This is a genomic window from Variovorax sp. SPNA7 (assembly GCF_033807855.1).
GTDB classification, from domain to species: Bacteria; Pseudomonadota; Gammaproteobacteria; order Burkholderiales; family Burkholderiaceae_C; genus Variovorax; species Variovorax beijingensis.
Genome location: NZ_CP138513.1, coordinates 4,599,764 through 4,654,148, shown reverse-complemented (window position 1 = coordinate 4,654,148; position 54,385 = coordinate 4,599,764). Strand labels below are relative to the sequence as shown.

Below are 54,385 nucleotides of genomic sequence, written 5' to 3'. Positions count from 1 at the left end.
CCCGGGCGCCGCCGCCGGTGAGCAGGAGGCCGGTGGCGGGGGGTGTCTCTGGCATTGGATGGGTGTTGTTGTCCCCGGTGGGGGAAAGGCGATGCATGCGCACCCGGGGGCGAGCCATGAGACCCACTAGACTACCCGCCATTCAGGAGTTAGATCAATGGCACTCACCCCAGAGGGGCTCATGGACGCGCTCAAGGCCGTCGCAGACCCCAACACCGGCAAGAATTTCGTGGCGACCCGGTCGCTCAAGAACCTGCAGATCGCGGATGGCGACGTGTCGTTCGACCTCGAGCTCGGCTACCCGGCCAAGAGCCAGCACGCGGCCATGCGCAAGGCGCTGGTGGCGGCCGCAAAGACGGTGCCGGGCGTGAGCAACGTCTCGGTCAACATCACGACCAAGGTCATCAGCCATGCGGTGCAGCGCGGCGTGCAGCTGATGCCCAACGTGAAGAACATCATCGCGGTGGCGTCCGGCAAGGGCGGCGTGGGCAAGAGCACCACGGCGGCCAACCTGGCGTTGGCGCTGGCCGCCGAAGGCGCGGCCGTCGGGCTGCTGGACGCCGACATCTACGGCCCGAGCCAGCCGATGATGCTGGGCATCGAGGGCCGGCCCGAGAGCGAGGACGGCAAGACCATGGAGCCGCTCGAGAACCACGGCGTGCAGGTCATGTCGATCGGCTTCCTGGTCGACCAGGACGAAGCCATGATCTGGCGCGGCCCCATGGCCACCCAGGCGCTGGAGCAGCTGCTGCGCCAGACCAACTGGAAAGACCTCGACTACCTGATCGTCGACATGCCGCCCGGCACCGGCGACATCCAGCTGACCCTTTCGCAGCGGGTGCCGATGACCGGCGCGGTGATCGTCACCACGCCGCAGGACATCGCGCTGCTCGATGCCAAGAAGGGCATCAAGATGTTCGAGAAGGTCGGCGTTCCGATCCTGGGCATCGTGGAAAACATGGCGGTGCACATCTGCTCCAACTGCGGCCACGTCGAGCACATCTTCGGCTCCGAGGGCGGCAAGAAGATGGCCGAGCAGTACCAGATGGACTACCTGGGCGCGCTGCCGCTGGACATCAACATCCGGCTGCAGGCCGACAGCGGCAAGCCGACCGTGGTGGCCGACCCCGACGGCGAAGTGGCCGGCATCTACAAGGCCGTCGCACGCCAGGTGGCCGTGGGCATTGCCGAGAAGGCCAAGGACTTCTCGGCGAAGTTCCCGACCATCTCCATCAGCAAGAACACCTGATCGGCGGCGCGCCCCGTGAATCTTCTCGCGTCGATGCGCTACCTGGTTGCGCTCAGCGAGCACAAGCATTTCGGACGCGCGGCGCAGGCCTGCCACATCACGCAGCCGGCGCTCTCGAACGCGCTGCGCTCGCTCGAAAGCGAGTTCGGCGTGGTCATCGTGAAGCGCGCGCGCGTCTACGTGGGCCTTACGCACGAAGGCGAGCGGGTGCTGGCCACGGCGCAGCGCATGCTGCGCGACAACGAGGTGCTGCAGCAGGAGCTGCGCAGCGAAGAGGGCCATCCGCGCGGGCGGCTGCGCATGGCGGCTGTGCCCACCGCCATTCCGATGCTGTCGCGCTTTGCCGCGATGCTGCACGAGCTGCACCCGGGCATCGTGCCGGCGGTGCTGTCGATGAGTTCGCAAGACCTGGAAACGGGGCTCGAAAGCCTCTCCGTCGACCTGGCACTCGGCTATACCGAGCGCATGCACCTGCCGGGCATCAAGCTCACGGCATGGCCGCAGAGCGTGGAGCACTACTTCCTGCTGCGGCGCGCGGCCAAGCCCTCGGCCGACCGGCTGCGCATCGGCCAGCCGATGTCGTGGGCCGAGGCCGGCCAGCGGCCGCTGTGCCTGCTCACGCCCGACATGCACAACCGCTCCATCATCGACCAAGCGCTGCGCGACGCCGGCATTGCGCTGGAGCCGGCCATCGAAACCAACTCGGTACTTACCCTTGCATTGGCCGTGCTCGCGGGCACCGTGAGCAGCGTTTTGCCGGGGTCGATGGTCGCGGCCGTGCGCAGCTATCGCGAGCTGGAGGCCTTGCCGCTGGTCGCCCCCGAGGTCAAGACGCCGCTGGGCTTCATGACCCAGACCGGCGTGCGCCCCTCGCGTGCGCTCGATGCCGCCCTGGTGTTCCTGCAGACGCCGGCGTGGCGCGAGCAGGTGCGGCTGCACAGCGGCGCGCTCGGCGAATAGCCTCGGTGCGGCGCCGTCCGGGGGCGGCCATTTAGTTATTGAATCGATCGATGTGCCGATCGAATTTGACGCGCCCAGGGCCGCCCCACACACTCGGTCAGCCCTCAAGCATTGCTCGGGGGCATTCCCGAGACATCGAAAAAAGGCCCAGGCAGTGAACAACCACCCAGCCACGACCCGCGAGACAACAACAAAGGCAACGGCCAGCACGCACACCATCGTGCCGCTCGCCACCGCCGACGAAATGCGCGAGCGCATCCGCCGCAAGAGCAAGCTCAAGGGCCGCCAGCCCGAAGAAGCGGCACTGCTCGAAGTGCGCACGCTGATCGGCGCGCGTCCGGCCGAGGGCCACCGGCGCGACCTGCTCATCGAGCACCTGCACAAGCTCAACGACGCCTTCCGCTGCCTGCACGACCGCCACCTGGTCGCGCTGGCGCGGGAAATGAACATCCCGATGGCCGAGGTCTACGAGGTCGCGACCTTCTATCACCACTTCGAGGTGGTGCGCGGCGACGAGGCCGCGCCGGGCCTCACGGTCCGTGTGTGCGACGGCCTGGCCTGCGAACTGGCCGGTGCCAAGGACCTGCTGGCACGGCTGCCCGAACTCCTTGGCGTCGAGGGCGGCGACGTGCGCGTGATTGCGGCGCCCTGCATCGGCCGCTGCGAGCAGGCGCCCGCGGTGGCCGTCGACCGGCAGGCCGTGCCGCTCGCGACCACGGCGAAGGTGCTGCAGGCGCTGAAGTCCGATCCCGACGAAGCCACGGTCGCGTATTTCGACGCGGCCGCATTCGCCGAGAAAAGCATCTCGCCGCTGCCCGGCGCCATCGAGCGCATGCCGGCCTTCACCGACTACACCACCTACCGCGCGCACGGCGGCTACGCGCTCGCATCCGCGCTCGTCAACGGCGAGGAAGACGCCGAAGCCATCATCAAGACCATGGAAGACTCGGGCCTGCGCGGCCTGGGCGGCGCGGGCTTTCCGGCCGGGCGCAAGTGGCGCATCGTGCGCGACCAGCCGGCGCCCCGGCTCATGGCGGTGAACATCGACGAAGGCGAGCCCGGCACCTTCAAGGACCGCACCTACCTCGAACGCGATCCGCACCGCTTCCTCGAAGGCCTGGTGGTGGCGGCGCAGATCGTCGGCATCGAGCAGTGCTACATCTACCTGCGCGACGAATACCACGACTGCCGCGCGCTGCTCGAAACCGAGCTGGCGCGGCTGCAGGCCGATCCGCCCTGCGCGCTGCCGCGCATCGAGCTGCGGCGCGGCGCGGGCGCCTACATCTGCGGCGAAGAATCGGCCATGATCGAAAGCATCGAGGGCAAGCGCGGCGAACCGCGCATGCGCCCGCCCTACATCGCGCAGGTCGGCCTGTTCGGCCGCCCGACGCTGGAGCACAACTTCGAAACCCTCTACTGGGTGCGCGACATCGTCGAGAAAGGCGCGGGCTGGTTCAGCGGCTTCGGCCGCCACGGCCGCAAGGGCCTGCGCAGCTTCAGCGTGAGCGGCCGCGTGAAGCACCCGGGCGTCAAGCTCGCACCCGCGGGCATCACGGTGCAGGAGCTCATCGACGAATACTGCGGCGGCATGCTCGACGGCCACTCGCTGTACGCGTACCTGCCGGGCGGTGCATCGGGCGGCATTTTGCCGGCGCGCATGAACGACATTCCGCTCGACTTCGACACGCTGCAGCCCTATGGCTGCTTCATCGGCTCGGCCGCGGTGATGGTGCTGAGCCAGCACGACCGCGCCCGCGACGCCGCGCTCAACGTGATGCGCTTCTTCGAGCACGAAAGCTGCGGCCAGTGCACGCCCTGCCGCGTCGGCACCGCCAAGGCCGCGGCGCTGATGCATGCGCCGGTGTGGGACAACGCCACGCTCGAAGACCTCGCGCAGGTCATGGGCGACGCCTCCATCTGCGGGCTCGGCCAGGCGGCCCCCAACCCGATCCGCTGCATCCAGCAATATTTCCCCGAGGAGGTGGCATGAACGCCCCGACCAAGCTCGCGGAGCTGATGCCGCAAACCATCGAATTCACCCTCGACGGCCAAGCCATCCAGGCCTTCGATGGCGAAACCATCTACAAGGCGGCCGAGCGCCACGGCGTCGAGATTCCCCACCTGTGCTTCAAGGACGGCTACCGCGCCGACGGCAACTGCCGCGCCTGCGTGGTCGAGGTGAAGGGCGAGCGCACGCTGGCACCCAGCTGCTGCCGCAACGTGACGGCCGGCATGGAAGTGAAGGCCACCAGCGAGCGCGCGCTCAAGAGCCAGAAGATGGTGGTCGAGATGCTGCTGTCCGACATGCCCGACCAGGGCTACAAGTGGATCGGCGACGACGCCACCCAGCAGCACGGCGAACTCAGCGCCTGGGCGAAGAAGCTCGACATCGCGGTGCGCCCCGAACTCAAGGCGCTGCGCCGCGAGCAACCCAAGGCCGACATCTCGCATCCCGCGATGGCCGTCAACCTCGACGCCTGCATCCAGTGCAACCGCTGCGTGCGCGCCTGCCGCGAAGAGCAGGTCAACGACGTCATCGGCTACGCGCTGCGCGGCGGCGACAGCAAGATCGTGTTCGACCTGGACGACCCGATGGGCGACAGCACCTGCGTGGCCTGCGGCGAATGCGTGCAGGCCTGCCCCACGGGCGCGCTCATGCCCAAGAGCCACATCGGCTCGCAGGAGGTCGATCGCAAGGTCGATTCGGTGTGCCCGTTCTGCGGCGTGGGCTGCCTGGTCACCTACAACGTGAAGGACGAGAAGATCGTCAGCGTCGACGGCCGCGATGGCCCGGCCAACCACAACCGCCTGTGCGTGAAGGGCCGCTTCGGCTTCGACTACGCGCACCATCCCCAGCGCCTGACCAAGCCGCTGATCCGCAAGGCCGGCATGCCCAAGGATCTTGGCGACACGCCGCGGCCGGACGACTGGAGCGAATATTTCCGCGAAGCCACCTGGGAAGAGGCGCTCGCGCTCACCACCGGCAAGCTCTCGGGCCTGCGCGACAGCCACGGGCCCAAGTCGCTCGCGGGCTTTGGCTCGGCCAAGGGCAGCAACGAAGAGGCCTACCTGTTCCAGAAGCTCGTGCGCACGGGCTTCGGCAGCAACAACATCGATCACTGCACGCGGCTGTGCCACGCCTCCAGCGTGGCCGCGCTGCTCGAAGGCGTGGGCTCGGGCGCGGTGAGCAACCAGGTCAACGACGTGGAGCATGCGGGGCTGATCTTCGTCATCGGCTCCAACCCCACGGCCAACCACCCGGTGGCCGCCACCTGGATGAAGAACGCCGCCCAGCGCGGCGCCAAGATCGTGCTGGCCGACCCGCGCCGCACCGACATCAGCCGCCATGCCTGGCGCACGCTGCAGTTCAAGGCCGACACCGACGTGGCCATGCTCAACGCGCTGATCCACGCCGTGATCGACGAAGGCCTGGTCGACCAGGAGTTCGTGCGCACGCGCGCCAGCAACTACGAGGCGCTGCGCGAGAACGTCAAGGGCTACAGCCCCGAGGCGATGGCACCCATCTGCGGCGTGCCGGCCGAAACACTGCGCGAGGTGGCGCGGGCCTTTGCCACGGCCAAGGGCTCGATGATCCTCTGGGGCATGGGCGTGAGCCAGCACGTGCACGGCACCGACAACGCGCGCTGCCTCATTGCGCTGGCCACAGTCACCGGCCAGATCGGCAAGCCTGGCTCGGGCCTGCATCCGCTGCGCGGCCAGAACAATGTGCAGGGCGCGAGCGACGCGGGCCTGATCCCGATGATGTTCCCCAACTACCAGCGCGTCGACAACCCGGCGGTGCATGCGTGGTTCGAGAACTTCTGGGGCACGCCGCTCGACGCGACGCCGGGCTACACCGTGGTCGAGATCATGCACAAGGCGCTCGCGCCCGACAGCGATCCGCACAAGGTGCGCGGCATGTACATCATGGGCGAGAACCCGGCCATGAGTGACCCCGACCTGAACCATGCGCGGCATGCGCTCGCGAGCCTGGAGCACCTGGTGGTACAGGACATCTTCATGACCGAGACCGCCTGGCTCGCCGACGTGGTGCTGCCCGCGAGCGCCTGGCCCGAGAAGACCGGCACGGTGAGCAACACCGACCGCATGGTGCAGCTGGGCAAGCGCGCGCTCAATCCGCCAGGCGACGCGCGGCCCGATCTCTGGATCATCCAGCAGATCGCCCAGGGCATGGGCCTCGCGTGGAACTACGAAGGCGAGGAGTCGGGCGTGGCCGCGGTCTACGAGGAAATGCGCCAGGCCATGCATGCGGTGATCAGCGGCATCAGCTGGGAGCGGCTGCAGCGCGATTCGAGCGTGACCTATCCTTGCCTCAGCGAGGAAGACCCGGGCCAGCCCACGGTGTTCATCGACGACTTCCCCACGGCCGACGGCCGCGTGAAGCTGGTGCCGGCCGACATCATTCCGGCCGACGAGCGGCCCGATGCCGAGTACCCCTTCGTGCTCATCACCGGCCGCCAGCTCGAGCACTGGCACACCGGCAGCATGACGCGCCGCGCCACGGTGCTCGATGCGCTCGAGCCCATGGCCACGGCCTCGATGAACCAGGCCGACCTGCTGAAGCTCGGCCTCGAGGCCGGCGACGTGATCACCGTGCAGTCGCGGCGCGGCGAGGTGGCCATCCACGTGCGGCGCGACGACGGCACGCCCAGTGGCGCGGTGTTCGTTCCCTTCGCCTACTACGAGGCAGCGGCCAACCTGATGACCAATGCCGCGCTCGATCCCATGGGCAAGATCCCGGAGTTCAAGTACTGCGCGGTGCGCATTGCGCGCGGCGGCCAGCCGATGGCGGCGGCCGGCTACGGCACCGGGTCGGGCGTGCTCGCGGCGGTGGACTGAGGGCGGGGCGGTGAGGCGGCGGGGCCATGGTTTAACCTTGGCGCCAAGCTCCTTCCGCACCGTTCCTTCGCATCACCACCGGCATGAAAACCAGAGTCCAGTTCCGCCTGCGCATCTACAGGGACGACAGCATCGCCTTCGGCCCCGGCAAGGTCGCCGTGCTGGAGGCGGTGGCGGAAACCGGCTCGATCTCCGCCGCGGCGCGCCAGCTGGGCATGTCGTACCGGCGCGCCTGGATGCTGATCGATGAGATGAACAACGCCCTCAGTTCCCCGGCCGTGAACACCGCGGCCGGCGGCTCGCGCGGCGGCGGCACCGCGCTCACGCCCGTGGGCGAGGAAATCGTCAAGCACTACCGCGCCATCGAGAACGCCGCGCGCCTGGCCACGGCGGCCGACGTGCGCGCGCTGACGCGCCTGCTGGCACCCTGAGCTGTTCCCCGCGCTGTATCCGAAGGGATATCGGCGCCATCCTCCCGCACCCGCCACACACGCCTCTTCAGGGGGAAGCGTCCGTTCGTGCAACAATTGCGTTGTATCTTCATGAATACGACGAACTCCCTCATCGCCTCGGCCGACTGGTTCCCGCTGGTGCTGTCGCTCAAGGTGGCCGCGGTCGCGACCCTGCTGGCGCTCGTGGCCGGCGTGGCGCTGGGCTGGGTGTTCGCGCGCAAGCGCTTTCCGGGCCGCACGGTGCTCGAGGCGGTGTTCATGCTGCCGCTGGTGCTGCCGCCCACGGTCATCGGCTACGCCATCCTGGTGGCGGCGGGGCGCCACAGTCCGCTCGGCAACTGGCTGCGCGAGCATCTCGACTACAGCATCATCTTCAGCTGGCATGGCGCCGTGGTGGCGTCGGCCGTGGTGGCGCTGCCGCTGGTGCTGAAGTCGGCCAGCGCCGCCTTCGCGGGCGTGGACCGCTCGCTCGAAGCCGCCGCCAGTACGCTGCGCCAGTCGCCGTTCTCGGTGTTCCTGCGCGTGACGCTGCCACTGGCCTGGCCCGGCATCCTGGCCGGCACGCTGCTCGCGTTCGCGCGGGCCATGGGCGAGTTCGGCGCCTCGCTGATGGTGGCGGGCTCCATTCCCCAGCAGACCCAGACCCTGTCGATGGCCATCTACGACGCGGTGCAGGCCGGGCACGACGACCTCGCGCTGCTGCTGGTGCTGGTGACCTCGCTGCTGTCGGTCACCGTGCTGGTGCTGTCGAACCGCTTTTTCTCGCTGCGCTGACCGGCCCGCTCCCAACCTCCAGACCCACATGCGCGCGTTCCACCTCCTGCTTCTTGTCCTGGCGATGGCGTTGCCGCTCGGTGCGGCGGCCCAGCAGATCACCGTGTCCGCGGCCGCCAGCCTGACGGACGCGTTCAAGGAACTGGGGCCGAAGTTCGAGGCCGCGAAGCCGGGCGCCACGGTGCGCTTCAATTTCGCAGCCTCGGGCGTGCTGCTGCAGCAGATCGGGCAGGGCGCCCCGGTCGATGTGTTCGCGAGCGCCGACCAGGAGACGATGGGCCGAGCCGCCGAGCAGAAGTTCATCGATGGAGCCACGCGCCGCAACTTCGCGAGCAACGCCCTGGTGCTGATCGAACCGGCCAGGAACGCGGTCGGCGTCCAATCGCTGCAGGACCTGGCCGGCGCGGGCGTCCGGAAAATCGCGGTTGGCAAGACCGCCACCGTGCCGGTCGGCCGCTACACGCGGCAGGTGCTGGAAGGCGCGGGGCTCTGGAGCGTGCTCGAGCCGAAGTTCGTGCAGGCCGACAGCGTGCGCCAGGTGCTCGACTACGTGGCCCGCGGCGAGGTCGAGGCCGGTTTCGTCTACCGCACCGATGCGGCCGTGATGAGCCAGAAGGTCCGGGTCGCCTTCGCGCCCGCGACCGCCACGCCGGTGACCTACCCGGTCGCGGTGGTCGCCGACAGCCGCCAGAAGGCGCTGGCCGGCGATTTCGTGGCCTTTCTTTCCAGCGACGCCGCGCGCGAGGTGCTCGCGCGCCACGGCTTCGGCAAGCCATGATCGACGTCGACCTGAAGCTCACCGTCACCGATGGCGCCCGGCGCTTCGACCTGGCGGCGCGCTTTGCGACCGACGTGCCTTTTGCCGCGCTCTACGGTCCCTCGGGCGCGGGCAAGACGCTCACGCTGCAGGCCATCGCGGGGCTGCTGCATCCGTCCGCGGGCCATGTGCGGCTGGACGGCCGCACGCTCTACGACTCGGCCCGCGGCATCGACGTGCCGGCGCCGGCGCGGCGCATCGGCTACCTGTTCCAGAATTACGCGCTGTTCCCGCACCTGTCGGTGCGCGAGAACGTGGCTTTCGGCCTGACGGCCTGGCACCGGCGCCGGCTGCCGCCGCGCGAGGCCGAGCGGGTGCAGGCGCTGCTCGAAGGCTTCGGCCTGGCGGCGCTGGCCGACAGCCGGCCGCAGAAGCTCTCGGGCGGCCAGCAGCAGCGCGTGGCGCTGGCGCGCGCGCTGGCCTGCGAGCCGCAGGTGCTGCTGCTCGACGAACCCTTTGCCGCGCTCAACCCCATGCTGCGCAGCGAACTGCGCCACGAGCTCGCGCAGGTGCGCCGCCAGTGGGGCATTCCGGTGCTGATGATCACGCACGACATCGAGGACGTGCTGGCGCTGGCCGACGTGGCCTTCGTCTACAGCGACGGCCAGGTGGTGCGCGAGATCGACCTGCACAACGCGCAGAGCCGCGATTTCGCGCTGCGCGAGGCGGGCGGCGTGCCGGCCGCCGAGGCTTCGCCGCTGCACCGCAAGCTGCGCGGCCTGCTGCTGCAGGACGCAACCGGCCGCGGATGACCCTCGGCGCGAAAGCGGCATGCGGCGGCGCTACGATCGCCGCATGAATCCTTCCATCGATGTTGCCGTCGTCATGCGCCGCGAGCGCGTCGACAGCCGTTGGCAGTCCTGGCGCTGGATCCTCGAAAGCGTCGGCCCCGACCAGCCCGGTTTCGGCACCGAGCCGCGCCTGCTCGAAGCGAGCGAGAGCGCGCAGCGCTGGCTGCACCCGGGCTTCAAGACCGAACTGTTCCGCGACGACGTCGAGGGTTATCACCTGAATGCCACCACGCCCGCGCCCTGCTGGTTCGTGCTGTGGCGCATGGAAGAAGAACCCACCATCGCCGACGAGCCGATCGCGCGGCCGGTGGTGGTGAGCCTCAGCTACAACGAGGCCGGCCGCTGGCTCGACGCGCAGGAAACGGTGGAGCAGGTGCCTGCGCCCGAAGAGGTGATCGAGTGGATGCGCGGCTTCGTGCAGGCGCATTACGTGATCGAGCCCAAGCGCCGCAAGCGGCCCGAGAGTTTCCGTCCACTGGTCGACCGCTTCGGCAACGCGGCCAGCGTGTCGACCGAGAAGAAGCGCGGACGCGGAGCGGGCGATGTCTGAGAACTTCTTCGGCCGCTGGTCGCGGCGCAAGCAGGAGGCGCGCGAGGAGGTGTTGCCTCCTCCCGCCGTGGAAGAGGCGGAAAAGCCGGTCGATGCGCGCGTCGAAACCGCGGCGCCTCTGCCCGAAGTCCGGCATCCGACGGACGCCCTTTCCGCCGAAGGGCAGCAGGAAGAAGCTCCCCCGCCCACGCTTGCCGACGCCGAGGCGCTCACGCCCGAGTCCGACTTCCGGCCCTTCGTTGGCAGGAACGTCGCGCCCGAGGTGAAAAACACTGCGTTCAAAAAGCTTTTTGCCGACCCGCAGTTCAATGTGATGGACGGCCTGGACACCTACGTCGACGACTATTCCAAATCGACGCCCATTCCCGACAGCGTGCTGCGCCAGATGGCCAGTGCCAAGTTCCTCAAGCTGTTCGAGCACGAGGAAGAAGAGCGGGCGAAAAAAATCGAAGAACCCGCGGAAACCCCACAGGACGACGTGCCGCCGGACGTGGCACAGTCCGAGCACCCGGGAGATCTCCTCCCCAGCCAGCAGGTTGCCGACGTGCAGCCCGCAAGCCAGAAGACCGATGACCACAACGCTGATCTGCGACTGCAACCAGACGATGCCGCTCGAGCCGAAGACGCTCGGCGCGGCGCTGGCTGAGTCGCTGCCCCTTCATTCCACCCTGTGCCGCCGCGAGGCGCCGGCTTTCCAGCGCGCCATCCGCTCGGGCGACGAAGTGGTGGTGGCCTGCACGCAGGAGCGCCGGCTGTTCACCGAGCTGGCCGAACAGACCGAAGGCGCGACCTCGCCGATCCGCTTCGTGAACATCCGCGAAACCGGCGGCTGGAGCCGGGACGCCAAAAATGCCAGCCCCAAGATCGCCGCGCTGCTGGCCGTGGCCCACCTGCCCGAGCCCGACCCGGTCTCGACCGTGAGCTACGCGAGCCAGGGGCGGCTCCTGATCGTCGGCCCGCTCGATGCGGCCGAGAAGGCCGCGGCGCTGGTGGCCGATTCGTTGCAGGTCTCGATCTTTTCCACCGGCCCGGGTGCCGCCGGCGGCGCGCAGGAACGCCGCTGGCCCGTGATGGCGGGGCGCATCGCATCGCTCACGGGCTGGCTCGGCGCTTTCTCGCTGAAGTGGACGCGCGACAACCCCATCGACCTGGACCTGTGCACGCGCTGCAATGCGTGCCTCGGCGCCTGTCTCGAGCAGGCGATCGGGCTCGACTACCAGATCGACATGGACAGGTGCACTTCGCACCGCGACTGCGAAAAAGCCTGCAGCGTGGCCGGCGCCATCAATTTCAGCCGTGCACCCGAGGCGCTCGATGCCGAGTTCGATCTGGTGCTCGACCTGGGCGCGAACGCGCTGATCGACTGGCATGCGCCGCCGCAAGGTTATTTCCACCTGGCGGGCGGGCTCGCGCATGCGGAGGGCCTTTCGACCCTGCTGCGCCTGCGCGAACTGGTGGGCGAGTTCGAGAAGCCGAAGTTCTTCGACTACAAGCAGAAGCTCTGCGCTCACAGCCGCAACGAGGTGGTGGGCTGCAACGCCTGCGTCGAGGTCTGCTCGGCGCACGCCATCTCGAGCGACAAGGAGCGCCAGCGCATCGTCGTCAATCCGCAGCTGTGCGTGGGCTGCGGCGCCTGCACCACCGTGTGCCCGACCGGCGCGCTGGGCTACACCTATCCGCGCACGCCCGATCAGGGCCGCAAGCTGCGCACGCTGCTGGCCACCTATTTGGGCGCCGGCGGCCGCGACGCCACGGTGCTGCTGCACAACGAAGAAGGCGGACTGGCACTTGTCGAACAGCTCGGCCGCGCGGCCCAGCTGGGGCGCGGCAAGCGCGATGGCCTCGGCGGCGTGCCCGCGCATGTGCTGCCGGTGGCGCTGATGCACGTCGCGAGCACCGGCATCGACCTGTGGCTCAGCGCCGTGGCCTTCGGCGCCTCGCAGGTGGCCGTGCTGTCCACCGGCCAGGAAGCGCCGCAGTACCTCGATGCGCTGAAGAAGCAGATGGCCGTCGCGCAGGCGCTGCTCACGGGCCTGGGCTACACCGGCACGCATTTCCACCTGGTCGAGGCCGGCACGCCGGCCGCGCTCGACGCGGCCCTGGCCGGGCTGCGCACCACGCGCCAGCGCGTGCCTGCCACCGCGGCGCGCTTTGCCGTGGGCGCCGAAAAGCGCGGCACGCTCGAGATGACGCTCGACCACCTGATGGCGCAGGCGCCCGCATTGTCGGCGCCGCCTGCCGATGCCGCCGCAGCGCTTGAAATTGCGCTGCCCGCCGGTTCGCCCTTCGGCGCGGTCACGGTCAACAAGGACAGCTGCACGCTGTGCCTGGCCTGCGTGAGCGCCTGCCCCGCGAGCGCGCTGCAGGACAACCAGAATGCACCGCAGCTGCGCTTCATCGAGAAGAACTGCGTGCAGTGCGGGCTGTGCGCCACCACCTGCCCCGAGAACGCGATTGCGCTGGTGCCGCGCCTGCTGGCCGCCCCCGAGCGCAAGCAGCCCGTGGTGCTCAACGAGGCCAAGCCCTGGGCCTGCATCCGCTGCAGCAAGCCGTTCGGCACGCAGAAGGCCATCGAGTCGATGCTCGGCAAGCTCGCGGGCCACGCCATGTTCCAGGGCGAGGCGCTCGAGCGGCTCAAGATGTGCAGCGACTGCCGGGTGATCGACCTGTACAGCGCGCAGAACGAAATGAAGATCACGCAGCTATGAGCCAGTTTCCTCCGATGACCTCCGCCCTCGACGAGGAAATTGCGCGCGCCGAGGTCTACGGCCTGCTCGCGCGCCTCTGGTATGCGGCGCCCGACGCCGACCTGCTCGGCGCCTTCGGCGTGGCGCCGACCGAGGCGCCCGCGGCCGGCGCCTTCCTCGAGGAGCCCTGGCGGCAGCTGGTCGGCGCGGCGCGCGGCACCGATGCCGCCGCGGTGCATGCCGAGTACGACGCGCTCTTCGGCGGCATGGGCAAGCCCGAGGTCTACCTGTTCGGTTCGCACTACCTGAGCGGCTTCCTCAACGACAAGCCGCTGGCGCAACTGCGCACCGACCTGGCCCGGCTGGGGCTCGCGCGCGGCGAGGCCGTGTCCGAGAGCGAAGACCATGTTGCCTGCCTGTTCGAGGTAATGCGCTACCTTATTGCCGGCGACGACGCAGCGGTAGCCAACCTTGCGCAGCAACAGGCTTTTTTCGCCACCCATCTGCAGCCGTGGCTGCCGGCGCTCTGCGACGCAGTGGCGCAACATCCGAAGGCGCATTTCTATGCGTCGCTGGCCGGCTTCACCCGGGCCTTCGCCGAGGTCGAGGTCCAGGGCTTCGACATGCTCGGTTGATCGCATCAATGGAAGAGTTTGATTGTCGGGAATAAGGGTCTCGACTAGTATCCAGATGTATGCAAATCGGTTCATATCTGGTTTGCCCCCCAGCCACTCCTGGAGATCACATGCAGGACAGCCAAGCGGCCGGCACCAAGCCGGCCTCGCGTCGAGGTTTCTTTCTAGGCGCCGCCGGCGCCGGTGCCGCGGTTGCCGCGGTTTCGGTGCTTCCCAAGGTCGCGCCGGCCCCCGCGGCCGTCGAGGCCGCCACGCCCGCAGCAAAGCCCGCGCCTGAAAAAGGCGGCGGCTATTCGCTGAGCGAACACGTCAAGCGCTATTACAAGACCGCTTCGGCCTGAAGCGGAAGGTCCAAGATGTTGCTGACCAAGAAAACAGCCCCCGCGAACCGTGTCTCGCGGCAAGGGGAGCGCGAGTCGTCTTCCCCGTTCATTCACAGCCTGAGGCGCGGCCTTTCGGGCGCGCTGCCCACCATGGACCGGCGCGCCTTCCTGCGGCGCTCCGGGCTTGGCGTGGGCGTGGGCCTGGCCGCGGGCCAGCTCACGCTGATGCGCAAGGCCGAGGCGGCCGGCGAAGCGCGGCCCACGGCGGTAGGCGCCGGCAAGGTCGAGATCAAGCGCACCGTGTGCTCCCACTGCTCGGTCGGCTGCGCCTCCGATGCGGTGGTCGAGAACGGCGTCTGGGTGCGCCAGGAACCGGTGTTCGATTCGCCGATCAACCTTGGCGCGCATTGCGCCAAGGGCGCCGCGCTGCGCGAGCACGGCCACGGCGAATACCGGCTGCGCTACCCGATGAAGCTGGTCAACGGCAAGTACGAACGCATCAGCTGGGACACCGCGCTCGAAGAGATCACCGCCAAGCTGAAGGACCTGCGCCAGGCCAGCGGGCCCGATTCGGTCTACTGGATCGGCTCGTCCAAGCACAGCAACGAGCAGTCCTACCTGCTGCGCAAGTTCGTGAGCTTCTGGGGCAGCAACAACTGCGACCACCAGGCGCGCATCTGCCACTCGACCACGGTCGCGGGCGTCGCGAACACATGGGGCTACGGCGCCATGACCAATTCGTACAACGACATGCGCGGCGCCAAGGTGGCGATGTACATCGGCTCGAACGCCGCCGAGGCCCATCCGGTCAGCATGCTGCACATGCTCCATGCCAAGGAGCATGGCTGCAAGATGATCGTGGTCGACCCGCGCTTCACGCGCACCGCGGCCAAGGCCGACGAGTACGTGCGCATCCGCTCGGGCTCCGACATCGCCTTCCTGTTCGGCATCCTGCACCACATCTTCAAGAACGGCTGGGAAGACAAGCAGTACATCAACGACCGCGTCTTCGGCATGGACAAGGTGCGCGAAGAAGTGCTGGCCAAGTGGACGCCCGACAAGGTCGAGGAGGCCTGCGGCGTGAAGGAGGCGCAGGTGCTCAAGGTGGCCACCTGGCTCAACGAGAACCGTCCCGGCACCGTCGTGTGGTGCATGGGCCAGACGCAGCACACCATCGGCAACGCGATCGTGCGCGCCTCGTGCATCCTGCAGCTTGCGCTCGGCAACGTGGGCAAGTCGGGCGGCGGCACCAACATCTTCCGTGGCCATGACAACGTGCAGGGCGCCACCGACGTGGGCCCGAACCCCGATTCGCTGCCCGGCTACTACGGCATCGTCGAAGGCTCGTGGAAGCACTTCGCCGCCACCTGGGGCGTCGACTTCGAGTGGATCAAGGGCCGTTTCGCATCGCCCGCGATGATGACCAAGCCCGGCATCACCGTGTCGCGCTGGATCGACGGCGTGCTCGAGAAGAACGAGCTGATCGACCAGGACTCGAACCTGCGCGGCGTGTTCTATTGGGGCCATGCGCCCAACTCGCAGACGCGCGGCCTCGAGATGAAGCGCGCCATGGACAAGCTCGACCTGCTGGTGGTGGTCGACCCGTATCCTTCGGCCACCGCGGCCATGGCGGCCATGCCCGGCAACCCCGACGACCTCAACAAGAACCGCGCCGTCTACCTGCTGCCCGCATGCACGCAGTTCGAGACCAGCGGCTCCGTCACGGCGTCGAACCGTTCGATCCAGTGGCGCGAGAAGGTGATCGAGCCGCTGTGGGAAAGCCGCAGCGACCACATGATCATGCAGCAGTTCGCCGACCGCCTGGGCTTCGGCAAGGAACTGAGCAAGAACTACAAGATGCAGAAGGTCAAGGGCATGGACGAGCCCTTGCCCGACGACATCCTGCGCGAGATCAACAAGACCTGCTGGGCCGTGGGCTACACCGGCCAGAGCCCCGAGCGGCTGCAGGCGCACATGCGCAACATGGGCGCCTTCGACGTGCGTACGCTCAAGGTGAAGGCCGGCGTGAAGGACAAGGTCAACGGCTACGACCTCACAGGCGACTACTTCGGCCTGCCGTGGCCCTGCTACGGCACGCCCGAGCTCAAGCACCCGGGCTCGCCCAACCTGTACGACACCTCCAAGCACGTGATGGAAGGCGGCGGCAACTTCCGCGCGAACTTCGGCGTGGAGCGCGACGGCAAGAACCTGCTGGCCGAGGACGGCTCGCATTCGCTCGGTGCCGACATCACCACCGGCTACCCCGAGCTCGACCACGTGCTGCTCAAGAAGCTGGGCTGGTGGGACGAGCTCACCGAGGCGGAGAAGCCCAAGGCCGAAGGCAAGAACTGGAAGACCGACAGCTCGGGCGGCATGATCCGCGTGTTCATGAAGAACCACGGCTGCCACCCTTTCGGCAACGCCAAGGCGCGCGCGGTGGTCTGGAATTTTCCCGACGCGATCCCGCAGCACCGCGAGCCGCTGTACGGCAACCGGCCCGACCTCATGGCCAAGTACCCGACGCACGACGACAAGATGGCGTTCTGGCGCCTGCCCACGCTCTACAAGAGCGTGCAGCAGAAGAACATCGCCGACAAGGTGGCCGAGAAATTCCCGTACGTGATGACCTCGGGCCGCCTGGTCGAGTACGAGGGCGGCGGCGAGGAAACCCGCTCGAATCCCTGGCTCGCCGAGCTGCAGCAGGAGATGTTCATCGAGATCAATCCCAAGGTCGCGGCCGAGAAGGGCATCCGCAACGGCGAGCGCGCCTGGGTGCACACGCCCACCGGCGCCAAGCTCAACGTGCAGGCCCTGGTGACCGAGCGCGTGGGGCCCGACACGGTCTTCATGCCGTTCCACTTCTCGGGCCACTGGCAGGGCGCCGACATGCTCGGCTACTACCCCGCAGGCGCAGCCCCCGTGGTGCGCGGCGAGGCCATCAACACCGGCACGACCTACGGTTATGACAGCGTGACCATGATGCAAGAGACCAAGACCACGGTCTGCAATGTGGAAAAGGCATAAGGAAGCACCATGGCACGAATGAAATTTGTCTGCGACGCGGAACGCTGCATCGAATGCAACGGCTGCGTCACCGCCTGCAAGAACGAGAACGAGGTGCCCTGGGGCGTGAACCGCCGCCGCGTGGTCACGCTCAACGACGGGGTGCCGGGCGAGAAGTCGATCTCGGTGGCCTGCATGCACTGCTCCGACGCGCCCTGCATGGCCGTGTGCCCGGTGCAGTGCTTCTACCGCACCGACGAAGGCGTGGTGCTGCACGACAAGGACGTGTGCATCGGCTGCGGCTACTGCTCGTACGCCTGCCCGTTCGGCGCGCCGCAATTCCCGTCGCAGGGCACCTTCGGCGTGCGCGGCAAGATGGACAAGTGCACCTTCTGCGCCGGCGGCCCCGAGGCCAACGGCTCCGAAGCCGAGTTCGAGAAGTACGGCCGCAACCGGCTCGCCGAAGGCAAGCTTCCGGCCTGCGCCGAGATGTGCTCGACCAAGGCCCTGCTGGCCGGCGACGGCGACGTGGTGGCCGACATCTTCCGCACCCGCGTGGTCCAGCGCGGCAAGGGCGCCGAAGTCTGGGGCTGGGGCACCGCCTACGGCTCGCAGCAGGCTGGCACCCCGCCGGCCGGTGGAGTCCGCAAGTGAAGCGGCCGGGCCTCGTCTTCGCGGGCGTTGCGCTGGTCGCAACCTGCCTCGCGGCCTGCGGCGAGAAGCCGCAGACCAACGCGCAGGGCGTCAAGCACGACGCCGTGCCCTGGAGCGGCACGGGCACCAAGGAGAACGCCGGCACGGTGTTCACTGCGCCCGGCTGGAAGGTCGGCGACAAGACCGCCTGGCAGCAGCAGCTCAAGACCCGCACGCAGAACGGGCAGAACGAATACAACAAAGAGAACTGAAACGGAGAGCCCATGAAGCAAGCGCTGACCGCTCTCGTTCTTCTTGCCGCGCTGGGTACGGCCTTCGCGCAGGCGCAGCCCCCGGCCGCCCCTGGAACGACGTCCGCACCCGCGGCACCTGCCGCAACCGCCGCACCGGAACCCGCCGCGGGCGGCATCCGCGGCCAGAACATCTTCGAGGTCAAGCCCGAAGCCAGCGCCGACCCCAACTACGCGAACCAGACCAATGGCGAGCGCATGAAGGTGCAGCCCGGCAACAACGCGCCGATGTGGCGCCAGGTGGGGCAGGGCGTGACCGGCTACAGCAGCCTGCCGAAAAGCGAGGCGCCCGAGGCCGGCAACCTGATCCAGCCGTTCGTGCAGTACCCCGGTTCGCGCTTCACCAACGCCGGCGAAGCCTGGCGCCAGGTGCGCAACGACTGGATCATTCCCTACGGTGCGGCACTGCTGTTCGTCGTGCTGCTGGCGCTGGCCATCTTCTATTTCACGCGCGGTCCCATCCGCCTGCACGGCCAGGAAACCGGCCGCAAGATCGAGCGCTTCACGCCCTTCGAGCGGGCCACGCACTGGTCGAACGCCATCGCGTTCGTCACGCTCGCGATCTCCGGGATCGTGATGGCCTTCGGCAAGTTCTTCCTGATGCCGTGGATGGGTGCTTCGCTCTTCGGCTGGATTGCCTACGCGCTCAAGAACGTCCATAACTTCGTCGGGCCGCTGTTCGTGGTGACGATCGTGCTCATGGTCTTCACCTTCATCCGCGACAACCTGCCGCGCGCCAGCGACCTCCAATGGCTCGCGCGCTTCGGCGGCCTGTTCGGCGGCAAGGAAGTGCCGTCGCACCGCTTCAATGCGGGCGAGAAGATGGTCTTCTGGGGCGGCGTGCTGTTCCTCGGCTTCTTCGTCATCGGCTCGGGGCTCTTCCTGGACAAGCTGCTGCCGGGCTTCGTCTACACGCGCGGCGAGATGCAGGTGGCGCACATGGTCCACGGCATCGCAACCCTGCTGATGATCGCGATGATCATGGGCCACATCTACATCGGCACGCTCGGCATGACGGGCGCCTACAAGGCCATGCGCACCGGCTACGTCGACGAGACCTGGGCCAGGGAGCATCACGAACTCTGGTACGACGACATCGCCGCGGGCAAGATCCCTGCGCAGCGCACGGTGCCGGCCGGCTCGGCCACGGCACCGGCCGCGCGGCCCGTGAGACCCGCCGAAGGAACACCCTCATGAAGCTGCCGTTGAATCTCTCTTGCGCATCGCTGCTGGTGCTCGCGCTGGCCGCGCCCGCGGCATGGGCCAAGCTGCCGCCGCCGCCCGCCACTCCCGAGGCCAAGGCCAAGGCCGCCGAAGCCGCCGCCAAGACCGCCTGGAGCGGCAAGGTCGATGCCTACAAGCTCTGCCAGGCGCAGGACCGCGTCGCGGCCAAGTACCGCGCCAGCGCCACCGCGGCCGGCAAGCCGGTGCCGGCAGCGCCTGCCACGCCGCCGTGCGCCGACCCCGGCCCCTTCGCCTTCACGCCGCCGCCCATCGAGGCTGCGGGCGCGCACTCGCCGGCCACCACGGCCGCATCGCCGCCCAGCACCACGCAGCCTGCCGCCACCACCAATCCGACGCCGAAGGCGCAGTGACGACGCCGCTGCCGTTGCCGCTCCCGCGTCTCACCCAGGCCCGCGCCGCGCTGACGCGCGAAGTCGAGGTCGTCGACGAGCATGGCGCGCGCGGCACCGTGTCCATTCCCGCCGAGCGCGACCTCACGGTGTACGTGGACCGGCGCGAACTCGTCACGCTGATGACGCTCGGCGCCCAGCCCGAACTGCTGGTGCTGGGCTATCTGCTGAACCAGCGCCTGATCGAAGCGGCCAGCGACGTCGAGTCGGTCACGGTCGACTGGGAGGTGGGCGCAGCCGCGGTCAAGACGCATGCGGGCATCGACCGCATCGAGGAGCGCACCGCCAAGAAGGTGGTGACCACCGGCTGCGGCCAGGGCAGCGTGTTCGGCGACCTGATGGCCGACATCGACAAGCTCCAGCTGCCGCCCACGCGCATGACGCAGGCGCAGCTCTATGCGCTGGTCAACGCGATCCGGCTCCAGGAGAGCACCTACAAGTCGGCCGGCTCGGTGCACGGCTGCGCGCTGTTCACGCTCGAGCCCGGCGGCACCGAGGCCACGATGCATTCCTTCGTGGAAGACGTGGGCCGCCACAACGCCATCGACACCATCGCGGGCTGGTGCGCCATGCAGCCGCCCGGCGCGCTGGCCGGCGACCGCGTTTTCTACACCACCGGCCGGCTCACCAGCGAGATGGTGATCAAGTCGGCGCAAATGGGCGTGCCCATCGTGGTCTCGCGCAGCGGCATCACGCAGATGGGCCACGAGGTGGCAACGCGCGTGGGCCTGTGCGCCATCGGCCGCGCGACCAACCGGCACTTCGTCTGCTATGCGGGCGTCGACCGGCTGGTGCTGCAGCCGGAACTCGCGCGCCGCAATCCGGCCTAAGGCCTTTCACCCTACCCGCGGTAAGCCCCTGAAAGGCGCCGGCGCACGCGCGTCGGCTATCGTCTCGCCCATGAATGCCTCCTTCCGCCTTGGCTGGCGCACCTTGTGGCGCGATCTGCGCGCCGGCGAACTGCGCCTCTTGATCGTTGCCGTTGTGCTGGCCGTGGCCGCGCTCACGGCGGTCGGCTTCTTTGCCGACCGGCTGAAGGGAGGCTTGCAGCGCGATGCGCGGCAACTGCTCGGCGGTGACGCGGTGGTCGTGAGCGACAACCCCACGCCCGCGACCTTCATCGCGCAGGCCCGCGCATTCGGGCTCGAGGGCACCGGCACCTACGGCTTTCCGACCATGGCGCGGGCCGACGATGCCCAGGGCGGCGCGAGCAAGCTGGTGGCCCTGAAGGCGGTGACCGAGGGCTATCCGCTGCGCGGCAACCTGCAGACCGCAAGCGCTCCCGATGCGCCGGGCAGCATCACGCGCGACATTCCGCCGGCGGGCGAGGTCTGGGTCGACGCCTCGCTGCTGGATTCGCTCGCGCTCAAGGTGGGCGACATGCTTCTTCTTGGCGACAGCAGCTTGCGCATCGGCCGCGTGATCACGCTGGAGCCGGATCGGGGGGCGGGGTTCATGAGTTTCTCGCCGCGCGTGATGCTCAACCAGGCGGACGTGCCGCGCACCGGCCTCGTGCAGCCTGCGAGCCGGGTCGGCTACCGCTATGCCGTGGCCGGCGAGAACGCGGCCGTCAAGCGCTTTTCCGACTGGGCCGAGGCCACCATCAAGAAGGGCGAGCTGCGTGGCGTGCGGCTCGACTCCTTCGAGGGCGGACGGCCCGAAATGCGCCAGACGCTGGACCGCGCCGAGAAATTCCTGAGCCTGGTCGCGCTGCTCGCGGCGCTGCTGTCGGCCGTGGCGGTGGCGCTGGCCGCGCGCGGCTTTGCGGCCAGCCACCTGGACGACTGCGCCATGCTGCGCGTGCTCGGCCAGAGCCAGCGCACCATCGCACTGGCCTACGCGTTCGAATTTGCCGTTGTCGGCATCGTGGCCAGCAGCCTGGGCGTGGCGATCGGCTTCGGCGTGCACTACGTGTTCGTGGTGCTGCTCGCGGGGCTGGTCGAAACGGCGCTGCCCGCGGCCACCTTGTGGCCTGTGGCCTTCGGCCTGGGCATGGGGCTCACGCTGCTGTTCGCCTTCGGCCTGCCGCCGGTGCTGCAGCTGGCCCGGGTGCCGCCGCTGCGCGTGATCCGGCGCGACGTCGGCGGGCTCAAGCCCGCGTCGCTCGCGGTGCTGGGCATTGGCGTGGCCGGTTTTGCGGCCCTGCTGATCGCGGCCAGCAGCGACCTGAAGCTGGGCCTGATCGCCGTCGGCGGCTTCGCGGGCGCGGTGGCCGTGTTCGCACTGCTGAGTTGGCTCGCGGTGAAGGTGCTGCGCCGCAGCGTCAATGAAAGCACCGCGCCGCGCTGGCTGGTGCTGGCCACGCGCCAGATCTCGGCGCGGCCGGCCTACGCGGTGGTGCAGGTCAGCGCGCTGGCCGTGGGCCTGCTCGCGCTGGTGCTGCTGGTGCTGCTGCGCACCGACCTGGTCGCGAGCTGGCGCAAGGCCACGCCGCCCGATGCGCCCAACCGCTTCGTGATCAACGTCATGCCGGACCAGAGCACCGCGTTCCAGAAGTCGCTGCGCGATGCCGGCGTGCGCAAGTTCGACTGGTACCCGATGATCCGCGGCCGCCTGGTGGCCATCAACGACAAGCCGGTGTCGCCCGACGACTACCTCGAAGACCGCGCCAAGCGCCTGGTGGACCGCGAGTTCAACCTCAGCAACAGCGTGGAGGCCCCGGCGCACAACAGCATCGTGGCCGGCGCATGGAAGCCCGATGCACCGGGCGAAGTGAGCGTGGAGGAGGGCCTGGCCGAGACGCTCGGCCTCAAGCTCGGCGACGTGCTGCGCTTCGACATCGGCGGCATGCAGAACGACGCGCGCATCACCTCGCTGCGCAAGGTCGACTGGGGCTCGATGCATGCGAACTTCTTCGTGATGTACACCGTGGCCGCGCTGCCCGACGTGCCGGTGACCTACATGGGCGCCTTCCGCGCACCCGAGACGCGCGGCTTCGACAACGCGCTGGTGCGCAGCTACCCCAATGTGACCAATGTCGACATGAGCGCCACCATCAACCAGGTGCAGCGCGTGCTCGACCAGGTGATCCGTGCGGTCGAGTTCCTGTTCGGCTTCACGCTCGCGGCGGGGCTGGTGGTGCTGTTCGCCGCGGTCACCGCCACGCGCGAGGAGCGTGCGCGCGAGTTCGCCGTGATGCGCGCAGTGGGCGCGCGGGCCAGCCTGCTGCGCCAGGTGCAGCGCGCCGAGCTGGTGGGCGTGGGCCTGCTGGCGGGCTTCCTGGCGAGCATCGTAGCCTCGGCCATCGGCTGGGGCCTTGCGCGCTACGTGTTCGACTTCACCTGGACGGCGTCGCCCATCGTGCCGATCGCCGGCGCGCTCGCGGGCGCGGTGCTCGCGCTGGCTGCGGGCTGGTGGGGCTTGCGCGACGTGCTGCGCAGGCCCGTGGTCGACACGCTGCGGCGCGCGGCGGAATAGATTTTTCTATCCGCGGGGGCGAAGAGGGCGGGGAATGCAATACATTCCCCGGCCCTGCATTCATTCATTCGTTGAGAAGAAACCCCCTCCATGCGCTTGGCGTCATTCCAGATCACCAACTTTCGCTCGATCAACGACAGCGGCTCCATCGACACCTCGCAGATCACCGCGATCCTCGGCCGAAATGACAGCGGCAAATCGAACCTGCTGCGCGCACTGCACAGCCTGAACCCGGCCGAAGGCCTGGCCGAACTCAGCCCGATCAAGGACTTTCCGCGGCACCGCCGCCTCGAAGAGTGCCAGGGCGACACGCCGGTCGCCGCGACGCGCTGGGCCCTCGAAGACAGCGAGCGGGCCGAGCTGGTACAGATGCTTCCGCGCGCGGCCAAGGTGCGCCACGTCACCGCGGGCCGGGGCTATGGCACGGCGCGCTGGAGCGGCCTCGAGGGGCTCGGCGACCTGTCGCTCGACGTGTCCGACATCAAGGCCAAGGTCCGCAAGATCGTGCCCGCCGTCAAGGCCGCGGGCGAGAAGCTCGCCGACGACGCGCGCGCAACGCTGGAGCAGGCGGCCGACGCCTTCGACGCAGCGATGATCCTGAGCCCCGACTACATCCGCTGGTCGGCCGGCGCGGTGGCGGCGCTGCAGTCGCTGCGCCAGGCCATGGCCGCGGCGGATGCCGAACTCAGCGACAAGCAGGAGCAGATGCTCTTCGAGCTCGAGGAGATGGCCCGCGCCATCGCCAACGACACGCCGGCGCTTGCAAGGGCGAAGCAGTGGGTGCTCGACAAGCTGCCGCGGTTCATCTACGTGGACGAGTACCCGGCGCTGCCCGGCCGCCAGAACATTGCCGAGCACCTCGCCCGCAAGGGCTGGGGGCAGGCCGCGCCCGAGCAGCGCAACTTCGAGAAGCTCTGCAAGGTCGCGGGGCTCGATCCGCAGCAGCTGCAGGACCTGCTGGAGAAGAACGACCAGGCCACGCGCAACCAGCTCGCCAACCGCGCCGGCTCCGTCGTCACCGCCGAGATCCGCCGGCTCTGGAAGGATCGCGAGCTCAAGGTCCGCTTCAACCTGGACGGGCCGTACATGGACACGCTGGTGTCCGACCCGAACCGCGCCTACGACGTGGAAGTGAACCTCGACGAGCGCAGCCGCGGCTTCCAGTGGTTCTTCTCGTTCTACGTCACCTTCTTCGCGGACACCAAGGGCGCAGGCGATGCCGTCCTGCTGCTGGACGAGCCCGGCCTGCATCTGCATGCGCGCTCGCAGGCCGACCTGCTCGCGCACTTCGAGCAGGACTTCGCCAACCAGATCATCTACACCACGCACTCGCCGTTCATGGTGCCCGTGCACCGGCCCGACGCGGTGCGCACGGCCAGCATGAGCGAAGCCGCCGGCACCACCGTGAGCAACAAGGCCGAGGGCGATGCGCGCACGCTCTATCCGCTGCAGGTGGCGCTTGCGCTGACCCGGATGGCGGGCGAGGCCGCGAAGCCGCAGCAAAAGGAGAGCGCAGCGCGCATCGAGGTGCTGTCGCACGAGGTCAGCGAGCCAGTGGATCTTCCTGTCCAATAGCGGCATGGACCATTCACCGAACGAGCTCGCAGAGCGCCTGACCGAACTCGAGATCAAGTCGAGCTATGCCGAGGACCTGCTGGAGCAGCTCAACATGACGATCTACCGGCAACAGCAGCAGATCGACAGTCTGATCCTGCAGGTCGCCCAGCTCAAGCAGCAGAGCCAGAATGCGGGGCAGGAGGGGGCGGCGCGCAATTTGCGCGACGAGTTGCCGCCGCATTACTGAGCGCTGTTGTTCGGGGCGCTGTTGTTCTTGGCGCTGTTGTTCAGGGCGCGCTCCCGCCGACGGGGTACCTTGCTCCGCGAATGTCCTCCGGCCTGCGGCCTCCCCCTTGATTTCGCTGCGCAAGGCACCCCATCGACGGGAGCGTTGGACAGAGTGGTCGTTGATCAGCGGTGTACCCAGAGCGTGCCCTGGTGCGCAGGGCATCGGGTGCTCCCCGCAGCGAAATCAAGGAGGAGGCCGCAGGCCGGGGGACATTCGCGGAGGGGAGTACCCGGTGGCCTGTGCACACGCCCTGAACATCAGCGCCCTGAACAACAGCGCCCAAAAAAATCAGCCGTGCGAATGCCAGAGCACCGCAAAGAAATGGCAGGTGCTGCCCGCCAGCACGAACAGGTGCCATACCGAGTGGGCAAAGCGCACCTTGTTGTCGAACAGGAAAACCACCGCACCCGCGGTGTAGAACAGCCCGCCGGCCACGAGCCATCCCAGGCCCGCCGGCGACATGCGCTCGTACAGCGGCACCGCCGCCATCAGCGCCATCCATCCCATCGCCACGTAGAGCCCGGTCGACCACAGCGGATGCCGCAGCCGGTTGAACAGCTTGGCGCCCACGCCCAGCGCCGCCGCGACGCAGATGCAGCCGAACAGCGTCCAGCCCCATGGACCGCGCAGCACGCCGAAGAGGAACGGCATGTAACTGCCCGCGATGAACAGGTAGATGGCCGCGTGGTCGAGCCGGTTGAACCAGGCCTTGGCCCGGCCCATCGGCAGCGCGTGGTAGAGCGTGGAGATCAGGTACAGCACGATCGCCGTGCCGGCAAAGAGCGAGGCGCCGACGATGCCCGCGGCCTGGCCCTTCTGGGCAGCGCTGTAGACCAGGATCGGCAGCGAGGCCACGGCCAGCAGCAGGCCGAGGCCGTGGCTCAGCGCATTGAAGATCTCTTCGAGCGCGGTCTGGGCGCGGACCGCGGACGCCGGTCTGTTGGAAGTCATGCTATTTCACCTTTACTTGACCTGCTGCTTGCCGAGTTTGCGCGCCAGCGTGCGCCGGTGCATGCCGAGCCGCCGCGCGGTTTCGGAAATGTTGAAGCCGGTCTCGGCCAGCATCTCGTGGATGCGCTCCCATTCGAGCGTCTTGATCGAGGTCGAGCGGTTGGTCAGCTCCACTTCCGTGGTGCCGGTGGCGCGGCCGAAGGCGGCCTCGATGTCGTCGGTGTTCGACGGCTTGGCCAGGTAGTGGCAGGCGCCGAGCTTGATGGCCTCGACAGCCGTGGCAATGCTGGCAAAGCCGGTCAGCACCACGATCAGCATCTTCGGGTTGTGCCGGTGCAGCATCTGCACGCAGGCCAGGCCCGAGGCCTCGCCGTTGAGCTTCAGGTCGACCACCGCAAAGCCGGGCGAATGGGCCTGCAGCAGCGTTTCGACCTCCTCGGCATTGCTGGCCTGCGTGACCGCGTAGCCGCGGCGCTCGAAGGACTTGCCGAGCGTGCGCGCGAAGGCCGCGTCGTCCTCGACGATCAGCAATTGGCGTTCAGCTTCGGCGGTTTCCGTCATGGCCTTGCGTTTCGATCGATGTTGGTGTCGGCAGTGCCGATGGCCTCGCCCACTTCGTGTTCTTCGTCGTCATCGTCTTCTTCTTCCAGCACGACGGCCGCGAGCGGCAGCGTGATGGCCACGATGGCGCCGCCCTCGGGCCGGTTGTGCACCGCCACGCGGCCGCCCAGGGTGCGCGCCACGTTGACCACCAGGAACAGCCCGAGCCCGCCGCCCGGGCGGCCCTTGCTCGACTGGTAGGGTTTGCCGAACTCCTTCAGGATGGACGGCAGGAAGCCCGGGCCCGCATCGGTGACCGTGAGGGTCAGCGCATCGGCATCGTGCGCCACCTCGAAGCGCAGCCAGTGCGGCGAGGCTTCCAGGGCATTGTCGAGCACGTTGCAGATCATCTGCTTCAGGGCCGAGTCGGAGACCATGGGCAGGTCCTGGCCAAAGCGGTTCTCGTAGTCGAATTCCTCGACCGGACGCGTGCTGCGCCATTCCTCCACCAGCTCGTCGAGGAAGGTGCTCACGGTGGTCTCTTCCGACGATTCGCCGCGCGCCTCGCCGGCCGACAGCAGGATGCCGCTCACGATGCTCTTGCAGCGCTGGATCTGCAGTTCCATCTCGGCCACCTCGGTCAGCAGTTCGGGGTCGGAGCTGAAATGCGGCAGGCGGCGCCAGTCGCCCAGGATCACGGCCAGCGTGGCAAGCGGCGTGCCCAGCTCGTGCGCGGCGCCCGAGGCCAGGAGGCCCATGCGCACGATGTGCTCCTCTTCCGATGCGCGCTGGCGCAGGTCGGCCAGCCGCGCATCGCGCGCGCGCAGGTTGCGGCTGATGCGCGTGATGAACACCACCAGCAGCGCGGCGTTGAGTGCAAAGCAGACCAGCATGCCCTGCACGTAGGGGCTCCAGAGCCCGCGGTCGTGGTCGAGCGGCAGCGCGAGCGGGCGCGAGAAAAGCGCCAGCCCCGCAAAGCAGAGGCTGGTGACGACCACGATGGTCCAGGTCGACCAGGCCTTGAGCAGCACCGCGCCCAGGATGACCTGCAGCAGGTACAGGAAGACGAAGGGATTGGTGGCGCCGCCGCTCAGGTAGAGCTGGGCGGTGAGCGTGGCCACGTCGACCAGCAGCGCGAGAAAGAGTTCGCCGTTGGTCACGCGGCGCGGGCTGCGCGAGCGCAGCAGGCTCACCCCGTTGAAGAGCGCAAGGCAGGTCAGCACCTGCAGCATGTGCTCCAGCGGCAGCCGGATGCCGAAGCCGTAGTGCACGACCAGGATGGTGGCGACCTGCCCGACGACCGCGAACCAGCGCAGCTGGATCAGCTGCTGCATGTTCTTGTGGCCGGTGGCGTTGTCCAGGCTTGCCACGCCCGCGCGCGGCGGATGCAGTTCCCCGGCGACCGCGGCGGCTTCAGTCGCGGCGGGCATCGGGGCGGAAGGTGGCGTCGGCATGGGCGGTATTTTCGCCTGTGCCGCCGCCGGTCCTGCCGGCGCGCCTCTGCCCCTCGCGCCAGCCGAACCAGGCGGCGGCGAGGACCATCAGCGCAAGGCCGTACCAGGTGATCGCATAGACCAGGTGGCTGTTGGGAAAGGCGATGACCGTGAGGCCCGCGGCCGGCCAGGCAGGGGCCGCGCCGGGCGGGGCGGGCGCGGCCTCGGCATCGACGAAGTACGGTGCCGCGTCGCGGAGGCCGCGCGCCGCGGCAATGGCCTGCACGTCGCGCGAGAACCAGCGATCGGCGGCCGGATCGTTCCGGCGCAGGAAGCCGCCCTTGGGCTCGCTGATGCGCAAGAGGCCGGTCACGCTGCTTTCGCCCTGGGGCTCGGTGGCCGCGCGGGCGGCGCGCTCGCGTGCCTCGGGCGGCACGAAGCCCCGGTTGACCAGCACGATGCGGCCGTCGGCGGCCTGCAGCGGCGTCAGCACCCAGAAGCCGGCACCGAGCCGGGTGCTGGCCTGCACCAGGGTTTCCTTGTCGTGGAGGAAACGGCCGGCGATGCGCACGCGGCGGTATTCGTCGTCGGCCGCGTTCACCTGCGGCCAGCGCTCGCGCCCGGGCGCCTCGGAGGCCGGGGCATGCACGCGCTGCTCGACGCGGGCGATGAGATCGAGCTTCCAGGTCCGGCGCTCGACCTGCCAGGTGCCGAGCGCGAAGAAGCCGGCAAAGGCCAGGGCCGCACAGACCGCCAGAGCCACCCGGGCCGCCGCACCTCGCTGGCGGCCGGCCGAGGTGTCCTCGTGGGTGCTGGGGTCTGGCGGCGGGGGCGTCAAGGCATGTTCTTCATGTCGTGCACCGACATCGGCATCATGTTGGCGTTCATGTGGTACATGACCCAGAGCGATCCGGCCAGCGTGATGACGACGAGCACGATCGTGAAGATCAGCGCCAGCATGTTCCATCCGCTCTCGGACTTGGCGTCCATGTGCAGGAAGTAGATCATGTGGACCACGATCTGCACCGCGGCAAAGCCCAGGATCACGAGCGAGGTGGTGCTGGTCTTGCCGAGCACGTTGCCCATGACGAGCCAGAACGGAATCGCGGTCAGGATCACGGCCAGCACGAAGCCGGTCATGTAGCCCTTGAAGGTGCTGTGGCTGACGGGGCCATCGTCGTGATGGTCGTCGTGCACATCGTGTGCGCCATGGCCGTGGTGCGCTGCGTTTTCGGTGTGGGCGGTGCTCATGCCATCGATCCCATCAGGTAGACAAAGGTGAAGACGCCGATCCACACCACGTCCAGGAAGTGCCAGAACATCGACAGGCACATCAGGCGGCGGCGGTTGGCGGCGCTGAAGCCGTGCTTGGGCAGCTGGAACATCAGCACGATGAGCCACACGATGCCGAAGGTCACGTGCAGGCCGTGGGTGCCCACCAGCGCGAAGAACGACGACAGGAACGCGCTGCGCTGCGGGCCCGCGCCTTCGTGCAGCAGGTGCGCGAACTCATAGAGCTCCAGGCCGATGAAGCCCGCGCCCAGCAGGCCCGTGATGGCCAGCCAGGCCAGCGTGCCGCCCATGCGCTTTCTCTGCATCTCGAGCACTGCGAAGCCATAGGTGATCGACGACAGCAGCAGCAGCGAAGTGTTGACCGCCACCAGCGGCAGGTCGAACAGGTCGGCGCCCGAGGGGCCGGCCGCGTAGCTGCGGCCGAGCACCCCGTACACCGCGAACAGGCAGGCGAAGATGAGGCAGTCGCTCATCAGGTAGAGCCAGAAGCCGAGCAGCGTGCCGTTTTCCGGGTGGTGGTCGTTGCCGACGTGGAACAGCTCGAACACGGGCGGCTTGCCCGTGGCGTCGCTGTGGGCGTGGCCGGCCCCGGGGGAGTGGAGGGCGGTGGTATCAGACATGGGCTGCTGCCAGGAGGCGGGTGCGTTCGTTCTCGGTGCGAACGACCTCTTCCGCGGGGATGTGGTAGTCGCGCTTGTAGTTGAAGGTATGGATGATCACGGCCGCCAGCATGGCGAAGAACGCCACGCCCGCCACCAGCCACATCTGCCAGATCAGCGCGAAGCCGCAGGCTCCGGCCAGGGCCGCGATGATGAAACCGGCGGCCGTGTTCTTGGGCATGTGGATGGGCGTGAAACCGTCGACCGGGCGGGCATAGCCGCGGCGCTTCATGTCGGTCCAGGCGTCGTTGTCGTGGATGCGCGGCGTGAACGCGAAGTTGTAGGCCGGCGGCGGCGACGAGGTCGACCATTCGAGCGTGCGGCCGTTCCACGGATCGCCCGTGGTGTCGCGCAGCGAATCGCGGCGGATGTAGCTCACCACCAGCTGGATCAGGAACGAGGCGATGCCCAGCGCGATCAGCACGGCGCCGAAGGCCGCCACCTGGAACCAGATCTGCAACGACATGTCCTGGAAGTGGCTCATGCGGCGCGTGACGCCCATCAGGCCCAGCACGTACAGCGGCATGAAGGCGAACCAGAAGCCCACGATCCAGAACCAGAACGAGCACTTGCCCCAGAACGGATCGAGCTTGTAGCCGAAGGCCTTCGGGAACCAGTAGGTGATGCCCGCCAGCATGCCGAACAGCACGCCGCCGATGATCACGTTGTGGAAGTGGGCGATCAGGAACAGGCTGTTGTGCAGCACGAAGTCGGCCGGGGGCACCGCGAGCAGCACGCCCGTCATGCCGCCGATCACGAAGGTGATCATGAAGCCGATGGTCCACATCATGGGCAGCTCGAAGCGGATGCGGCCGCGGTACATGGTGAAGAGCCAGTTGAAGATCTTCGCGCCCGTCGGGATCGAGATGATCATCGTCGTGATGCCGAAGAACGAATTCACGCTGGCGCCCGAGCCCATGGTGAAGAAGTGGTGCAGCCACACGAGGTACGACAGGATCGTGATCACCACCGTGGCGTAGACCATCGAGGCGTAGCCGAAGAGGCGCTTGCCGCTGAAGGTGGAGACCACTTCCGAGAAGATGCCGAAGGCCGGCAGGATCAGGATGTAGACCTCGGGGTGGCCCCAGATCCAGATCAGGTTCACGTACATCATGGCGTTGCCGCCGAGGTCGTTCGTGAAGAAGTTGGTGCCGACGTAGCGGTCGAGCGACAGCAGCGCGAGCACGGCCGTGAGCACCGGGAAGGCGGCCACGATCAGCACGTTGGTGCAGAGAGCCGTCCAGGTGAAGACGGGCATCTTCATCATCGTCATGCCGGGCGCGCGCATCTTCACGATGGTGGCCAGCAGGTTGACGCCCGAGAGCAGCGTGCCGACCCCCGCGATCTGCAATGACCAGATGTAGTAGTCGACCCCCACGTCAGGGCTGAAGAGAATGCCCGACAGCGGCGGGTAGGCGAGCCAGCCGGTCTTGGCGAATTCGCCCACGAACAGCGACGCCATCACGAGGCCGGCGCCGAAGGTGGTCATCCAGAAGCTGAAGTTGTTCAGGAACGGGAAGGCCACGTCGCGTGCGCCGATCTGCAGCGGCACCACGAAGTTCATGAGGCCCGTGACCAGCGGCATGGCCACGAAGAAGATCATGATCACGCCGTGGGCGGTGAAGATCTGGTCGTAGTGGTGCGGCGGCAGGAAGCCGGCGTTGTCGCCGAAGGCGACGGCCTGCTGGGCCCGCATCATGATGGCGTCGGAGAAGCCGCGCAGCAGCATCACCAGGCCAAGGATGATGTACATGATGCCGATCTTCTTGTGGTCGATGCTGGTGATCCAGTCGCGCCACAGCACGCCCCACACCTTGTAGTAGGTGATGGCGCCCAGCAGTGCGAGGCCGCCGAGCACGACCGCGATGAAGGTGCCGATCAGGATCGGCTCGTGGTAGGGGATCGCCTCCCATGTGAGGCGGCCGAAGATGAGCTTCGTCAGGTCAAGGTTCTCGAACATCGTCATTCTTCGGTGGTGCACATCGCCGTGACGTACTTGCGCTTGGGCGAATTGGTGAGGGTGTCAGCCTGCCAGGCTTGCTTGGTGGCGATGTTGAATGCGCCGGGCTTGCCCAGCCCGCCGTCCGCGTCGATGGCCATCATTTCCTTCATGCACATCTTGTTGCGGTCGACACAGAGGTTGAGGATGGCGTCGTACAGGTCGGGGGCCACCGCGGCGTAGTGCCGCACCGGCTCGCGCTCGCTCGGCACTTCGAGCTTCTTGTACTGCTCGCGCGTGAGTTCGCCGTCCTTGCCGGCCTTGACCTTCTGCACCCACTGGTCGAAGTCGGTGTTGCTCAGGCCGTGGAACTTGAAGCGCATGCCCGAGAAGCCGGCGCCGCTGTAGTTGGCCGAGAAGCCTTCGAACTCGCCCGGCTTGTTGATGACCGCGTGCAGCTTGGTTTCCATGCCCGGCATGGCGTAAATCTGGCCGGCCAGCGCGGGAATGAAGAACGAGTTCATCACCGAGGAGGCCGTGATCTTGAAGGTGATCGGCCGGTCGACCGGCGCGGCCATTTCGTTGACCGTGGCAAAGCCCTGCTCGGGGTAGATGAAGAGCCATTTCCAGTCGAGCGCCACCACTTCGACCACCAGCGGCTTGGCCTCGGCGGGAATCGGGCGCTCGGCGTCGAGCCGGCTGAGCGGGCGGTACGGGTCGAGCGTGTGGGTGCTGATCCAGGTGATGGCGCCCAGCGCGATGATGATCAGGAGCGGCGCGGCCCAGATCGCGAGCTCGAGCTGGGTGGAGTGGTCCCAGTCGGGGCTGTAGTCGGCCTCCTTGTTCGACTGGCGATAGCGCCAGGCAAAGAAGAGGGTCAGCGCGATCACCGGAATGATGATGATCAGCATCAGCACGGTGGAGACGACGATGAGGCGTCCCTGCTGGTTGGCGATGTCGCCGGAAGGGTTCATGAGCACCGTGTTGCAGCCTGCCAGCAAGGCAAGCGGAAGCAACAGGGGCCATCGGCGAAGAGATTTGAGGGTGGGCATGCCGAAAGAAAGAAGTGCGTGGGCTGCGCAAAGACTCCACAATCTACGACCAAAGGCTTCTGCCGCCTATTGGACGTTTTGTCCTATGGCGGGAATCCTCATTCGGTGAGACGCTTGGACCCTGTTCAATGGTCTACCTTGGTCACTGCCGGTGACACCCGAATTAAAAAACGCAATGACGACGACGTCCAGCATCAGTCCGCAAGGCGCACAGCCTGTGCCGAACACGTCCGGAAACGACGCCCGGCAGGGCGACGAACATTCACACATCGCGCCAGGCGAGATCGCCGTGGGCGTGATCATCGGCCGGGCATCGGAATATTTCGATTTCTTCGTCTACGGCATTGCCTCGGTGCTGGTGTTCCCGGCGGTGTTCTTTCCGTTCGAGGCGCGCCTCGAGGGAACCCTCTACGCCTTCGTGGTTTTTTCCTTCGCGTTCATTGCGCGGCCGTTCGGAACTGTCATTTCAATGGCCATCCAGCGACGGTTCGGCCGAGAAGCCAAGCTGACCATTGCGCTGTTCGTGCTGGGAACCTCCACCGCGGGCATTGCCTTTTTGCCGGGCTACGCGAGCCTCGGGTTCACGTCGATCGTGCTGCTGTCGGTGTTCCGCTTCGCCCAGGGCCTGGCGCTCGGCGGCTCGTGGGACGGCCTGCCGTCGCTGCTGGCGCTCAATGCGCCGGAAAACCGCCGCGGCTGGTATGCCATGCTGGGCCAGCTGGGCGCGCCGCTCGGCTTTTTCGTGGCCAGCGCGCTGTTCGCCTACCTCTACGCCAACCTGCCGCCCAAGGACTTCCTCGACTGGGGCTGGCGCTACACCTTCTACGTGGCCTTCGCGATCAACGTGGTGGCGCTGTTCGCGCGCCTGCGGCTGGTGGCGACCGAAGAATATTCCCGCCTGCTCGAAGAGCGCGAGCTGCAGCCCACCAGCGTGGTCGAACTGACCCGCTCGCAGGGCGCCAACCTGCTGATCGGCGCGTTCGCCGCGCTGGCCAGCTATGCGCTGTTCCACCTGATCACGGTGTTCCCGCTGTCGTGGATCACGTTGTACTCCGACCAGTCGATCACCGAATTCCTCGTGGTGCAGATGATCGGCGCGGTGTTCTGCGCCGGCGGCATCGTGGCCTCGGGCGTGGTCGCCGACCGCGTGGGACGCCGTTTCACTTTGGGCGGCCTGGCCGCGATGATCGCGGTGTTCAGCGGCTTTGCGCCCACGCTGCTCGACGGCGGCCGCATCGGACAGGACATCTTCATCCTGTTGGGCTTCGTGCTGCTGGGCCTCTCGTACGGCCAGGCGGCCGGCGCCGTGACCTCGAACTTCGAGCCCAAGTACCGCTACACCGGCGCCGCGCTCACGGCCGACCTGGCCTGGCTCATCGGTGCCGCCTTCGCGCCGCTGGTGGCGCTGGGGCTGTCGGCGAATTTCGGGCTGGCCTATGTGAGCGTCTACCTGCTGTCCGGTGCGGTCGGCACGCTGGCGGCGCTGGGGCTCAACCGGGCGCTGGTGCGCGACTGAGGGGCGTTAGCCTTTTCCGCGAAGGCGTTCCGCCTTCTGCGCCAGCTCGACCGCCTCGATGACTTGGTGAATCGACAGCGGGCCGGTCAACTCGACCTCGCCCGCAATGACGCTTTCCAGCGCCTCTTGCCCTGCACGTCCTGCCAGCCAGGCAAATGCCGAGGTGATCGAGCCGCCACCGAACTTGGCACTCAACGCCTTCGATGCTGCACGGCTGACCTCCGCAAACGACGCATGGTCCGCTGCGCCCGACGCCGCGCGAACAACCACGCAGAACGCGGCGAGCTTCTCGGCCTCGGTACGCAAGCGGCGGGCCTTGCCTTCGCTCTGGGCTGCGTGCCCATGAAGCGCTGGCTCGAAGGCGTCGGTGAACAGCTGGATATCCCGCCTTTCCACCCAGGTGGAGTCCGCTCGCGACAGAACCTCGACCGGGCGGCCGCGGGCCTTGGATGCCCGCTCGGCGGCTGCCTGGGCTGCGCCTGCCTGCGCGGGATGCCATGCAAGAAGAGGTGAGCGGGCAATGCCGCGAACGGCCCAGCGGCCATTGGAATTCAGGCAGCGCTCCTCGCGGCCCTGCGATCCGCCAGCAGGATCGGGTGCCAATGCCGTCGGCGGACGATCCGCAAGGGAAAGGAGCAGGTAGTGTTCGGGCGGCATCGGTGGGTCAGGTTTCGAGAGTCGCCGATTGTCGCCGCGCTCCCGGCATGCACCCGATCCCGCCGGCGGCGCTGGCGTAGGATTGCCCCATGTTCGCCGCCGCCATCTTCGACATGGACGGGCTGCTCATCGATTCGGAGCGGCCCATCATGGCCGCCTGGATCGAGGCGGCCCGCACGCTCGACATCGAGCTTTCGCACGCCCAGTACCTGCAATGCGTGGGGCTGGCCATGGGCGAGTCGAAGCAGATCCTTGCGGCGCTGCTCGGCGGCGCGGCCGCCTACCAGCACGCGGCGGCGCAAGTGACCGCCGCGCTGCAGCTGGAGCGCGCCGACGGCGACGCCCGGCCGCTCTTTCCGATCAAGCCCGGCGCGGCCGAGTTGCTCGCTGCCTTGCGCGGACGCGGCACACGCTGCGCCGTCGCCTCGTCGTCCGCGCGCGGACAGATCGCGGCCTGCCTGGGCAGCCTCGACGTGCTCCATCATTTCGAGGCCTTCGCAGGCGGCGACGAGGTGGCGCGCGCCAAGCCCGATCCGGCGCTCTATCTGCTCGCGGCCGAGCGCCTGGGCGTCGACCCGGCCGAATGCGTGGCTTTCGAGGACAGCGAGAACGGCGCCAAGGCCGCGCTGGCGGCGGGCCTTCGGGTCGTGATCGTGCCCGACCTCAAGCACCCGCCCGCTGCGATCGTCGAGCGGGCGTTCCATGTGCTCGACTCCCTGCATGAGGCCGTGGCACACGTACCGCGATGGTTTCCCGGCCAGGTGATGCGCACATGATCAAGATCGGGACCCTCTGCCACGTGCTTGACAGCTGCTTCGCGTCGCCGATGACCGAGCGCGCGGTCGGGCGCATCGTGGAGGTGGTCTCGGTGCCCTACGAGGCGCCCAGCGAGCGCTACCTGCCAGGCACCTACTACGACGTGCTGTTCGAGGGCTGGACCTTCTACTGCCGCAGCGACAAGCTCGTGCCCATCTCCGATCCCGATGCGGATGTCGGCAACTGGGAGGACGAATTCATCGGCGTTCCCGCCAGCCCTCCGTCGAGAGCACCTCAGAGCACTTCGTCGCGCAGCTGCGGAAACACCTTCGACACCTTGGCGAGCAGGTAGTCCCCGTAGCGGCCGTTGAAGGCGTGCACGTTGGCGCGGTCCCAGCGCTCGGCGCTGTCGTCGCGCGCCTCGGCACCCGCGAGCCCTTCGATACGCTGCACGCGCGCCTCGAAGTTCGGGTCGAAGAACAGCGGAAACGAGAGCCGGTCGCGCCCCGAGGTGTTGCGCTTCACGCGGTGCGGCGTCGACTTGTAGAGACCGCCGGTCATGCGGTCGAGCATGTCGCCGATGTTGCAGACGAAGGAGCCCGGAATCGGCGGTGCATCGATCCAGCCGCCGGGCGTGTGCACGGCCAGGCCGCCCACGTCGTCCTGGTGCAGGATCGTGAGCAGGCCGTAGTCGGTGTGTTCGCCCACGCCCCATTGCACGTCCATGCCCTCGGGCACGGGCTGCGAAGGGTAGTTGAACAGGCGGAACAGGATCAGCGGGTCAGCGGTGTAACGCTCGGCGAAATACGCGGCCGGCAGGCCGAGGCTCAGCGCGATGCCCTCCATCAGCCGGTGGCCCAGCTGCGTGACGGCGGTCATGTAGTCGAGGATGGTTTCGCGCAAACCCGGCACGTCGGGAAACAGGTTGGGCCCGTGCACCGGCGTCTTCGCCTGGACCAGCGGATGCGAGGCGGGCAGCTCGGTGCCGAGATAGAGACCTTCCTTCCAGTCGGGCCGGCCCGAGGTCAGCTCGCCGCCGAGCGGGAAGTAGCCGCGCCAGGCGCGTCCGCCCAAAGCCATGCGCCACTGCATCTTGGTGGTTTCGGGCAGCTCGAAGAAGCGGTGGCTCAGCTCTTCGAGCCGCTGCACCAGCGCCGCGTCGACGCCGTGGCCCGTGGCATAGAAGAAGCCATGCGCGCGGCAGGCGGCGCCGATCTGCGCGGCTACGCCTTCGCGGCCAGGGACGCCGGCCACGAGCGGGGCAACGTCGATCACGGGAAGTGTCTGTGTGTCGGTCATGGGCGTGGAGAGCATCTCATGCGCCGCGCGCGAAGGGCGAGCGGATGTCCGAAAGAAACTGCTGCGCGCGCGGATGCTGCGGCCGGTTGAAGAAGTCGTCGGGCGTGGCGCGCTCGAGCACCTTGCCCTCGTCCATGAAGAGCACGCGGTCGGCCACCTCGCGCGCAAAGCCCATCTCGTGCGTCACGCAGACCATGGTCATGCCGTCGCGCGTGAGGTCGCGCATCACGAGCAGCACCTCGCCCACCATCTCGGGGTCGAGCGCGCTGGTGGGTTCGTCGAACAGCATCAGCGGCGGCTGCATGGCCAGGGCGCGCGCGATCGCCACGCGCTGCTGCTGGCCGCCCGACAGTTCGCTCGGCCATGCGTTCGCCTTGCCGGCCAGGCCCACGCGCTGCAGCAGGGCCATGGCGCGCTCGTCGGCCTCCTTGCGCGAGAGGCCGCGCAGCTGCATTGGCGCCATCGTGCAGTTCTGCAGCACCGTGAGGTGCGGAAACAGGTTGAACTGCTGGAAGACGAAGCCGATGCGCGAGCGGAACGCATTCACGTCGGTGCCCGGCGCATGGATGTCCTTGCCGTCGATGAGGATGCGGCCCGACTGGATCGGCTCCAGCCGGTTGAAGGTGCGGATCAGCGTCGACTTGCCCGAGCCCGAAGGCCCGCACACGACCACCACCTCGCCCTTGCGGATGGTCTCGTCGATGTCGACCAGTGCGTGGTAGCTGCCGTACCACTTGTTGACGTTCTGGAGTTCGATCATGCGGATACCTTGGGAGCCGAGACGGAGCTGGCGGTGGACATGCCGCGCCGCGCGAGCCGGCGTTCGAGCCAGTAGGCGAAGCGCGAGAGGCCGAAGCACAGGATGAAATAGGTCAGGCCCAGGATCAGGTAGATCTGCGCGGGCTTGGTGAACACCTGCGTGTTGATCTGCGTCGCAATGAACGACACCTCGGCCAGCCCGATGATGTAGCCGAGCGAGGTCTCCTTGATGGTCGAGACGAACTGGTTCACCAGCGAGGGCAGCATGCTGCGCAGGGCCTGCGGCAGCACCACCAGGCGCATCGCGCGGCCGTAGTCCAGGCCCAGCGCGCGGGCGGTTTCCATCTGGCCGCGCGGCAGGCCCTGGATGCCGGCGCGCACGATCTCGGCCAGGTAGGCCGCATCGAACACCACGAGGGCGATCAGCATGGTGGTGAACTGGTCGGTCTTCACGCCCGTCACGCTCGGCAGGAAGAAGTAGGCCCAGAAGATCACCATCAGCAAGGGAAGGCCGCGCACCACGAAGACGAAGCCCGTCACCGGCCAGCGCAGCCAGCGCCACGGGCTCACGCGCGCCAGGCCGAGCACGATGCCCAATGGCAGCGCGAGCACCAGGCCGCAGGAGGCGAGCAGCAGCGTGAGCACCAGTCCGCCGAGCGGGCCATTCGGGTACTGCCCGATGAGGAAGTAGACCCAGTAGTCGTTGATGATTTCCAGCATCTCGTCGACAGCCCTAGATGGTCCGCACCGGGAACCGGTGGTGGTACCAGGTCGCCAGCCCCGTGATGGCCAGCGACACCGTCAGGTACGCCGCGCTCGCGAACGCGAACGACTCGAAGCTGCGAAAGGTCGCGCTCTCGACCTGTCCGGCCTGGTACATCAGCTCGGCCACGCCGATCACGGTGGCGATCGAGGTGTTCTTCCAGAGGCTCAGTGTCTGCGAGATCAGCGGCGGCACCGTCACGCGCAGCGCCTGCGGCAGCACCACGCGGCGCATGGTGCCCAGGAAGCTGAAGCCCAGCGCGCGTCCGGCCTCGAACTGCACCGCCGGAATCGCGCGGATGCCGCTGCGGATGTCCTCCGCCATGAAGGCGGCCGTGTAGAGCGACAGCGCGATGATGGCGCTGTAGGCCTCGATGTGTCCCGCATAGAGCCATTGCTTGATGCCCTCGGGCAGCAGCTCGGGCGCGCCGAAGTACCAGAAGAGCATGTGCGCGAGCAGCGGGATGTTGCGGATGGTCTCCACGTACGCAAAGCCGAGCCAGCGCAGCGGCGCGATCGGCGAAAGGCGCAGGAGTGCCACCACCAGCGCGATCGGCAGCGCCAGCACGAGCGAGGCCGCGAGCAGCTGCAGCGACAGCCACAGGCCCGCGACCAGCATGTCGTGATACTTGCCGGTCAAGAGCAGCGAATAGTCGAACAGGGGCATGGGGGGCGACAGTATCACCGCCGCGGACTGTTCAGAGGCCGCGAGCCCCCATCCCTGCCTTCCCCCGGAAGGGGAAGGAGAACTGCCATGTCAGTCGATCTTGTCGCTTTCGAGCTTGAAGTCGCGCGTCTGGAAGCCCGATGCGGTGTTCGGCCCGTACCACTTGATGAAGATCTTCTGCGCTTCGCCCGACTTCTCGAGCTCGCGCAGCGTCTCGTCCACCACGGCCTTGAGCGCGCTTTCGCCCTTCTTGATGCCGATGGCCAGCGCCTCGGTGCTCAGGTTCTGCTTGAGCACCACGTACCTGGCCTTCTGCGGGCCGAGCTTGGCGTAGCTGCGCAGCAGCGCGGCCTCGTCGTCCACATAGCCCACGCCCTTGCCCTGCTGCAGCGCCTGGAAGGCCTGCTGGCTGGTGTCGAAGGTCACGACCTCGGCGGTGGGCACGGCCTTGCGGATGTTGGGCTCCTGCGTGCCGCCGCGGATGGTCAGCACCTTCTTGCCGGCGAGCTGCGGCACGTCGGTGATGCCGCTGTCCTTCTTCACGATGGCCTTCTGGCCGGTGACGAAGGTGGTCAGCGAGAAGTCGATCTGCGCCTCGCGCTCCTTGTTGTGCGTGAGGCCGGCGGCCACCAGGTCGACGTGGCCCTGCTGCAGCTCGGGAATGCGCGCGGCCACGGCAATCTGCTTGAGCACCGGCTTGACGCCGATCTTCTTCGCGATGGCGTTCACCAGGTCGACCTCGTAGCCGACGATCTGCCGCGTCTTCGGGTCGATGAAGGTCGCGGGCTCGTCGGTGCCGAGCACGCCGACCACGAGTTCGCCCTTCTTCTTGATGTCTGCGAGCTGGTCGGCATGGGCGGCGATGCCCGTCAGCAGGGTGGAGGCGGCGAGGGCCGCGGCAAGCAGGGTGTGGCGCATGGTTGTTCTCACTCCGGATGAAAAGACGAAGGGCTGGACCCTATCAACAAAACCCGCGATTATTAAATCCTCAATCGACATATGCATATGGCCTTGCGGGATCGGCCCTGGCACGGCCTGGGTTAAATTCGCGGCGCCAAAACCTGCGCCCAGCCCCCGCGGCATCCATCTTCAGCGAGCTCTTCATGATCATCAAACCGCGCGTGCGTGGCTTCATCTGCGTCACGACCCATCCTGCGGGCTGCGAGGCCAACGTCAGGCAGCAGATCGACTACGTCAAGGCAAAGGGGCCGATTGCGGGTGGGCCGAAGCGGGTGCTGGTCATCGGCGCATCGACCGGCTACGGCCTGGCCGCGCGCATCACCGCGGCCTTCGGCTGCGGCGCCGGCACGCTGGGCGTCTTCTTCGAGCGGCCCGGCAGCGAGAGCAAGCCCGGCTCGCCCGGCTGGTACAACACGGCCGCCTTCCACCGCGCCGCCGCGCAAGAGGGCCTCTACGCCAAGAGCATCAACGGCGACGGTTTTTCGGACGACGTGAAGCAGAAAACCATCGATGCGATCCGCGAGGACCTTGGCCAGGTCGATCTCGTCGTCTACAGCCTGGCTGCGCCGCGGCGCACCCATCCGAAGACCGGCGAGGTCTTCAATTCGACGCTCAAGCCCATCGGCAAGGCTGTGAGCCTGCGCGGCCTCGACACCGACAACGAAACCGTCAAGGACACCGTGCTCGAGCCCGCCACGCAGAAGGAGATCGACGACACCGTGGCCGTGATGGGCGGCGAAGACTGGCAGATGTGGATCGACGCGCTGCAGGCCGCCGGCGTGCTGGCCGATGGCGCCAAGACCACCGCCTTCACCTACCTGGGCGAGCGCATCACGCACGACATCTACTGGAACGGTTCCATCGGCGCCGCCAAGAAGGACCTCGACCAGAAGGTGCTCGGCATCCGCGCCGGGCTGGCCGCCAAGGGCGGCGATGCGCGCGTCTCGGTGCTGAAGGCGGTCGTCACGCAGGCAAGCTCGGCGATTCCGGTGATGCCGCTGTACCTGTCGCTGCTGTTCAAGGTGATGAAGGCCGAGGGCACGCACGAGGGCTGCATCGAGCAGGTCCACGGGCTTTTTGCCGACAGCCTCTGCGGCAGCGCGCCGCACCTCGACGAGGAGGGCCGGCTGCGCGCGGACTACAAGGAACTGTCCCCGCAAGTGCAGGCGCGTGTGATGGCGCTCTGGCCCCAGGTCACGAGCCAGAATGTCCACGAGCTCACCGATCTCGCCGGCTACAAGGCCGAGTTCCTGCGCCTTTTCGGCTTCGGCATCGAAGGCGTGGATTACGAGGCCGACGTGAATCCCGACGTGGGAATTCCGAACCTCGTCCAGGCCTGACAGGCGCACAGAGGGATACTCCCGCCATGCAGATTCACGAAAAGCCTCCCGCCGATACCCCCTTCGAATGGATCGGCGGCGAACCCAGGGTGCAGGCGCTGGTCGACCGCTTCTACGACCTGATGGAGCTCGAACCGGCCTATGCGCAGTTGCGCGCGGTGCACGGCGCGAGCCTCGACAACGCGCGCCAGCGGCTCTTCTGGTTCCTGTGCGGCTGGCTCGGCGGCCCGCAGCACTACACCGACCGCTTCGGCCATCCGATGCTGCGCGCGCGGCATCTGCCGCAAAGCATCGGCGGCCACAGCATCGGCATCAAGGAGCGCGACCAGTGGCTGGCCTGCATGGACCAGGCCATGGGCGAGACCGGCGTGCCCGAGGGATTGCGCGCACGCCTGCGCGATTCGTTTTTCCAGACGGCCGACTGGATGCGCAACCGCGGGGAATAAGGCTCGCCCCCAGTCTGCGCGCACTTCGTGTCGCTTCGCCAACCCCCTACCGGGGGCAACACCAGAGGCCCGGCAAAGCCGGATCCTCGGTGTTCCACGAAGGAATACCGAATTACCGAACTGCCGAACAAACAACGACTCGAAGGATCTGTTTCCATGAATTCCATCGTCATCATCGGCGGCGGCCACGCCGCGGCCCAGCTTTGCGCGGGGCTGGCTGAAGCCGGGCAGGGCGCGCGCGTGCACCTGGTCTGCGAGGAGGCTTGCGAGCCGTACCACCGGCCGCCGCTGTCGAAGGCCTTTCTCAAGAGCGCCGAGGAAACCACGCAGCCGCACAAGGCCGTCGACTGGTACCGCGAAGCGGGTATCACACTGCACCTGGGCGATGCGGCCGTGGCCATCGACCGCGAGGCGCACACCGTCACCTTGCGTTCGGGCGCGATCCTGCCGTGGGAGCGGCTGGTGCTGGCCACCGGCACGCGCGCGCGCCAAATGCCCGACCTGAAGCCGGGGCTCGAGAACGTGGCCAGCCTGCGCGCGGCCGACGAAGCGCACCGCCTGCGCTCGCGGCTGGCTGCTGCGCAGCAGGTCACGGTGCTGGGCGGCGGCTTCATCGGGCTCGAAGTGGCAGCCACCGCCAAGGCGCTCGGCAAAAGCGTGCAGGTGATCGAGAGCGCGCCGCGGCTGCTGGGCCGCGCCGTGTCGCCCGAGCTGTCGGCGCACGTGCTCGCCACGCATCGCGCGGCGGGCATCGACATCGTGCTCGGTGCGCGCACCGGCGCCTTCGAGGTCGAGGGCGAGCGGCTGCTGTCGATCCAGGTCAACGGCGTGAAGCAGCCGGTGGACCTGCTGCTGCTGGGCATCGGCGCGGTGCCCGAGACCGCGCTGGCGCAGGCCGCGGGCATCGAGTGCGCCGACGGCATCGTGGTCGACGGCCACATGCAGACCAGCGCGGCCGACGTGCTCGCCGTGGGCGACTGCACGCGCTTTCCCGACCGCCGCGCGGGCCGCGCGCTGCGGCTCGAATCGGTGCAGAACGCGAACGACCAGGCGCGCACGGCCGTGGCCACCCTGACCGGCGCGCCACGCCCGCACGACGCCGTGGCGTGGTTCTGGTCCGACCAGGGCAGCATGCGCCTGCAGATGGTGGGCCTGATGCCGGCCGAGGGCACGCCGGGCCTGGCCAGCGTACGCCGCGCCGGCCCCAAGCCCGAGGCGTTCTCGCTCTTCCACTATGTCGATGGGCAACTGGCGTGCGTCGAATCGGTCAATGCGCCGGTCGATCACATGATGAGCCGCAAGCTGCTCGAAGCGGGGCGCAGCCCCGATGCCGCGGCGGTGGCGGATGCCTCGATCCCGCTGAAGAACCACTTGTCCTAGCGGCCCTGCCGCAGTCAGCGCCGCGCCGGCGCCAGCAACACGACCAGCGCGCCGGCTCCGCCTTCGGCCGGCTTGGCCTGCACGAAGGCGATCACTTCGTTCTTCTGGATCAGCCAGCGCTGCGTCTTGGTCTTGAGCACCGGTTGCTTGCCGGGCGAGCCCAGGCCCTTGCCGTGCACCACGCGCACGCAGCGCAGACCCTGCTTGTAGGCGTTGCGGATGAAGCCGCCGAGCGCCTCGCGCGCCTCGTCGCTGCGCAGGCCGTGCAGGTCAATTTGCGCCTGGATGCTCCAGTCGCCCTTGCGCAGCCGCGCGGTCACGTCGGTGCCGATGCCGGGGCGGCGAAAGCTCATGGCGTCGTCGACGTCGAGCAGGGTGGTCACGTCGAACTCGTCGGAGAGCGACTCGCGCAGCACGCGCTGCTCGTCGAGCTGGTGCTGTACCGGAATGGGCGCCGGCGGCTCGGGCGCGAGCGGCACCACGGCCTTGCGGCGCAGCGGCTCGGTCGCACCGATGGCGCGCGTGAACAGGTCTTTCTCGGCGGCGCGCTTGCGTTCGGCCGCGGCCTTGGCGGCGGCGGCCGCCGCTTCGCGCTCGCGGGTCTCGGCCAGCGTGCGCTGCACCTGCTTCAAGTCGGCCAGGTTCTTGATGGGCGGCGTGCGGGAGGCCATCAGAGCAGCCCTTTCTCGGCCATCGAATAGCTCTGGCCGGCGCTGACGATCACATGGTCGAGCACGCGCACGTCGATCAGCGAAAGCGCGGCCCTGAGCGTCTGGGTGAGCGACTCGTCGGCCCGCGAGGGCTCGATGCTGCCGCTCGGATGGTTGTGCGACAGCACCACGGCCGCGGCCTGGTGGTGCAGCGCACGCGTGACCACTTCGCGCGGGTAGACGCTGGTCTGGGTGAGCGTTCCGCGAAACAGTTCCTCGAGCACGATCAGCCGGTGCTGCGCATCGAGAAACAGCACCGCGAACACCTCGTAGGGGCGCGATCCGATGTGCAGCTGCAGGTACTGCTTGACCGTGCCGGGCGAGTCGAACACCGTGCGCTCCTTCAGGCGCTCGGCCATGGCGCGGCGCGCCAGTTCGAGCACGGCGATGAGCTCGGCGCGCTTGGCGTCGCCGCCCATGCCCTTGATCACCTTCAGGTCCTCGGCGCTGGTCTGCAGCAGGCCCGAAAGGCCGCCGAAGTGGTCGAGCAACTCCTGCGCGAGCTGGAGCACGTTTTTTCCCGCCACGCCCGTGCGCAGCAGCAACGCCAGCAGCTCGGCGTCGGCCAGTGCGGCGGCGCCCCGCGCGATGAGCTTTTCGCGCGGGCGGGCGTGGGCGGGGAGATCCTTGAATGCCATCGAAAACCTGGGTGAAACCTTGAAAGAGCGGGCGGAAGCCCCGGCTCCTTAAAATGCAGTCCAGTTTATCGGGACACCCACCTTGTCTTTGCCTACCTCCGCTGCACCCATGTCCCACGTTGTGACTTCCGGCTCGTTCCTGACCCTGCATTACCGGCTGGCCGGTCCGGCGGGCGACATCATCAACACCTTCGCCGACAAGCCCGCGACCCTTTCGCTGGGCACCGGCGAGCTCTCGCCCGCCATGGAGCAGCGGCTCATGGGCCTGGAAGAGGGCACCCACGCCACCTTCGAGCTGCCCGCGGGCGAGGCCTTCGGCGAGCGCAATCCCGAGATGCAGCAATGGGTGGCCCGCAAGCTGCTCGCGCAGATGGGCGATCCCGACGAGCAATACGCGGTCGGCGACGTGGTGCAGTTCCCCACGCCCGACGGCGCGGGCAGCTACGCGGGCGCGGTGGTCGAATCGAACGAGACCGCGGTGCGCTTCGACTTCAACCATCCGCTGGCCGGGCAGCCCGTGACCTTCGAGGTCCGGCTGATCGGGGTTCTATGAGCGGCCCGGCGGCTACTGCAGGATGCCTGGCATGAACACGAACATCGAGGAAGTCATCCTCGCCGAGCCGCGCGGCTTCTGCGCCGGCGTGGACCGCGCCATCGAGATCGTCGAGCGCGCCATTGCCAAGTTCGGCGCACCGATCTACGTGCGCCACGAGATCGTGCACAACACCTACGTGGTCAACGAGCTCAAGGCCAAGGGCGCGATCTTCATCGAGGACCTGGCCGACGTGCCGCCCGGCGCCACGCTGGTGTTCAGCGCTCATGGCGTGAGCAAGGCGGTGCAGCAGGAGGCGCGCGACCGCGGCTTCGACGTCTTCGATGCCACCTGCCCGCTGGTGACCAAGGTGCACGTCGAGGTCGCCAAGCTCGCCAAGGAGGGCTACGAGTTCATCATGATCGGCCACAAGGGACACCCCGAGGTCGAAGGCACCATGGGCCAGCTTTCGAGCGGCATCCACCTGGTGGAAGACGTGGAAGACGTGGCGAAGGTGGCACCCGCGCAGACCGAGAAGCTCGCCGTGGTCACGCAGACCACGCTCAGCGTGGACGACGCGGCCGAGATCGCGGCGGCCGTGCGCGCGCGCTTTCCGAAGGTGCGCGAGCCCAAGCAGCAGGACATCTGCTATGCCACGCAGAACCGCCAGGACGCGGTCAAGATCCTGAGCCCGCAGGTCGACCTGGTGATCGTGGTCGGCAGCCCCACCAGTTCCAACAGCAACCGGCTGCGCGAACTGGCACAGCGCCTGGGCACCGAAAGCTATATGGTCGATTCGGCCGACGAGCTCAAGCCCGAGTGGTTCGAGGGCAAGGGCCGGATCGGCCTCACGGCCGGGGCCTCGGCCCCCGAGGTGCTGGTGCGCGAAGTGGTCGAGCGCGTGAGGGCGCTCGGTGCGGTGTCGGTCCGCAAGATGGACGGCATCGAGGAAACCATCAAGTTTCCGCTCCCGAAGGGCCTCAAGCTCGACGACATTCCCCCTCCTGGACACATCTCTTGAACAACGAAAACACCCACTGGCGCTCTGAAACGGAGAGCGCCTCCCGCAGGCTGCGCGAACGCGCCGGCGGCTTCCTGCGCCAGACCCCGCTCTGGAAGCTGCCATCAGCGGCCTTCGGCCTGGCGGCGCCGGGCGTGGAGGTGTGGCTCAAGCTCGAGCACATGCAGGTGAGCGGCAGCTTCAAGGCGCGCGGCATGATGAATCGCCTGCTGGCCAACGACATTCCCGAAAGCGGCGTGATCGTGGCCTCGGGCGGCAACGCGGGCATTGCCACCGCGGCGGCGGCCAAGGCGCTGGGCGTGCGATGCCAGGTGTTCCTGCCCGGCGTCTCGCCCGAAGCCAAGCGCGCCCGCCTGAGGGCGCTCGGCGCCGAGGTGGTCGTGGTCGGCGAACTCTATCCCGATGCCCTGGCGGCCTGCCTCGCGCGCCAGAAGGAAACCGGCGCCTTGCTGACCCATGCCTACGACCAGCCCGAAGTCGTGGCCGGCGCGGGCACGCTCGGCCAGGAGATCGAGGCGCAGGGCGGCCTGCCCGATTCGGTGCTGGTGAGCGTGGGCGGCGGTGGCCTGATCGGCGGCCTCGCCGGCTGGTTCGAAAAGCGCGCCCGCGTGGTGGCGCTCGAGCCCGAAAAGGCGCCCACGCTGTACCGCGCCCGCCAGGCCGGCGAGCCGGTCGACGTCGAGGTGGGCGGCATTGCCGCCGATTCGCTCGGCGCGCGCCGCATCGGCGCCATTTCCTGGGACATCACCCAGGAATACGTGCAGGACGCACTGCTGCTGTCCGACGAATCCATCCGCGCTGCGCAGCAGTGGCTGTGGAAGGAATTGAAGCTCGCCGTGGAGCCGGCCGCCGCGCTGCCGCTGGCGGCGCTGCAGACCGGCGCCTACCTGCCGCGCGAAGGCGAGAAGGTGTGCCTGATCGTCTGCGGGGCCAATGTCGATCCGGCCACCGTGGCCTGAGGCGGCTGCCCTATTTCTCGCAGTTCACCATCCACGGCACGCCGAACTTGTCCTTCAGCATGCCGAAGCCCACGGCCCAGAACTGCGGGCCGTACGGCATCGTGACCTCGCCGCCTTCGGCCAGGGCGTCGAAGAGCTTCTTTCCCTCGTCCACGCTGTTGCCCTGCACCGACAGCGAGAAGCCCTTGTGCCCCTCGAAGGGCATGCCGGGCGGCATGTCGGAGGCCATCAGCTGGTGGCCGCGGGCTTCCAGCGTGGCGTGCATGACCTTGTCCTTGTAGGCGGCGGGCGTTTCGGCGCCCATGGGGCTTTCGCCGAAGCTCATGCTGAAGATGACCTTGCCGCCCAGCGCCTTGGCATAGAAGGCCAGCGCCTCGGCCGCGTTGCCGTTGAATGTCAGATAGGCTTGCATCGCTCTTTCCCTTCGGTTGAGGTTGCGGGAGCGCGATGCTACGCCCACCTAAAATCCCCCCATGCTTGACATCACTCTGCTCCGCAAAGACCTGGCTTCCGCTGTGGCCGGCCTCGAAAAACGCAAGAAGAACCAGCCCTACCTCGACGTGTCGGCGTTCACCGCGCTCGAGACCGAGCGCAAGACGCTGCAAACCCGCACCGAGGAAATCCAGGCCCGGCGCAACACGCTGAACAAGCAGATCGGGCCGCTCAAGGCCAAGGGCGAGTCGGTCGATGCGCTGATGGCCGAGGTCAACGCGCTCAAGGCCGAGCAGGAATCGCAGTCCAGCCGCCTCGAGGAGATCCAGCCCGAGCTGCAGGCGCTGCTGCTGGCCGTGCCCAACCTGCCGCACGCCAGCGTGCCGGTCGGCGAGGACGAAACCGGCAATGTCGAGATGCGCCGCTGGAGCCCGCAGGGCGGTGCCGGCGCCGATGCCGCGCCGCTGGCCTTTGCGGCCAAGGACCACGTCGACCTGGGCGCGCCGCTAGGGCTCGACTTCGAGATGGGCGCCAAGCTCGCGGGCTCGCGCTTCACCGTCATGAAGGGGCCGATCGCCCGGCTGCACCGCGCGCTCGCGCAGTTCATGCTCGACATCCAGACCGAGAAGCACGGCTATGCCGAGTGCTACGTGCCCTACATCGTCAACGCCGCCACGCTCAGCGGCACCGGCCAGCTGCCCAAGTTCGAAGGCGACCTGTTCGCCGCCAAGAAGGGCGGCCAGGACGGCGAGCCCGCGCCCGACCATTCGGCGCTCTATCTCATCCCCACCAGCGAAGTGCCGCTGACCAACTTCGTGCGCGACGAAGTGGTGGCCGAGGCGCAGCTGCCGATCAAGCTCACGGCCCACACGCCGTGCTTCCGCTCCGAAGCGGGCAGCGCCGGGCGCGACACGCGCGGCATGATCCGTCAGCACCAGTTCGACAAGGTCGAGATGGTGCAGATCGTCCACCCCGAAAAGAGCTACGACGCACTCGAGCAGATGACCGGCCACGCCGAGGCCGTGCTGCAGGCGCTCGAACTGCCGTACCGGGTGGTGCTGCTGTGCACCGGCGACATGGGCTTTGGCGCCACCAAGACCTACGACCTCGAGGTGTGGCTGCCGGCGCAGAACACCTACCGCGAGATCAGCTCGGTGTCGAACTGCGAAGCCTTCCAGGCGCGCCGCCTGCAGGCCCGCTTCAAGAACGCCCAGGGTAAGAACGAACTCGTCCATACGCTCAACGGTTCGGGTCTGGCAGTGGGCCGCACATTGGTCGCGGTGCTCGAAAACCACCAGAACGAAGACGGCTCGATCAACGTGCCCGCTGCGCTGCGGCCTTACCTCGGCGGACTGGAAGTGTTGCGCGGTTGAACGGGCAGGGCTTCAAAAGCCCGGTTTGGGTCTGCTATAATCGCAGGCTCGACAGCACCGGAGAGGTGGCAGAGTGGTCGAATGTACCTGACTCGAAATCAGGCGTACTAGCGATAGTACCGAGGGTTCGAATCCCTCCCTCTCCTCCAAGAATGGCCCCGCAAAGGGGCTATTTTTTTGCCCGTTCCACGGGCACGGCCGTCCGCGCTGGCGAAACCGGGGCCTTTCGTTTCCATGCTTTCGCGTTTTTTGCGACCGCTGTTCACGGCGTCCAGCCAAGCTTCGAAGCAACTGTATCGGCCCGTTAAGATCGCCACCTCCCCATGCCCTCGCATGCCGGGATTTTTCCTTGTAGTCGAATGAACAAGAGGCTCCGTGCCACATGGCCAATCCGTCGATCGCGAGCGTGACACCGGTCCCGGCTTCGGCCGACGAAGCCGAATCCTGGGTACGCGGCGAGCTGATCCGCAGCCTGATGCGATCCGCGCGCGGGTCCTACATTGTCTCGGCGGCGCTCATGCCGGCGATGGTCGGCCTGAACTGGAGCTACGTGCCCCACTGGGAGCTGCTCACGTGGCTCGCCGCCGGCCTCATTGCCACGGCCTGCCGGGCCTGGGGCGCCAGGGTCTATGCCGTGCGCTACGCGGGCAGGAGCGCGGCGGCGCAGCTGCAGTTCACCGAACGCTATGGCTTCATCTGGAGCACCAGCGCGATCGTGTGGGGCCTGTCGATCCTGTTGTTCTTCGAGCGCACGCCGCAGGTCAACCAGTTCATGAGCTGGCTCATCGTGGCCGGTGTCGGTACGTTCCCGCTCAACGGCCTGGCGCTGCACCCACCGCTGCTCAAGCGCTACGTCAACACGCTGTTCATCACGATGCTGGGAGCGGTGCTGATCCGGCTCGTGAGCATCAACCTCGTGGAGCCGCATTTCCAGTACGGCTTCCTGATGCCGATCCTGCCGATCCTGCACTGGTTCCTGCTGCTGCGCGCGGGGCGCCACATCCACGAGACGGCGCGCAACAGCCTGGAGCTGCTGTTCCACAACCACATCCTGATCAAGTCGCTCACGCAGCAGCGGCAGGCCGCGGTGGCCGCCGTGGCCATGAAGAACCGCTTTCTCGCGAGCGCCGCGCACGACATGCGCCAGCCGGTGCTGGCCCTGTCGCTCTATGCTGACTGGCTGCGCAACGAGCCCGAACTGGTGCTGGAACTCGCGCCCAAGATCGTTCGCGCTACGCACGCGGTGAACGCGCTGTTCGATTCGATGTTCGACCTCGCGCGCATCGATTCAGGCCAGGTGCGCCTGCACATCGAGCGCGTGGACGTGGCCGAGCTGCTGCATGACCTCGAGCTGCAATACCGACCCGTGGCCGAAAGCCGGGGGCTCGATTTTCGCGTGCACGTGACCGAAGGCAGCTTCCTGACCGATCCGATCCGGGTGCGCCGCATGCTCGGCAACCTGCTGGCCAACGCGATCAAGTACACCACCGACGGCGGCGTGCTGCTGGCCTCGCGGCAGACGCGCGACGGCCTGCGCGTGGAGGTGTGGGACACCGGCATCGGCATTGCGCCCGAACACCTGCGTGACGTGTTCCTGGAGTTCTACAAGGTGGCCGACCATGCCGGCACCTCCGACGGCTTCGGCCTGGGCCTGGCCATCGTCGCGCGCCTCTCGCATGTGCTGGGCCACCCCGTCAGCGTGCGCTCCCGCCTGGGTAGCGGCAGCGTGTTCCGCGTCGCCCTGCACGACGCCGACGAAGCCGTGGCCCAAGCCCGCGTCAGCGCCTCCGGCGGCTGAGCCAGCGGCCCTCCGCCGCGACCAAAAAAAACCGCGCCAACGCGCGGTCTTCAGCAGCCCACAACCCGCTCGCTTTTCCCCTTCCAGGAACACCGTGGAACCGGCTTTGCCGGGCCACTGGTGTTGCCCCCGGTAGGGGGAGGGAGAAGCGACACGAAGTGCGCGGAGCCTGGGGGCGAGCTCAATTTCCGGAAAGCAACCCGTTGGTCCGCGCGTAGTGCAGCGCCTGCGTGCGGCTCTTCACGCCCAGGCGGCGGAACAGGCGCCACAGGTGCACTTTCACGGTGTGCTCGCTGATCTCGAGGTCGGTGGCGATGTCGCGGTTGCTCATGCCCTTGTCGAGCATGGCGATCAACTGCGTCTGGCGCTTCGACAGCTTGCTGTTGCTGGCCAGCGCCGGCTCGTCCGCCTCTTCCGAGCCCGCCATCAGCAGGCCGCGCAGTGCAGCGGCCAGTTCGGCCGAGCTGGCCGACTTCTCGATGTAGGTATCGGCGCCGGCTTCGATGCAGGCGTCTTCCATGTCCCCGGCCGGTGCCGCCGAATAGACGGCGATCGGCACGTTGGGATAGACCTGCTTGACAGCGACCACGCCCGAGACGCCATTGGTGTCGGGCAGCTTCAGGTCAAGGCAGAAGAGCGTTGGCTCGCCGCGCTGCTGGACCGAACTCGCGAGCTTGTCGAGGCGCTCGAGCTCGACGATGTTTTCGGCCGGCCGCAGACGCCGCAGCACCATCACGATCGCGTCGCGCATCAGGGGGTGGTCGTCGATGACATAAATGCTCATGTTTTCTTCCTTAGTGATCGCACGGTCTTCTCTCGTCAGTCCTCGGCGGGTAAGCCGATGGATATTGCCGGATCAACTTCCGTTGGTAGAGGTCGTTGTCTCCGCCAGTGCTTCCAGCGCCTCTTTCGCGGCGCGCAATTCTTCCGGGCCCACCGGCTCGAGCTGTTCGGCGAGCGTGGCCAGTGCCGCGCCGCGCTGCTGCTGCAGGGCGGCGATGGCGCGGCCGGCTTCCTGCGGCGAGGCGAATCCGCGGCTCTGCAGCAGGGTGGCGCCGTGCGCGTCGAGCAGCTTGAAATAGAACAGGCCGTCGCGCTCGCGGTACTGCTTGAAACTCGGCTTGGCGACCTTGGCCGCCTTGCGGGCGCCGCCCTTGTCGCGGCCTGCCGCAAGATTGCGCAGCCCCACCGCGTGGCGCAGCTCGGCCATGAGGGGGCGCGAGAGCTTGCGGGCCTTTTCGGCGCCGATGAGCAGAATGCGCTCGATCTCCGCCGGGTCGTTCATCAGCGCTTCATAGCGCTCGCGCAGCGGCGCCACTTCGAGGTCGATGCGCTCGAACAGCATCTGCTTGGCGTCGCCCCAGCCGATGCCGTCGGCGTACGCCTTGCGCAACGCCTCGGTTTCTTCGGCGCTGGCAAAGGCCTGGTAGATCTGGAACAGCGCCGAGCCTTCGGTGTCCTTGGGCTCGCCGGGCGCGCGCGAGTCGGTCACGATGCTGGCAATCTGCTTTTGCAGCTGTGCGCGCGGCGCGAACATGGCAATGGTGTTGCCGTAGCTCTTGCTCATCTTGCGGCCGTCGAGGCCGGGCAGCGTGGCGACGGCATCGTCGATCTCGGCTTCCGGCAGCGTGAAGTGCTCGCCGTACTGGTGGTTGAAGCGCTGCGCCATGTCGCGCGCCATCTCGATGTGCTGCACCTGGTCGCGCCCCACGGGCACCTTGTGCGCGTTGAACATCAGGATGTCGGCACCCATCAGCACCGGGTACATGAACAGGCCCGCCGTCACGTCGGCGTCGGGGTCTTCGCCCTTCGCGATGTTCTTGTCGAGCTGTGCCTTGTAGGCGTGGGCGCGGTTGAGCACGCCCTTGCCGGTCACGCAGGTGAGAAACCAGGTCAGCTCGGTGATCTCGACGATGTCCGACTGGCGGTAGAAGGTGACGCGTTCGGGGTCGAGCCCGCAGGCCAGCCAGCTCGCGGCAATCTCGAGCGTGGAGCGCTGGATGAGCGCCGGCTCCTGCACCTTGATGAGCGCGTGGTAGTCGGCCAGGAAGAAGAAGCTCTCGACGCCCGGCGCGACGCTCTGCCGCACCGAATGGCGGATCGAGCCGACGTAGTTGCCGAGGTGCGGCGTACCCGACGGCGTGATGCCGGTCAGGACGCGCAGGGGAGCAGGAGAAGACGAAGCCATGGGACGAGGGAACTTAGAGCAGTGGAGAGAGAAGAAGCTTGATGAAGTCGTAGCCTATGGTCATCAATGGCTGCATCCAAATGGTGTCCAGGATCCTGGCAATGATCAGCCCCATCACGATAAAGAAACCAAAAGGTTCAATTCGCTCCAGGAAGGTCTGTGCGGGACCGCTTGGCAATAAACCAGCGAGCACACGCCCGCCATCGAGCGGCGGCAGCGGAAACAAATTCAGGACGCACATCACGAGATTGACTCGAATGCCGCCTTCTGCCATTTCGCGGAAGAACTTCTCATCGATCTCAAAGATTTGAAGCAATGCCCAAACCAGAGTCCACAGAAGGGCTTGGACAAAGTTCGACATCGGACCGGCCAGCGCGACCCAGATCATGTCGCGCTTTGGATTCCGAAGCCGTGCAAAGTTGACCGGCACCGGTTTGGCATAGCCGAAAACAAAATTTCCGGAGGTTGCGAAGTACAGCATCAGCGGCATCAGGATGGTCCCGATGGGGTCGATGTGCTTCATCGGATTGAGCGTGACGCGGCCCATTGCCTCGGCGGTGTTGTCGCCGAAATGGCGCGCCACATAGCCGTGCGCCGCCTCGTGCACCGTGATCGCGAAGACCACGGGCAAAGCGTAAATAAGTACGGTCTGTATCAGGTTGGAAATATCCACTGGGCGATTGTGTCAGACGGAGTGAAAGCTGCGGTGCCGCTTGTCAGAGGCCAAGCACCGCCAGCGCGCCGCGGCCCTGCCGCACTACCACCGGATCGTCGCCGGTGCCCATGGGCGTGAGGTCCACCACGGTGGTGGGTTGCGAAGGGCAGGCGCCGGCGTCGATGACGGCGCCGATCTGCTTTTCGAAACGCTCGCGGATGGTCTGTGCGTCGTTCAGCGCCTCGGTCTCGCCGGGCGCGATCAAGGTGGTGGCCAGAAGCGGCGCGCCGTGCAGCATCAGCAGCTCCAGCAGCACCCTGTGGTCGGGCACGCGCAGGCCGATGGTCTTGCGCTGCGGATGGCTCACGCGCCGCGGCACTTCCTTGGTGGCTTCGAGCAGGAAGGTGTAGGGCCCGGGCGTGGCGGCCTTCAGCAGCCGGTACTGCTTGTTGTCGACGCGTGCGTAGTTGGCCAGTTCGCTCAGGTCGCGGCAGATGAGCGTGAGATGGTGCTTCTCGTCGACCTGGCGGATGCGGCGCAGCTGGTCGACCGCGTCCTTGTCGTCGAGGTGGCAGGCCAGTGCGTAGCTCGAATCGGTGGGCACGGCCACGATCTCTCCGCGCTGCAGCAGCGCGGCAGCCTGCTTCAGCAGCCGCTGCTGCGGGTTCTCGGGGTGGACTTCGAAATATTGGGCCATGAAGAAGAGACTCCTGATCAGGATTCGGCCG

Annotated in this window: 56 protein-coding genes and 1 tRNA gene (2 of these 57 cut by a window edge); 34 read left to right on the top strand and 23 right to left on the bottom strand. The window is 67.6% G+C overall.

Features of this window, described 5'->3' with window-relative positions; translation table 11 throughout:
• A protein-coding gene (locus RZE77_RS21690) for a patatin-like phospholipase family protein (RefSeq protein ID WP_319439221.1) crosses the window boundary here: on the bottom strand, window positions 1-55 show its 5' end (the start). Its footprint begins 1,139 nt before the window's first position; the window shows 55 of its 1,194 coding nt (coding positions 1-55); it begins with the start codon at window positions 53-55; its stop codon lies off the left edge, out of view.
• A 102-nt stretch (window positions 56-157) separates the two neighbouring features.
• Between RZE77_RS21690 and apbC the strand changes: the two genes are divergently transcribed.
• From apbC to RZE77_RS21580, 22 genes are all read left to right on the top strand, one after another.
• Complete coding sequence (gene apbC / locus RZE77_RS21685; protein WP_018906439.1) at window positions 158-1,249, top strand: iron-sulfur cluster carrier protein ApbC; 1,092 nt, start codon at window positions 158-160, stop codon at window positions 1,247-1,249.
• Between the two features lie 15 nt (window positions 1,250-1,264).
• On the top strand, window positions 1,265-2,209 hold the full coding sequence (locus tag RZE77_RS21680; RefSeq protein WP_319427358.1) for a LysR substrate-binding domain-containing protein: 945 nt from the start codon (window positions 1,265-1,267) through the stop codon (window positions 2,207-2,209).
• A 244-nt stretch (window positions 2,210-2,453) separates the two neighbouring features.
• Window positions 2,454-4,199 (top strand): NAD(P)H-dependent oxidoreductase subunit E, encoded by a 1,746-nt coding sequence (locus RZE77_RS21675; protein WP_319442394.1) that lies wholly within the window; start codon window positions 2,454-2,456, stop codon window positions 4,197-4,199.
• Window positions 4,196-7,069: a formate dehydrogenase subunit alpha gene (gene fdhF / locus RZE77_RS21670; protein ID WP_319439220.1), complete on the top strand. Its 2,874-nt coding sequence runs from the start codon at window positions 4,196-4,198 to the stop codon at window positions 7,067-7,069. The genes RZE77_RS21675 and fdhF overlap by 4 nt, the downstream gene beginning before the upstream one ends.
• 83 nt (window positions 7,070-7,152) lie before the next feature.
• The gene (locus RZE77_RS21665) at window positions 7,153-7,500 is read left to right on the top strand and encodes a winged helix-turn-helix domain-containing protein (protein ID WP_018906443.1); all 348 of its coding nucleotides are present in this window, start codon (window positions 7,153-7,155) and stop codon (window positions 7,498-7,500) included.
• A 111-nt stretch (window positions 7,501-7,611) separates the two neighbouring features.
• Window positions 7,612-8,295, top strand: coding sequence for a molybdate ABC transporter permease subunit (gene modB / locus RZE77_RS21660; protein ID WP_319439219.1), 684 nt, complete (start codon window positions 7,612-7,614; stop codon window positions 8,293-8,295).
• A 28-nt stretch (window positions 8,296-8,323) separates the two neighbouring features.
• Window positions 8,324-9,073, top strand: a complete 750-nt coding sequence (gene modA, locus RZE77_RS21655) for a molybdate ABC transporter substrate-binding protein (protein WP_319439218.1) — start codon at window positions 8,324-8,326, stop codon at window positions 9,071-9,073.
• Window positions 9,070-9,864: an ABC transporter ATP-binding protein gene (locus tag RZE77_RS21650; protein ID WP_319439217.1), complete on the top strand. Its 795-nt coding sequence runs from the start codon at window positions 9,070-9,072 to the stop codon at window positions 9,862-9,864. The genes modA and RZE77_RS21650 overlap by 4 nt, the downstream gene beginning before the upstream one ends.
• Before the next feature lie 19 nt (window positions 9,865-9,883).
• The gene (locus tag RZE77_RS21645; protein WP_319439216.1) at window positions 9,884-10,453 is read left to right on the top strand and encodes a DUF3305 domain-containing protein; all 570 of its coding nucleotides are present in this window, start codon (window positions 9,884-9,886) and stop codon (window positions 10,451-10,453) included.
• Window positions 10,446-11,099 carry a DUF3306 domain-containing protein gene (locus RZE77_RS21640; RefSeq protein WP_319439215.1) on the top strand — a complete coding sequence of 218 codons (654 nt, stop codon included), beginning with the start codon at window positions 10,446-10,448 and terminating at the stop codon, window positions 11,097-11,099. Before RZE77_RS21645 ends, RZE77_RS21640 begins: the two co-directional genes overlap by 8 nt.
• Window positions 11,023-13,161, top strand: a complete 2,139-nt coding sequence (locus tag RZE77_RS21635) for a 4Fe-4S dicluster domain-containing protein (protein ID WP_319439214.1) — start codon at window positions 11,023-11,025, stop codon at window positions 13,159-13,161. Before RZE77_RS21640 ends, RZE77_RS21635 begins: the two co-directional genes overlap by 77 nt.
• Window positions 13,158-13,775, top strand: a complete 618-nt coding sequence (locus tag RZE77_RS21630) for a TorD/DmsD family molecular chaperone (protein ID WP_319439213.1) — start codon at window positions 13,158-13,160, stop codon at window positions 13,773-13,775. Before RZE77_RS21635 ends, RZE77_RS21630 begins: the two co-directional genes overlap by 4 nt.
• A gap of 110 nt (window positions 13,776-13,885) precedes the next feature.
• Window positions 13,886-14,116, top strand: coding sequence for a formate dehydrogenase (locus RZE77_RS21625; protein ID WP_319427347.1), 231 nt, complete (start codon window positions 13,886-13,888; stop codon window positions 14,114-14,116).
• Window positions 14,117-14,131: 15 nt separating this feature from the next.
• Entirely contained in the window at window positions 14,132-17,122 is a 2,991-nt protein-coding gene (locus RZE77_RS21620; RefSeq protein WP_319439212.1) for a formate dehydrogenase subunit alpha, read from the top strand.
• A gap of 9 nt (window positions 17,123-17,131) precedes the next feature.
• Window positions 17,132-17,755 carry a formate dehydrogenase FDH3 subunit beta gene (gene fdh3B, locus RZE77_RS21615; RefSeq protein WP_319427345.1) on the top strand — a complete coding sequence of 208 codons (624 nt, stop codon included), beginning with the start codon at window positions 17,132-17,134 and terminating at the stop codon, window positions 17,753-17,755.
• The gene (locus RZE77_RS21610) at window positions 17,752-18,006 is read left to right on the top strand and encodes a hypothetical protein (protein ID WP_319439211.1); all 255 of its coding nucleotides are present in this window, start codon (window positions 17,752-17,754) and stop codon (window positions 18,004-18,006) included. The genes fdh3B and RZE77_RS21610 overlap by 4 nt, the downstream gene beginning before the upstream one ends.
• 12 nt (window positions 18,007-18,018) lie before the next feature.
• Window positions 18,019-19,242 carry a formate dehydrogenase subunit gamma gene (locus tag RZE77_RS21605; protein WP_319439210.1) on the top strand — a complete coding sequence of 408 codons (1,224 nt, stop codon included), beginning with the start codon at window positions 18,019-18,021 and terminating at the stop codon, window positions 19,240-19,242.
• Complete coding sequence (locus RZE77_RS21600) at window positions 19,239-19,640, top strand: hypothetical protein (RefSeq protein WP_319439209.1); 402 nt, start codon at window positions 19,239-19,241, stop codon at window positions 19,638-19,640. The genes RZE77_RS21605 and RZE77_RS21600 overlap by 4 nt, the downstream gene beginning before the upstream one ends.
• A complete protein-coding gene (locus RZE77_RS21595; protein ID WP_319427341.1) occupies window positions 19,637-20,509 on the top strand; it encodes a formate dehydrogenase accessory sulfurtransferase FdhD in 873 nt (290 codons plus the stop codon). The genes RZE77_RS21600 and RZE77_RS21595 overlap by 4 nt, the downstream gene beginning before the upstream one ends.
• 70 nt (window positions 20,510-20,579) lie before the next feature.
• Complete coding sequence (locus RZE77_RS21590) at window positions 20,580-23,096, top strand: ABC transporter permease (RefSeq protein ID WP_319439208.1); 2,517 nt, start codon at window positions 20,580-20,582, stop codon at window positions 23,094-23,096.
• 90 nt (window positions 23,097-23,186) lie between these two features.
• Window positions 23,187-24,671 (top strand): AAA family ATPase, encoded by a 1,485-nt coding sequence (locus RZE77_RS21585; RefSeq protein WP_319439207.1) that lies wholly within the window; start codon window positions 23,187-23,189, stop codon window positions 24,669-24,671.
• Between the two features lie 4 nt (window positions 24,672-24,675).
• Window positions 24,676-24,900 (top strand): SlyX family protein, encoded by a 225-nt coding sequence (locus tag RZE77_RS21580; protein WP_319439206.1) that lies wholly within the window; start codon window positions 24,676-24,678, stop codon window positions 24,898-24,900.
• Between the two features lie 330 nt (window positions 24,901-25,230).
• Here the strand turns inward: RZE77_RS21580 and trhA are convergent, their stop codons facing one another.
• The 8 genes from trhA to cyoA are packed head-to-tail and all read right to left on the bottom strand — an operon-like array spanning window position 25,231 to window position 32,809.
• Window positions 25,231-25,893: a PAQR family membrane homeostasis protein TrhA gene (gene trhA / locus RZE77_RS21575; protein WP_319439205.1), complete on the bottom strand. Its 663-nt coding sequence runs from the start codon at window positions 25,891-25,893 to the stop codon at window positions 25,231-25,233.
• A gap of 12 nt (window positions 25,894-25,905) precedes the next feature.
• Complete coding sequence (locus RZE77_RS21570; RefSeq protein WP_319427333.1) at window positions 25,906-26,454, bottom strand: response regulator transcription factor; 549 nt, start codon at window positions 26,452-26,454, stop codon at window positions 25,906-25,908.
• A complete protein-coding gene (locus tag RZE77_RS21565) occupies window positions 26,451-27,863 on the bottom strand; it encodes an ATP-binding protein (protein ID WP_319439204.1) in 1,413 nt (470 codons plus the stop codon). The genes RZE77_RS21570 and RZE77_RS21565 overlap by 4 nt, the downstream gene beginning before the upstream one ends.
• Window positions 27,847-28,704, bottom strand: coding sequence for an SURF1 family protein (locus tag RZE77_RS21560; protein WP_319439203.1), 858 nt, complete (start codon window positions 28,702-28,704; stop codon window positions 27,847-27,849). The genes RZE77_RS21565 and RZE77_RS21560 overlap by 17 nt, the downstream gene beginning before the upstream one ends.
• A complete protein-coding gene (gene cyoD / locus RZE77_RS21555; RefSeq protein WP_319439202.1) occupies window positions 28,701-29,117 on the bottom strand; it encodes a cytochrome o ubiquinol oxidase subunit IV in 417 nt (138 codons plus the stop codon). Before cyoD ends, RZE77_RS21560 begins: the two co-directional genes overlap by 4 nt.
• Window positions 29,114-29,779 (bottom strand): cytochrome o ubiquinol oxidase subunit III, encoded by a 666-nt coding sequence (gene cyoC, locus RZE77_RS21550; RefSeq protein ID WP_319439201.1) that lies wholly within the window; start codon window positions 29,777-29,779, stop codon window positions 29,114-29,116. The genes cyoD and cyoC overlap by 4 nt, the downstream gene beginning before the upstream one ends.
• Window positions 29,772-31,778 carry a cytochrome o ubiquinol oxidase subunit I gene (gene cyoB, locus RZE77_RS21545; RefSeq protein ID WP_319427328.1) on the bottom strand — a complete coding sequence of 669 codons (2,007 nt, stop codon included), beginning with the start codon at window positions 31,776-31,778 and terminating at the stop codon, window positions 29,772-29,774. The genes cyoC and cyoB overlap by 8 nt, the downstream gene beginning before the upstream one ends.
• A 2-nt stretch (window positions 31,779-31,780) precedes the next feature.
• The gene (gene cyoA, locus RZE77_RS21540) at window positions 31,781-32,809 is read right to left on the bottom strand and encodes a ubiquinol oxidase subunit II (RefSeq protein ID WP_319439200.1); all 1,029 of its coding nucleotides are present in this window, start codon (window positions 32,807-32,809) and stop codon (window positions 31,781-31,783) included.
• A 175-nt stretch (window positions 32,810-32,984) separates the two neighbouring features.
• Here cyoA and RZE77_RS21535 point away from each other — a divergent pair, with 175 nt between their 5' ends.
• The gene (locus RZE77_RS21535) at window positions 32,985-34,325 is read left to right on the top strand and encodes an MFS transporter (protein ID WP_319439199.1); all 1,341 of its coding nucleotides are present in this window, start codon (window positions 32,985-32,987) and stop codon (window positions 34,323-34,325) included.
• Between the two features lie 6 nt (window positions 34,326-34,331).
• Here the strand turns inward: RZE77_RS21535 and RZE77_RS21530 are convergent, their stop codons facing one another.
• Entirely contained in the window at window positions 34,332-34,982 is a 651-nt protein-coding gene (locus RZE77_RS21530; RefSeq protein WP_319439198.1) for a hypothetical protein, read from the bottom strand.
• 89 nt (window positions 34,983-35,071) lie between these two features.
• Between RZE77_RS21530 and RZE77_RS21525 the strand changes: the two genes are divergently transcribed.
• Both RZE77_RS21525 and RZE77_RS21520 read left to right on the top strand, forming a co-directional pair.
• On the top strand, window positions 35,072-35,758 hold the full coding sequence (locus RZE77_RS21525) for an HAD family hydrolase (RefSeq protein ID WP_319439197.1): 687 nt from the start codon (window positions 35,072-35,074) through the stop codon (window positions 35,756-35,758).
• Window positions 35,755-36,090: a hypothetical protein gene (locus RZE77_RS21520; RefSeq protein WP_319439196.1), complete on the top strand. Its 336-nt coding sequence runs from the start codon at window positions 35,755-35,757 to the stop codon at window positions 36,088-36,090. The genes RZE77_RS21525 and RZE77_RS21520 overlap by 4 nt, the downstream gene beginning before the upstream one ends.
• Here the strand turns inward: RZE77_RS21520 and RZE77_RS21515 are convergent.
• The 5 genes from RZE77_RS21515 to RZE77_RS21495 all read right to left on the bottom strand — a co-directional run bounded on the left by RZE77_RS21515 (window position 36,033) and on the right by RZE77_RS21495 (window position 40,143).
• Window positions 36,033-37,013, bottom strand: coding sequence for an isopenicillin N synthase family dioxygenase (locus RZE77_RS21515; protein ID WP_319439195.1), 981 nt, complete (start codon window positions 37,011-37,013; stop codon window positions 36,033-36,035). The two genes, RZE77_RS21520 and RZE77_RS21515, sit on opposite strands and share 58 nt — an antisense overlap.
• Before the next feature lie 40 nt (window positions 37,014-37,053).
• Window positions 37,054-37,797: an amino acid ABC transporter ATP-binding protein gene (locus RZE77_RS21510; RefSeq protein ID WP_319439194.1), complete on the bottom strand. Its 744-nt coding sequence runs from the start codon at window positions 37,795-37,797 to the stop codon at window positions 37,054-37,056.
• Window positions 37,794-38,516, bottom strand: coding sequence for an amino acid ABC transporter permease (locus RZE77_RS21505; protein ID WP_125964715.1), 723 nt, complete (start codon window positions 38,514-38,516; stop codon window positions 37,794-37,796). The genes RZE77_RS21510 and RZE77_RS21505 overlap by 4 nt, the downstream gene beginning before the upstream one ends.
• Window positions 38,517-38,529: 13 nt before the next feature.
• Window positions 38,530-39,225: an amino acid ABC transporter permease gene (locus RZE77_RS21500; RefSeq protein ID WP_319439193.1), complete on the bottom strand. Its 696-nt coding sequence runs from the start codon at window positions 39,223-39,225 to the stop codon at window positions 38,530-38,532.
• Window positions 39,226-39,315: 90 nt separating this feature from the next.
• The gene (locus RZE77_RS21495; RefSeq protein WP_319439192.1) at window positions 39,316-40,143 is read right to left on the bottom strand and encodes an ABC transporter substrate-binding protein; all 828 of its coding nucleotides are present in this window, start codon (window positions 40,141-40,143) and stop codon (window positions 39,316-39,318) included.
• A gap of 185 nt (window positions 40,144-40,328) precedes the next feature.
• On the opposite strand from RZE77_RS21495, the gene fabV reads away from it, so the two are divergent.
• From fabV to RZE77_RS21480, 3 genes are all read left to right on the top strand, one after another.
• Window positions 40,329-41,525 carry an enoyl-ACP reductase FabV gene (gene fabV / locus RZE77_RS21490; protein WP_319439191.1) on the top strand — a complete coding sequence of 399 codons (1,197 nt, stop codon included), beginning with the start codon at window positions 40,329-40,331 and terminating at the stop codon, window positions 41,523-41,525.
• A gap of 26 nt (window positions 41,526-41,551) precedes the next feature.
• Window positions 41,552-41,971 (top strand): group II truncated hemoglobin, encoded by a 420-nt coding sequence (locus RZE77_RS21485; RefSeq protein ID WP_319439190.1) that lies wholly within the window; start codon window positions 41,552-41,554, stop codon window positions 41,969-41,971.
• 156 nt (window positions 41,972-42,127) lie between these two features.
• Complete coding sequence (locus RZE77_RS21480) at window positions 42,128-43,351, top strand: NAD(P)/FAD-dependent oxidoreductase (protein ID WP_319439189.1); 1,224 nt, start codon at window positions 42,128-42,130, stop codon at window positions 43,349-43,351.
• A gap of 14 nt (window positions 43,352-43,365) precedes the next feature.
• On the opposite strand, the gene RZE77_RS21475 is transcribed toward RZE77_RS21480, so the two are convergent.
• On the bottom strand, window positions 43,366-44,022 hold the full coding sequence (locus tag RZE77_RS21475; protein WP_319439188.1) for a Smr/MutS family protein: 657 nt from the start codon (window positions 44,020-44,022) through the stop codon (window positions 43,366-43,368).
• Window positions 44,022-44,699, bottom strand: a complete 678-nt coding sequence (radC, locus tag RZE77_RS21470) for a RadC family protein (protein WP_015866809.1) — start codon at window positions 44,697-44,699, stop codon at window positions 44,022-44,024. Before radC ends, RZE77_RS21475 begins: the two co-directional genes overlap by 1 nt.
• A 109-nt stretch (window positions 44,700-44,808) precedes the next feature.
• On the opposite strand from radC, the gene RZE77_RS21465 reads away from it, so the two are divergent.
• The 3 genes from RZE77_RS21465 to RZE77_RS21455 are packed head-to-tail and all read left to right on the top strand — an operon-like array spanning window position 44,809 to window position 47,211.
• On the top strand, window positions 44,809-45,252 hold the full coding sequence (locus RZE77_RS21465; protein WP_015866808.1) for an FKBP-type peptidyl-prolyl cis-trans isomerase: 444 nt from the start codon (window positions 44,809-44,811) through the stop codon (window positions 45,250-45,252).
• Window positions 45,253-45,283: 31 nt separating this feature from the next.
• Complete coding sequence (ispH, locus tag RZE77_RS21460; RefSeq protein ID WP_319439187.1) at window positions 45,284-46,252, top strand: 4-hydroxy-3-methylbut-2-enyl diphosphate reductase; 969 nt, start codon at window positions 45,284-45,286, stop codon at window positions 46,250-46,252.
• Window positions 46,249-47,211: a threonine/serine dehydratase gene (locus RZE77_RS21455; protein WP_319439186.1), complete on the top strand. Its 963-nt coding sequence runs from the start codon at window positions 46,249-46,251 to the stop codon at window positions 47,209-47,211. The genes ispH and RZE77_RS21455 overlap by 4 nt, the downstream gene beginning before the upstream one ends.
• 10 nt (window positions 47,212-47,221) lie before the next feature.
• On the opposite strand, the gene RZE77_RS21450 is transcribed toward RZE77_RS21455, so the two are convergent.
• Window positions 47,222-47,623, bottom strand: a complete 402-nt coding sequence (locus tag RZE77_RS21450) for a VOC family protein (RefSeq protein WP_319439185.1) — start codon at window positions 47,621-47,623, stop codon at window positions 47,222-47,224.
• Window positions 47,624-47,684: 61 nt separating this feature from the next.
• Between RZE77_RS21450 and serS the strand changes: the two genes are divergently transcribed.
• The 3 genes from serS (at window position 47,685) to shkS (ending at window position 50,814) form a co-directional block, all read left to right on the top strand.
• Window positions 47,685-49,016, top strand: coding sequence for a serine--tRNA ligase (gene serS, locus RZE77_RS21445; RefSeq protein ID WP_319439184.1), 1,332 nt, complete (start codon window positions 47,685-47,687; stop codon window positions 49,014-49,016).
• A gap of 59 nt (window positions 49,017-49,075) precedes the next feature.
• Window positions 49,076-49,165: transfer RNA gene (locus RZE77_RS21440), tRNA-Ser, on the top strand.
• Window positions 49,166-49,398: 233 nt separating this feature from the next.
• Window positions 49,399-50,814, top strand: coding sequence for a surface-behavior sensor histidine kinase ShkS (gene shkS, locus RZE77_RS21435; protein WP_124956499.1), 1,416 nt, complete (start codon window positions 49,399-49,401; stop codon window positions 50,812-50,814).
• 181 nt (window positions 50,815-50,995) lie between these two features.
• Here shkS and RZE77_RS21430 read toward each other — a convergent pair whose 3' ends face one another.
• The 5 genes from RZE77_RS21430 to RZE77_RS21410 form a co-directional block, all read right to left on the bottom strand.
• Complete coding sequence (locus RZE77_RS21430) at window positions 50,996-51,598, bottom strand: response regulator transcription factor (protein ID WP_021008700.1); 603 nt, start codon at window positions 51,596-51,598, stop codon at window positions 50,996-50,998.
• Between the two features lie 72 nt (window positions 51,599-51,670).
• The gene (locus RZE77_RS21425; protein ID WP_319439183.1) at window positions 51,671-53,002 is read right to left on the bottom strand and encodes a tryptophan--tRNA ligase; all 1,332 of its coding nucleotides are present in this window, start codon (window positions 53,000-53,002) and stop codon (window positions 51,671-51,673) included.
• Between the two features lie 13 nt (window positions 53,003-53,015).
• Window positions 53,016-53,675: a site-2 protease family protein gene (locus RZE77_RS21420; RefSeq protein ID WP_319439182.1), complete on the bottom strand. Its 660-nt coding sequence runs from the start codon at window positions 53,673-53,675 to the stop codon at window positions 53,016-53,018.
• A 43-nt stretch (window positions 53,676-53,718) separates the two neighbouring features.
• Window positions 53,719-54,354, bottom strand: a complete 636-nt coding sequence (locus RZE77_RS21415) for an L-threonylcarbamoyladenylate synthase (RefSeq protein ID WP_124956493.1) — start codon at window positions 54,352-54,354, stop codon at window positions 53,719-53,721.
• A 17-nt stretch (window positions 54,355-54,371) separates the two neighbouring features.
• Window positions 54,372-54,385, bottom strand: partial view of a DMT family transporter gene (locus RZE77_RS21410; RefSeq protein WP_319439181.1) — the 3' portion only. The gene runs 964 nt beyond the window's last position; 14 of the gene's 978 nt are visible here — the last part of the coding sequence; its start codon lies off the right edge, out of view — the gene reads right to left on this strand; its stop codon occupies window positions 54,372-54,374.

What these genes read in the sequence shown, in the direction of transcription:
- RZE77_RS21675 (WP_319442394.1), top strand. Translation starts at nt 2,454, where the DNA reads ATGCGCGAGCGCATCCGCCGCAAGAGCAAGCTCAAGGGCCGCCAGCCC.
- RZE77_RS21475 (WP_319439188.1), bottom strand. Translation starts at nt 44,022, where the DNA reads ATGGCCTCCCGCACGCCGCCCATCAAGAACCTGGCCGACTTGAAGCAG.
- RZE77_RS21535 (WP_319439199.1), top strand. Translation starts at nt 32,985, where the DNA reads ATGACGACGACGTCCAGCATCAGTCCGCAAGGCGCACAGCCTGTGCCG.
- RZE77_RS21495 (WP_319439192.1), bottom strand. Translation starts at nt 40,143, where the DNA reads ATGCGCCACACCCTGCTTGCCGCGGCCCTCGCCGCCTCCACCCTGCTG.
- RZE77_RS21505 (WP_125964715.1), bottom strand. Translation starts at nt 38,516, where the DNA reads ATGCTGGAAATCATCAACGACTACTGGGTCTACTTCCTCATCGGGCAG.
- RZE77_RS21625 (WP_319427347.1), top strand. Translation starts at nt 13,886, where the DNA reads ATGCAGGACAGCCAAGCGGCCGGCACCAAGCCGGCCTCGCGTCGAGGT.
- RZE77_RS21530 (WP_319439198.1), bottom strand. Translation starts at nt 34,982, where the DNA reads ATGCCGCCCGAACACTACCTGCTCCTTTCCCTTGCGGATCGTCCGCCG.
- RZE77_RS21630 (WP_319439213.1), top strand. Translation starts at nt 13,158, where the DNA reads ATGAGCCAGTTTCCTCCGATGACCTCCGCCCTCGACGAGGAAATTGCG.
- cyoB (WP_319427328.1), bottom strand. Translation starts at nt 31,778, where the DNA reads ATGTTCGAGAACCTTGACCTGACGAAGCTCATCTTCGGCCGCCTCACA.
- modB (WP_319439219.1), top strand. Translation starts at nt 7,612, where the DNA reads ATGAATACGACGAACTCCCTCATCGCCTCGGCCGACTGGTTCCCGCTG.
- fdh3B (WP_319427345.1), top strand. Translation starts at nt 17,132, where the DNA reads ATGGCACGAATGAAATTTGTCTGCGACGCGGAACGCTGCATCGAATGC.
- RZE77_RS21620 (WP_319439212.1), top strand. Translation starts at nt 14,132, where the DNA reads ATGTTGCTGACCAAGAAAACAGCCCCCGCGAACCGTGTCTCGCGGCAA.
- modA (WP_319439218.1), top strand. Translation starts at nt 8,324, where the DNA reads ATGCGCGCGTTCCACCTCCTGCTTCTTGTCCTGGCGATGGCGTTGCCG.
- cyoA (WP_319439200.1), bottom strand. Translation starts at nt 32,809, where the DNA reads ATGCCCACCCTCAAATCTCTTCGCCGATGGCCCCTGTTGCTTCCGCTT.
- cyoC (WP_319439201.1), bottom strand. Translation starts at nt 29,779, where the DNA reads ATGTCTGATACCACCGCCCTCCACTCCCCCGGGGCCGGCCACGCCCAC.
- fdhF (WP_319439220.1), top strand. Translation starts at nt 4,196, where the DNA reads ATGAACGCCCCGACCAAGCTCGCGGAGCTGATGCCGCAAACCATCGAA.
- trhA (WP_319439205.1), bottom strand. Translation starts at nt 25,893, where the DNA reads ATGACTTCCAACAGACCGGCGTCCGCGGTCCGCGCCCAGACCGCGCTC.
- RZE77_RS21590 (WP_319439208.1), top strand. Translation starts at nt 20,580, where the DNA reads ATGAATGCCTCCTTCCGCCTTGGCTGGCGCACCTTGTGGCGCGATCTG.
- ispH (WP_319439187.1), top strand. Translation starts at nt 45,284, where the DNA reads ATGAACACGAACATCGAGGAAGTCATCCTCGCCGAGCCGCGCGGCTTC.
- RZE77_RS21605 (WP_319439210.1), top strand. Translation starts at nt 18,019, where the DNA reads ATGAAGCAAGCGCTGACCGCTCTCGTTCTTCTTGCCGCGCTGGGTACG.
- RZE77_RS21570 (WP_319427333.1), bottom strand. Translation starts at nt 26,454, where the DNA reads ATGACGGAAACCGCCGAAGCTGAACGCCAATTGCTGATCGTCGAGGAC.
- RZE77_RS21650 (WP_319439217.1), top strand. Translation starts at nt 9,070, where the DNA reads ATGATCGACGTCGACCTGAAGCTCACCGTCACCGATGGCGCCCGGCGC.
- RZE77_RS21525 (WP_319439197.1), top strand. Translation starts at nt 35,072, where the DNA reads ATGTTCGCCGCCGCCATCTTCGACATGGACGGGCTGCTCATCGATTCG.
- RZE77_RS21565 (WP_319439204.1), bottom strand. Translation starts at nt 27,863, where the DNA reads ATGCCCGCCGCGACTGAAGCCGCCGCGGTCGCCGGGGAACTGCATCCG.
- RZE77_RS21450 (WP_319439185.1), bottom strand. Translation starts at nt 47,623, where the DNA reads ATGCAAGCCTATCTGACATTCAACGGCAACGCGGCCGAGGCGCTGGCC.
- RZE77_RS21600 (WP_319439209.1), top strand. Translation starts at nt 19,239, where the DNA reads ATGAAGCTGCCGTTGAATCTCTCTTGCGCATCGCTGCTGGTGCTCGCG.
- RZE77_RS21430 (WP_021008700.1), bottom strand. Translation starts at nt 51,598, where the DNA reads ATGAGCATTTATGTCATCGACGACCACCCCCTGATGCGCGACGCGATC.
- cyoD (WP_319439202.1), bottom strand. Translation starts at nt 29,117, where the DNA reads ATGAGCACCGCCCACACCGAAAACGCAGCGCACCACGGCCATGGCGCA.
- fabV (WP_319439191.1), top strand. Translation starts at nt 40,329, where the DNA reads ATGATCATCAAACCGCGCGTGCGTGGCTTCATCTGCGTCACGACCCAT.
- serS (WP_319439184.1), top strand. Translation starts at nt 47,685, where the DNA reads ATGCTTGACATCACTCTGCTCCGCAAAGACCTGGCTTCCGCTGTGGCC.
- RZE77_RS21640 (WP_319439215.1), top strand. Translation starts at nt 10,446, where the DNA reads ATGTCTGAGAACTTCTTCGGCCGCTGGTCGCGGCGCAAGCAGGAGGCG.
- RZE77_RS21415 (WP_124956493.1), bottom strand. Translation starts at nt 54,354, where the DNA reads ATGGCCCAATATTTCGAAGTCCACCCCGAGAACCCGCAGCAGCGGCTG.
- RZE77_RS21580 (WP_319439206.1), top strand. Translation starts at nt 24,676, where the DNA reads ATGGACCATTCACCGAACGAGCTCGCAGAGCGCCTGACCGAACTCGAG.
- apbC (WP_018906439.1), top strand. Translation starts at nt 158, where the DNA reads ATGGCACTCACCCCAGAGGGGCTCATGGACGCGCTCAAGGCCGTCGCA.
- RZE77_RS21500 (WP_319439193.1), bottom strand. Translation starts at nt 39,225, where the DNA reads ATGCCCCTGTTCGACTATTCGCTGCTCTTGACCGGCAAGTATCACGAC.
- RZE77_RS21635 (WP_319439214.1), top strand. Translation starts at nt 11,023, where the DNA reads ATGACCACAACGCTGATCTGCGACTGCAACCAGACGATGCCGCTCGAG.
- radC (WP_015866809.1), bottom strand. Translation starts at nt 44,699, where the DNA reads ATGGCATTCAAGGATCTCCCCGCCCACGCCCGCCCGCGCGAAAAGCTC.
- RZE77_RS21465 (WP_015866808.1), top strand. Translation starts at nt 44,809, where the DNA reads ATGTCCCACGTTGTGACTTCCGGCTCGTTCCTGACCCTGCATTACCGG.
- RZE77_RS21645 (WP_319439216.1), top strand. Translation starts at nt 9,884, where the DNA reads ATGCGGCGGCGCTACGATCGCCGCATGAATCCTTCCATCGATGTTGCC.
- RZE77_RS21585 (WP_319439207.1), top strand. Translation starts at nt 23,187, where the DNA reads ATGCGCTTGGCGTCATTCCAGATCACCAACTTTCGCTCGATCAACGAC.
- RZE77_RS21510 (WP_319439194.1), bottom strand. Translation starts at nt 37,797, where the DNA reads ATGATCGAACTCCAGAACGTCAACAAGTGGTACGGCAGCTACCACGCA.
- RZE77_RS21665 (WP_018906443.1), top strand. Translation starts at nt 7,153, where the DNA reads ATGAAAACCAGAGTCCAGTTCCGCCTGCGCATCTACAGGGACGACAGC.
- RZE77_RS21485 (WP_319439190.1), top strand. Translation starts at nt 41,552, where the DNA reads ATGCAGATTCACGAAAAGCCTCCCGCCGATACCCCCTTCGAATGGATC.
- RZE77_RS21520 (WP_319439196.1), top strand. Translation starts at nt 35,755, where the DNA reads ATGATCAAGATCGGGACCCTCTGCCACGTGCTTGACAGCTGCTTCGCG.
- RZE77_RS21425 (WP_319439183.1), bottom strand. Translation starts at nt 53,002, where the DNA reads ATGGCTTCGTCTTCTCCTGCTCCCCTGCGCGTCCTGACCGGCATCACG.
- RZE77_RS21480 (WP_319439189.1), top strand. Translation starts at nt 42,128, where the DNA reads ATGAATTCCATCGTCATCATCGGCGGCGGCCACGCCGCGGCCCAGCTT.
- shkS (WP_124956499.1), top strand. Translation starts at nt 49,399, where the DNA reads ATGGCCAATCCGTCGATCGCGAGCGTGACACCGGTCCCGGCTTCGGCC.